Below are 55,758 nucleotides of genomic sequence, written 5' to 3'. Positions count from 1 at the left end.
TCGGTTCGCCAAGGTTTGCCAAGGGCTCGCCGCGCTTCGGCGAGGCCGCGTCATTGCGCCTGGTCGTGCTGTCCGAGCGCCTCTTCGCCGAGCTTGCTGAGATCGCCGGGCGCGTCGATGAGAAGGCGCTGCACCGGCCGCGCATCACCGCAAAGCGCATCCGATACTTGCTGCGCCCCTGGCGTGATGAAGACGACCTGCTGAAGGAGGCCGAAGTCCAGATGAAGCGCTTTCAGGACGTGTTCGGGCGGCTCCACGACGACTTGGTGCGAGCCACTGCGCTGGGCGAGGCGGCCAGGCGGCACGCCCAGGAGTCCATGGATGAGCGCCTCGCTTGCGCCGTGCAAGATGAGTCGGCTCGGGCCACGGCGCCTGTTCACCTCAAGGGGTTCATGGCGCTGTCGGTCACCCATGAGCAGCAGTTGGCGCACGACTTCGCGGCGGCGATGGCACTGGCGACGGGCCAGCGGGTGCGTCAACTGGAACAGCAATTGGCTCGTGCGGCCGAGCGCATGAAGGCGTTGGCGGCGAAGTCCACTTAGGCGGGGATACGAGCGGGGGCTCCGGGGTGCCGGGCGCGGCTCGCTGACCGCTCGGGCGCCGGGCTTTGTCGGGTTTAGCCTAGCCGCTGCTGGATCTCGTTCCATAGCCCCCGATAGGCCTTGGCGGCGGGGCTTGAGGGGGCAAAAGACGCCACCGGTGCACGCTCTACTCCCATTCTTTCGACCACGCTTGCCGCGGGGATATCCGTCGACAGGCGCAGGGGCCATTCACGACCGAGCCCCGCCATGACCTCGCGGTGAAGCTTGCGACGACGATCGGCCAGGGTGATGAAGGGCCATACCGGGCAGGCCAGGTTGTCGTCGTCGAGAAACTGCTGCAGTTGCCGGAGGGTGCGCAGCGACAGGGTGGTCGGCACCAACGGGACGAGGATCGCGTCGACGCTGGTGAACATGTTTTCCGACAAGTGGGACAGGGTCGGCGGGCAATCGAGGATCACCAGGTCGTAGTCGTCGCGAACGTCCTTGAGGATCTGGCGCAGGTGGCTGTTGCCGCGTTTTTCGAGTAGCTGGTCCATATCGCGGGAGGCAAGCGAAGCGGGCAGCACGTCGAGATGGGGAATCTGGGTGGCGCGAATGACCTTGTCGAAGGACGACTTACCCTTGACCAGCTTTTCCACGCCGCCGCGGATGCGCGGCTTGATCTGCAGATAGAAGGTGGTCGCGGCCTGGGGGTCCAGGTCCCAGAGCAGCGTCCGGTAGCCTTGGAAGGCGGCCTCCGCGGCGAGGTTGACCGCCGACGCCGTCTTGCCCACGCCACCCTTGATGCTGTAGAGCGACAGCATACGCATCGCAATGTGTCCTTGTTGGATCGTTGTTCGCTTGGGGTAGGGCAAATCTAACACAGTGCGATTCGCCTCGCCGCGCAGGCACGGGTCGCAGCGATTCAGGGGCCGTTCAGGTGGGCGGATGTCTTCTGAGCGCCCATGGTGGTGGCCAGGCTCAAGGCGGTGTTGCCCTTGGCATCTTCGGCCTCGGCGTCGGCACCGGCGATCAACAGGGCTTTCACGGCGTCCAGCCGGTCGAACATGGCGGCGAACATGAGGGGCGTCTTGCCATCGGGGGAGCGCGACTCGGCGTTGGCGCCGTGTTCGAGCAGCAACTCGAGCATGGCCAGGTGGCCCTTGAACGCCGCCCCGGCCAAGGGGCTGTGGCCATCGTCGTTGTGACGCTCGACGTCGGCGTCATGCGCGAGAAGCACGCGGGTAGCCTCGAGGTGTCCGTGGTAGCTCGCCAGCATCACCAGGGTATCGCCACGGTGGTTGGTCAGATCGACCGGAAGGCCCTGGTCGAGCCAACCTGCCAACTGGTCGGCATCGCCTTGGCGGGCGGCGTCGAACACACGGGCGGCGAAGTCCTGTGCATCGGCATCGAGGGAAGGATCACTCAAGGGACACCTCGTGAGAGCAAGACGAGCTGTTGCATGTCAGCGTGAGACCGTGGGCTGTGGGGCGGGGTGTGACGTGACGGGCCCGCCGTGCCCCCGGGGCGGACGTTCAGCGCGTCAGTAGTCGACGCACGCGTTGAGCGGCCAGTGCGGTGACCACCAGCTTGCGCCCCCAGCGGGTCAGTCTGCCGGGATGGCGCAATAGCGGCAGGGCGGCGAGCCCCGCGGCGATCAATGCTGGCTTGCGGTACGGAGCCAATGTCTGCCAACCGGCGTCGATCTTGAGCGAGGCGCTTTGCCAGCGGCGCGACGCCACCAGCAGATCGAGACGCTGCTGCTCGATGGTCGCCTCCAGCTCCGCCTTGCGCTCGGCGCGGCTGGGCTTGCGCTCGGCTTGGCTGGACTTGCGCTCGGAGCGTGGCGTGTCGTTACCTCGGACCATGTTCATCACCCGGAGATTGGGCCAGTTCTCGATCCAGCGCCAGATGCTTGAGTGTGTCGGCCAGTAGCGTCGGACGTCGTGCCATGCGCATGGCCCACAGCGCCAGGGCGATGCCGGCACCGAGAAGGACCGCTGCGCTGACCACAATGGCCGTCAGTCGGTAGGACTCCCAGAACACGACGATCACCAGCACGGTGAGGGTGGCGATGCCGAGCATCAGCAATACCAAGCTCAAGCCGAGTATCAGCAAGAGGGTGGCCAGGCGCGCACGCTCTTCCTCGAGCTCGACCACGGCCAGACGCAAGCGCGTCTCGGCCGTGGCAACGAGGGTGGCAATGACGCGCTTGCCGGAGGCAAACAGTCGCTGTGCCGGTCCTTGGCTTGACGACATCAGCGGCGCCCGATAAGCAGGCCGACAATGACGCCCACGGCGGATGCGATGCCGATGCTCTTCCAGGGGTTCTCATGGACGTACTGATCGCAGGCGTCGGCCTGCTGGGTGACGCTGTCGCGGGTCTGGCGGTAGGCTCGCTCGCCGCGTTCTTCCAGCCTGGCACGTGTTTCCTTCAGACGGGCCTCGGCCTTGTCGCGAAGTTCCTTGATGTTGTTGCGTGAGTCGTCCGCAGTCGCGCTGATCAGCTCTTCCACGGTGTGAGACAACTGCCGCAGGTCGTCCTTGAGCTGGTCGGTGGAGGCGCTGCTTGTCGTCTCGTTGGACGCTGCATTGGCGGCGGTGCTGCTCGACTTCTGTGAGGCGCGGGTAGTGGCCATGGTGTCTTCCTGTGACGAGTGAATGTCGAACGATGTACTCAATCAAGCGTAGTCAAGGGTAGCTTAACAAAGATGCGGGTGAGAGCAATCCTGCCTCTCCCCCGCATCATGGCACCCCGGCGCCGGCCTTGGCGATACTTTTGCCGGTGGTCGACGGCGTCAGGGATTGAAGGTCCCGGTAGAGAACAGCGGGTTCATGCTGAAGCCGATGCCGAGCCGGTTGGTGCGCTCGTCGTAGTCGATCAGGCTTTCGCCGTAGCCATAGTAGTACTGGATGTGGCCGCGGACCTTGCCGAACAGTGGCCAGGAGTAGTCGAGCTGCGAGCCGTAGTTCTCCTTGCCAGGGTTGCCGCGCAGCATGAGGCTGGCCTCATGGGTGTCGAACATCTGGTGGGCGACGGTGATGTCGCCGTAGCCGACGTAGTCGTCGATATCCGGATTGTCATCGTCGTTGTCGTCCTCCGGAATCCGCCAGTGAGGCGATACCGCCAACGCCCAGTCGTCGTTGACCCAGGCACTGGTGGCGATGACGCGATTCCAGCTGCGTGACAGTGGGCTCGAGCGTCCGTTGGACTGGTGGTTGAGCGAGATCCGGTTGTTGATGTTCGTCCAGCCCCACAGCGTGGTGTCGTTCTGGAAATCGAGAAAGACCTCGGGCTCATAGTTGGTTTCGCGAAACGGCGACGACTCGTCGCCGTTATAGGCCTGCCACCAGCTTTTTTGGGTATAGGCGAAGTAAAGATCGCCATTGTCGAAGATCAGGTCGTCGGCGATGTTGAACTTGGCGCTGAACTGGAACTTGACCTCGGTATTGTCCATTTCCTTGTCGTCGTCATCGCTGCGAAAGGCGCTGTCGTTCGGACTGCTGTTGTAGGTGATCGGCAAGAGGTAGTTGCGTCGATGGGTGGTGATGGCCAGCGGGTTGCTCTCGGACTCCTTCTCGAGAGCGCGGCGCTCTTCGACGGTATCCTCGATCGGCTCGCCGGTCGCCGCGGCGACGATTTCCTCGCTGACCGGCGCATCGGTGCCACCGGGCAGAGCGACGCGATCACTCGAGGCGCCGTCGGCGGCCAGCTGGCGCTGGAGGCTGTCGAGCTCGGCCTTGAGGGCATCGACGCGGCTTTCCATCGCGCGGCGCTCGGCCTCGCTCAGCTGGGGTTGAGCGATGGCCTGCCCGGTGACGCTCAGCGCCACAAGAGTAGGCGCCAGTAGGAAAAGGGCGGCTGGGCGTGTCATCTATCGCTTACCTAATTGAGGAAGTTGAAACGGTTCTACCATGGCCGAGCGGTAAGTCAACTTCGTGAAACAATCTTGCACCGGATTGCCATACTGACACACTGGGTCGAGAATCGCGCCTTAACCCCGTTGTGACAGGAAACCAGAGCCGATGCCGTGCCCCCGTTTAGTGACTGCGTGTCTGCGTCTGGTGTTGCCGCTGCTCGGCCTTGTGCTGCTGTTGATGATGGCGCTCGATGTCAGGGCTCAGGCGATGGAGGACATCGAGTCGCCGCTGCCGGAGAAGGCCGAGCTGCAGCAACGGCTGAACGATCGTCAGGCCAATGCCAGCGACCCCCCAAGCGAAGCCGCCCAGCACGACATCGACGCGCTGAGTGAGGCGATCGATGCCGTCGAGAAGCTTGCCGAGGCGCGCAAGCAGCTCAACGACTTGAACCAGCGTATCGAAGAGGCGCCGCAGCAGCTCGAGGCCCTGGAAGAGACGCTGAAGACGCGTCAAGAGTCGGAATCGGTGAGTCTCGATCAGATCGAGGGGCTGTCGGTCGAGGAGCTGGAAAGTCGCCTGGCAGACGCCAACCGAACGCTGCAAGGGACGCAGAACGAGTTGACCCAGTTGCAGAGCCAGTTGCTGGGCGCGCAGACGCTGCCGGAGCGTGCCCAGCAGGCCATCGCCGAGGCCATGCGGCGCATCGACGATAGTCGTGTGACGCTTGAAGATCTGGATCGTCGCGATGTGCCCGACGACGCCCCTCAGCGTCTCGAGGTCAGGGCCGAGCGCGCCCTGGCCGAGGTCCAGTTGCGCCTCAACCAGCGCCAGCTCAATACCAACACGCGGCTGCGCGAGCTGCTGCAGCAGCGCTCGGAGCTGCTGGAGTTGGAGGCGGCCAGCGAAGAAGCCTGGGTTTCGGCACTGCAGGGCCAGCTCGACCGCCTCAGACGCGAGAAGTCCGAGCAGGCGATCGCCGAGGCGGTGCGCGACGAGCCGGATGCGATCGTCGAGCACCCGATCATCCAGAGCGCTCAGGATACCAACCGTGAGCTGTCCAAGGACCTGCTGGCATCGACCTCGCGAGCCAACGACCTGGTGCGTGACGGTCTCGAAGTGCGTCGTCAACTCGACCGGGTGAGGCGCCTGCAGCAGGGGCTGGCGCAGAATATCGAAGCCGTGCGCGGCAGCGTGCTGCTGTCTCGCATTCTGCGCGAGCAGCGCGAGGCATTGCCCGAGGTGGAAGCCAGGAAGGACCTGCGTGATGAAATCGCCGACGTGCGCCTCGAGCAATTCGAGCTGGACTCCCAGCGCGAGGCGCTGCGCTCTCCTGAGCGCATGGCGCGCGAGACCTTGAAAGAGGCCGGCGTCGACAATGTGGAAGGCCTGGTAGCGCCCCTGGAGCAGCTTTATCGTTCACGGCGGGACTTGATCGACCAACTCGAGCCGACGTACGGCGAGATCCTGACATCGGCCATCGACCTGCAGCTCAACCAACAGCAGCTGCTGACCATTTCCAAGGAGCTGCGGGCGACCATCGACGAGCAGTTGTTCTGGGTCGCTAACGCTCGGCCCATCGACCTGGCCTGGTTGACCAAGCTGCCCTCCAACCTGGCCAAGGAGTGGCGCGAAGGGGAATGGCGCAGTGCGTTGCCGGCGCACTGGACGACGCCTGGCCCGGCAGCCTGGCTGGCGCTGCCGGTGCTGCTGCTGGCGGTGATACTGATCCTGCTGCGTCGGCGGATAAAACGGCGCCTGCTCAAGACCCATGAGCAGATCGGCCACCTGCGCTATGACACCCAGCTGCACACGCCCCGGGCGGTCGCGTTGAATGCTCTGGTGGCGGCGCCCGGCCCCTTGTGTCTGGTGGCGTTCGGCCTGGTGCTGGTGCTGGGAGGCAGTGGGCCTGCAGTGGATATCGGCAGCTCTGTGCTGCAGCTGTCGCTGGCCTGGGGTGTGGTGGCCTGGGCTCGGCGCCTGCTGGTCAGCGATGGCGTTGCCACGCGTCACTTCCATTGGCCGGTGGGCTATGTGCGCAAGTTGCGCTGGTGGATGATGTGGCTCGGCGTGAGCATGATACCGGTGCTGCTGATCGCCCCTCTGGCGCGTGACGCGGCCCTGACCTTCAACCAGCGCCCGCTGGGGCTGGGGTTGCTGCTGGCGGGGCTGATCAGCATGACCGTGGCGATGGCCAAGCTGATCCTGGCTCATACGCCCTTTTTCGGGGTCAAGCTGTTTCGCTTGAGCCTTGGGCTGGCGATGTCGATGGTGCCGCTGGTGCTGGGCGGCGCCGTGCTCTACGGCTACGTCTATTCGGCGCTTAGCCTGGTTAGCCGGTTCGTGCTGACGCTTTACCTGCTTGGGGTCTGGATCCTGGTCGAGGCGGCCGTGGTGCGCGGCCTGGCCGTGGCGGCACGACGCCTGGCCTATCGCCGCGCCCTGGCGCGCCGACGTGCCCTGGCCAAGGACGACAGCGATCGTGGTCTCGATATCGTCGAGGAGCCGCCGCTGGACATGGAGCAGGTCAATCAGCAGTCCCTGCGCCTGTCGAAGTTGATTCTGACGATCGGCTTCGCCGTGCTGCTGTACGTGGTGTGGGCAGATTTCCTGGCGGTCTTCGCCTACCTCGACCACGTCAACCTGGTGGATGGCGCCACCGGTGAGGGCGGCGAGGCCCTGGAAGACGCCTTGAGTGTGGCCGATGTCGTGGTGGCGTTGGCGATCGCCGGCCTCACGGTCATGCTGGCGCGCAACCTACCGGGGCTTCTCGAGGTGATGGTGCTGTCGCGGCTCGAACTCAAGCAGGGCAGTGCCTATGCCATCAGCTCGCTGTTGTCCTATGTGATTGTGGGCGTGGGCACCGTGATGACGCTGGGCACCCTAGGGGTGTCCTGGTCGAAGCTTCAGTGGCTGGTGGCCGCGCTCGGTGTCGGTCTCGGTTTTGGTCTACAGGAGATCTTTGCCAACTTCATTTCCGGCCTGATCATCCTGTTCGAGCGCCCGGTGCGCATCGGCGACACCATCACCATCGGCAACTTGACCGGCACCGTCAGCCGGATTCGTATTCGTGCGACCACGGTGACCGATTTCGATCGCAAGGAAATCATCATTCCCAACAAGACCTTCGTCACCGATCAGCTGATCAACTGGTCACTGTCGGACAGCATTACTCGGGTCACGCTGCGCTACGGTGTCAGCCACGACGCCGATCGGCGCCTGGTGCATCGCCTGCTGGAACAGGCCGCCGGCGAGAATGCCAGGGTGTTGCCCGATCCGCCCCCGGAGATATTCTTCATGGCCTATACCTCCAGCACCATGGAGTATGAGGTGCGTATCTACGTCAATGCCCTCGGAGATCGCTTGCTGGCGACCGACGAGATCAATGGCCGAGTGGGGGACCTGTTCGCCGAGAACGGCATTCGCATCGCGTTCGACAAGCTCGATGTCCACATCCAGCGCGCGGGCCGCGAGAGCTGGGGAAATCGCGCCAGTTCACCGACGCCAGCCGAGGCCGATCATCCGCCGCCGGGGGCCCGTGGCGATCCCGGTGACGTGGGTATCGGCGATGGCGGGGGAGGGGACGGCGGCGGCCGATAGCGGGCGCTGAGACCCAGACACGACCCCGAGCGCTTCGCGTGCTCGGGGTCGTTTGCGGTGTCGAGGCCACCGCTCAAGCGCCGTCCGTCCGGGGAGCCGTGTCGTCCTCGCCGGCAACCACTCGCGCCTCGAGGTGGGGCGCGTCACGCCCGCCGGGCCAGGAGCAGGAATTCACGATTGCCATCGCCGCCCAGGATGGGGCTGTCTTGCCAGTTTTCGATGATAAAGCCACAGGCCGAGCAGGCGTCGCGAATGCGGGCTTCGACCTCGGCGTAGCGCGCAGGGTCGATGACCAGGCCACGGGCGTCGACGCCACCGGGACCGAGCTCGAACTGCGGCTTGACCAAGGACACCAGGCGCGTCCCCGGGGCCAGCAGGGCGGCGATCTCCGGCAGGATCAGGGTCTGCGAGATGAACGACACGTCCATCACCGCGAGTGCGATCGGCCCGTGGTCGGCGATGGCACCAAGCAGGCGCGGCTCGCGGGCCATGGCTCGAGCGTTGAGGCCTTCGAGGCAGGTCACGCGCGGATCGCTGCGCAGGCTGGCGTCGAGCTGGTCGTGACCGACCTCGACGCCGATCACGTGAGCCGCGTTAGAGCGTAGCGCGCAGTCGGTAAAGCCGCCGGTCGATTGCCCCACATCCAGCGTCGTCAGACCGTCGAGGGACAGTCCCAGGGTCTCGATGACCGCTTCGAGCTTGAGGCCGGCACGGGACACATAGCGCTCCTCGGGATCGTCTTCCACCTGCAGGGCAAGGTCCGTCGGGCACTTCTCTCCGGGGCGCGTGAGCACCTTGCCATCCGCGAGTCGGCTGACCCGACCGTGGCGAATCAGGCGCTGAGCGCGGGTACGAGAACGGGCGAGTCCTTGGCTGACGAGCAGTTGGTCGAGGCGGGGCATGATGACTTCCTGAGGAGAGCGGACGTCCACATCGAAGGACGGGGCCGGTAGGTCATGTGTCCGGGGCACGAATGGTCTTCCTGCGCAGGGGTTGGACCTTTGGCGAGCGGTGGCGGACGTCGGTAGTATGCCATACTGGGTTGATTAGTCGGGTAATTAAAGAGGCACGCATGGATCGTGGACGATGGCTGGCGCTGGTCCGGTCACTCGTGTTTGGCGCCCTGGGCGGGGCCTTGTTCGCCCTGACCGGCCTGCCGCTGGCCTGGATGCTGGGCCCCCTGGTGGCCAATCTGCTGTTGTCGAGCCGTGGCGTCCGTGTCGAGGTGCCCGAGCGGGTGCGCGGCGCCTTTCTCGGTGTGATGGGGCTGGTGCTGGGCAGTCAGGTGACGCCTCAGCTCGCCAGCCGAGTTGAGGACTGGGCGTTGTCGGCGTTGCTGCTGATGGTCGGGGTGGCCGCGTCCACCGCGGCGGCGGCGGCCTGGTATCGTCGCCGCGGTTTCGATGCCACTAGTGCGCTGTTCGCCTCGGCGCCGGGGGCGATGACAGCGATGATCATCATGGGGGAGCAAAGCGGGGGGGATCCGGCGCGGATCGCGATTGCCCAGTCGCTGAGGGTGGTGTTGGTGGTGTTGCTGTTGCCGCCGCTGTTCTGGGCCCTCGAGGAGCCAGCCACGGGTACCGCGGGCGTGGCGTCCGCGTGGCAGGATGCCTGGCTCGTGCTCGCGGTAGGGCCGGTCATCTGGCTCGGCCAGCGCTTGAGGATACCGACCCCGTCGTTGCTGGCACCGCTGCTGTTGGCCGCGCTGCTGTCGGGCTTTGGTGTGGCGCATTTCTCCCTGCCGCCGGAGGCGATGAACCTGGTCCTGTGGGTGCTGGGTAGCGCCATCGGATCGCGTTTCCGCGGCCTGTCCGGGGCCATCTTCACGCGTTATGTGTTCGATGCCACGGTGGCGACGCTGATAGCCCTGGCCGTGCTGGCGCTATTTGCCGAGGCCATCCATCGACTGGTCGGCGTGCCTCGTGATGTCGCGCTGCTGGCCCTGGCGCCGGGGGGAATCGGCGAAATGGCAATTCTCGCCGTGGCCCTCGATCTTGATCCGGTGTTTGTGGCCTTCCATCACCTGCTGCGCATGATCGCCTTGATGTTCGCAGCACCGCTGATGGCTCGCTGGTGGCAGCGTCGTGCGCGGAGCGGCGCCGTGCCACGTCCCGAACGTGGTCGAGACCGCGACGGCTAGCCAGTCCGCGGTGACGCCACCCGGCAAGGGCTGACACGAAAACGCCGCCGTCCTTCGGGACGGCGGCGCAGGGTTGGCGACACCCGTGGGCGGGTTAGACGCCCTCGTCGGCCTGCAGGTCGGTGGGCGGAATGCGGTCGGCTCCCCAGCTGCCATGCACCATGGCCGTGACGCGATCGAGCTCGGCCTGTTTGACCTGGGCGATCTCGCCGTGCTCCAGCGGGTCATGGTGGTAGATATAGAGCCGTGAAGCGAACTCCTCGAACGGTAACGAGGCTTCCCCGAAGCGTTCGCCGTGGCCGGCGGTGCTGACCTTGATGCCATTGCCCCAATCCTGGCCACTGTCGTTGTTGGGGTTGAAGAAGTAGATCCGCATCACGTCCTGGGGATCCAGCGACCCGCGCAGGATGGTGATGGCGTGCCAGCCGATGAAGCGCGCGGCGCTGTCGGTCACGGCGATGCCGGCGGGTTGAGGATGGATCAGTGGCTGGTTGCCGTTGTAGTAGGGATGATAGCTTGCGTAGAAATGGCGCAGGAAGCTGTCCATGTTGGCCAGCTTGCCGGAGGCCACGTCGACATTGATGCGAAAGCCACGACCCGCCCACCAGCCATGAAACTCCGGGTTGACCCAGCGGTGTGGGTCGCCCTCACGGCCGATGCAGCGTCGTCCCATCTCGGCGTAGATGCGGTCCAGATGGGGGACGACCAGCAGCGACACCGGATCGAGGTCGAGCGGCAGGGTCGTCGCCACGCCGGACTCGCTCTCCTGGGACGAGATCGGTTGGCCTTCGAAGTGCATGATGATCTCGTCATCGCGGGCGGCCCAGGCCACCATCTGGAGCAGATAGTCCGGGTCGTTGTAGGCCCACATGGACAGCGCCCGTGCCGACTGGCAGGTGGGGTTGTTGCCCTGGCCGACGCCTAGGGGCAAGCCGAGCATGCACAGCACCCCCTCCATCAGCCGCGCGCGATAGGAGACGCTGTCGCCGTAGGCAGCATGCAGGCGGGCCTCGGACCAATCCGAGAGCTTCAGCCCCAACTGGCGCCACAGGGCCGGCGCCACCGGTGCCTGGTAGAGGATCCCGCGCTCGAGGGTCAGCGCCAGCCCATAGACGCCTTGGGGGGTCGTCGGGTAGATCGCGCCGCGGATCATGGCGTGGACCAGGTCGCGATAGCACAGCATGCAGTCGCGGCCGGTGGATGACAGACCGAGCGCCTCGGCGACCAGGTGATCGCCGAAGTCCAGCAGGTGCCGCAGCAGCACCGGATGGTAGGGCGAGACCAGGCCGGTATCGTGCATGGCCCTAGCAAAGCCTGAGGCTTCGTACTGCAGTGCTCCGGCATCCATGCTCGACAGGCGTTCGCGGTAGGTCTCGACACCGGGATCTTCACGGCAGGCCTGGGTGGGGCCGAACAGCGAGCTGACCAGGCGGTCCGCGCCTTGGCCGCTGGAGCCCAGGTCGATGGCCGGGTTGGCCTGGCAGATGGCGATCTGAGTGATCATCTGCTTGACCGCATCGACCTGGATGGGGCGCTGCTGAAGAATGCGCCAGATCTCCGTGATCAACTCGTCGATGACATGTTCGTAGCCGATGCGGTCGGCCAGATACTGGAACAGCGAGCGGGTGATCAGGGCGAGCCGGCCCTGGGTTTCCCGCTCCGCCTCGGAAGGGGGAGAAAACAACAGCCACAGGTTGATGGCCATTACCTGGGTCAGGTAGTGGTGAGCCGCCTCATCGGTGATCAGTTCATGACGATAGCGTTGCTTGGCCACGGCCAGCATGCGTAGTTCGCTCAGCGCCTCGATCACCACCATGTTGGCGTCGGGACTTTTCAGCGCATGGGACGTCAGCGAAGGAATCAGAATCTGAGGGCTGGCCCAGTCGGAGCCGGAGAAGACTCCGGCGGCTTCCAGGCGTTCGGCGCGCTCTTCGATGGCGCCACAGCCACCGTCCTGCAACAGCACTCGCCGAGCGGTATCGATCACGCGAGACAGCTTGGCGGGCTTGACGAAGTCCTTGGCCTCGGCGAGCAACGCGATGGCGTCGTCGAGCTTGACCAGCAAGCCTGCGAGCTTGTCGCTGACGGCAGGGGTCTGGGGGTCTTGGGTCGTCACACCGGCTCCTTGTTTCCCGGATGGTAGTGGGTTGACCCGACATGGCATCGCGCGGATGCCATTGATCAAACCTGACAGGGCAGTATACCCATGAGTCGGGAGTTGGGTAGCCTCGCGCGCGATATGACGAACGCAGGGGCTCGACGCTAGGGGGGTGGCTCGTCGCACAAACGTTGACTAGGCCGCGACCGGGGGGCCAAGGCATGGCGCTCCGGTCGGGGTAGCTGGCACGGCGTATACGCCGTGACTGCGCTTGCCTCCTGCGCCGGCTGGCGAGCGGCCGTCATGATCAGGGCTCATCGATCAGGGCTCATCGCGGGCCTTGTTCGGGAGCCCTGGCGTGTCAACGACAGGAACGCCTCAGGCGCGGACTTAGACGTAGTAGTCGAGGTCTTCCTGGGCCTTGAGCAGGTCGCGAAGGGTATGGGCATCCTCGCCCTTGAAGTAGACCAGGCCCCAATGGGTACCAAAGGCGGTGCGCTTGGTCACGGTTTCTTCCATCGGCGATGTCAACTCGTGGGACTCGAAATAGGCGTGGTCTTCCACCTCTTCGGGAATTTCCAGGCGGCTGACCACGCGACGACGCGGATAGACGCCGAAGCAGCCGGCGAAGCCATTGGCATCGACCACTTCGCGGGGGAAGAAGTCGGCGACTTCCTCTGCGCTGGTGTTGGGATCGAAGACTAGCATGCTGGCCTGATAGGCGTTGAAGCCGTAGACCCGCTCGAGCAGCTCGAAGACCTTGAAGCCAGGCGGACGATAGGCCACTTCGCCGAAGTACATCTCGCCATCGCTGGTGACGAAGTACTCCGGGTGGATCAGGCCGAACTCGATGTCGAAGGTCTTGATCAGCTTCTCGATCTGGTTCTTGATCTGGTCTCGGTATTTCTCGAGCTCCGGCGATGCCGGTACGAACACCGAGTAGCCGAGCGTCACGTACTCCGAGATGTTCAAAAAGGCGATCTTGCCGTCGTGAATCCAGGCTTCCACCGCGAACTCCCAGCCATCCAGGTGCGACTCCATCAGCACCGGGAACTCCTCGTCCGGGATGGTATCGACCTCATCGGGGGTGCGGATGACGCGGTGGCCGAGGCAGCCGGCCTTGTCGAAGGCCTTCAGGTGAATCGGGTCATTGGGGTCACCGTCGAGCTTCAACAGCGTCTGGTTGACCCGCTTCAGAAAGCGTACGACGTCCTCCTTGTCGTGGGCTTCCTCGAAGATGCCGACACGAATGCCGCCGAGTTGGGCACGACGCTTCATCAGTGCCTTGTCGCGCAGCAACAGCGACTGGCCGTAGAGGCGCGGGTTGTCGAGCAGCACGGAGTTGATCGCACCGGCCCACTCGACGGTTTCCTCGAACAGCGGAATCGCCACGCTGACGCCCATTTCCTTCAGGGTCACGGCGATTTCCATGGAGCGGTCGTTCAGGCGTTCGAAGTTCCAGGAGACATAGGGGATGTCATGCTGCTTGCAGTAGTCCTCCGCCCAGTCAGGCGCCACCACGACATAGCGTCGATCGAAGTTCTCGGCCGCCTCGATGGCGTTCAGGCTCCAGCCCAGCAGTGCGATGTAGCCCTTGTTCGGATCCTTCTTCATATGACGTCTCCTCGTGTTGGCTTCTGGCGGTGTGATCGTGCGTTGGCAGTTCCTCTGAAAACAGCGCCTGGCGAGCGTAAGCTGCCAGGCGATAGTGCATCCACCTTACACATTTGGGGGCCATTTCGCACATTGCGACCCTTTTCTGAGTGTTCCAGCAAAGCATAGTCGACACAGGCTTGTGGTCCGGCTGCGACGTTGGTATAGTGCCCGCCGACTTAGACAAATCGCTGATTTTACAAGTCGAATATCGGGCAATGTCCAAGCTGAGCGCTCGCAACACAAGCGCCTCTTCGCTGGTCAGTCGAACTGCCCCGCTGTGGTGGCCCCGTCGGTCCTCCCGCAACGCGAAACTGCGAACCCCGCCAGGCCCGGAAGGGAGCAACGGTAGCGGTGGATGCGTGTGCCGGGATGTGGCTGTCGGGGCCGCCTCCTTTCTGTAAAAAAATATTGTTTTTGAAGGGTTTTTCGCCATTCGATCCGTTCAGTGATCCAATATGGTGATCCAATGCCCTCAAACCCTCCCTACCTGATCCGATCTCGCCACGGCCTTTGGTATTTTCGCTTGGTAGTTCCTGAACCTCTCAGGACTTCTGTAGGCAAGCGGGAAATCAGACGTTCCCTAGGCACCAGAAACAAGCGCGAAGCCTTCCTAGGGGCTGCACAGGCTCTGATAGAAGCACGCCAGATGCTCGACAATGCTGGTAGTGGTTCAAGCCTCCAATCCTGTCCCAGTAAATCCCCAAGCAAATCTATCCACACCCCCATTAGCAAGACCTTGCCTAAGCTGTCTGACCTAATATCCTCATATAGGAAATATCAATTGCTAGAGGGTGTTTCAATAAAGACACTCGATGATAAGGATTCTGTTACAAAGCTCTTGATCCGCGTCGCTGGAGATAAGAATATTTCTTATTACACGGTGGGCGATGCCAAGACCTTCCGCGATACAGCTCTAAAGCTCCCTCCTTTAGCTACACGTACCTTGAAGAAGTACCCTAGCAAGACCCCTTACAAAGATCATTGCTGAAGCTACTAGCACGATCTCTGTCACCACCTACAACAACTATATCAAGAACCTTATTTCAGTCTTTGCATTCGCTGAGAGGGAAGGGTACACGGATAGAAATCCCTTCTTATCAATGAAAATAAAGCAGAGAGTGAAGGTTTCCTCATACCGGAGTGTGTTCACAACAGAGGATATTGAAAAGGTTTTTGAAGCAGTAAAACCCTTTAGAAATAGCTCTAGGCCACATAGATATTGGTTGCCGTACCTAGGGCTGTATGGCGCTCTCAGGTTGAATGAGGCGTGTCAGCTTTACAAAGAAGATATTAAGACGGTTAATGGTATCCCCTGTATCCATGTTCAAGCTATCCATCCTGATCAGAACGTTAAATCCCTATCTTCAGAAAGGCTGATACCAATACACCATACGTTGGTTGATCTTGGTTTTATGGAGTATGTAGAAGCACTAGGAGACGGTGGAAGGGTATTCTCTGAGCTTACATGGCATAAGCATCATGGTTATTCAGCACAGCCCTCTAAGTGGTTTGGAAGGTTGAGAGAGTCTATAGGTATCAAAAAGGAAGATGAGAGAAAGGATTACCACAGCTATCGCCACACTGTTGCAGACTATCTGAAGCAAAAGGGGTTTTCAGAGAATCTGATAGGCGGTCTTCTTGGGCATACAGCAGGTGGTATCACCAATAACAGGTATGGAAAGCAGTATAAGACTGAAAGCATATTTGGTGTGGTTGAAGCTATAGATATTCAATAGGCTTTTTAAGCCCCTCTAAGGCGCTTTAGGGTGTGCCTAAGTTAGGCATAGGGTATGCCCTTTAAGGCGTTTGTAGGCCTTAAAATGCCTAGGAAAAGCCCTTTTGAAGTGATGTTTAGTCACCATTGAGGCATGTTTACATGCTTAAAATAATGATAGAAGGGGAAATCTTCTCGTTACTGATTGACACTATTTAGATTAGGGTATAGCATCAAAAAAACCATCATGGAAGATTAAAATGGCTATAGTTGAATGTAATGAGTGTGAAGGTAAAGTTAGTACTACTGCTAAGTCTTGTCCTCATTGTGGTGCTAAGGAATATAGGAACAGCTTTTCAATTAGGATGCTTGAGAAGTTAACTATGTCTGTTGCTGAGCATGGAGGGAAGTATCTGCCGTTGCCAATAGTGGAGTCTATTGTATGGCTGATATTTGTTTTGTACATCCTGTTCTTCCTCAATATCCCATTAATAGTTGGCTATGGTCTCTTGCTACTTGAACCAAGTGTGGATTTTCCAGACATAGTAGCCACATGGTCAAATTGGGTTGTTGATATTTATTTTGAGTTTTATTCTAATACTTATGAGTTCTTGAAGAGCAAGTTTTAAGAAAGGTGCTTTTAAAGACACTGGCGACAGCCAAAAGTCTTGACACGATAGGTTAGAAGATTATGAAGTTACTTTAAGTTGGGGGATGACTGATGTCATACAATCCCCCTTCTTTCTAGTTGTAGGGTCTCGGATGTTCAATTGACGAAGAGGGGCTATCCTTTGATTGCTGCCAGAAGCCTTCTTCGTCAGTTCGTCCAGGAGCATCGAGATGGACATGCAAGCTGCATAAGCAAGCGACGACAACACCCAAGATTCGTGCTGAGATCCAGGCCGCCCCTGCTCACATCCCGGACACGGCACTGGCGGAGCGCTTTGGCGTTAGCGATATGACCATCCGCCGGTGGCGACATCGAGACGACGTCCATGATCGTCCTCACACGCGTCATAACCTTCTGGCGACCCTCAACAGGGAACAGGAAGAAGTTCTCATCGCCGCCAGAACGTTCCTTCGCCTGGGGCTGGATGATCTCCTCGTGGTAGCCCGTGAGTTTCTTCATCCGGCCCTTTCCCGTGCCGCCTTGCATCGGATGCTCAAAAGGCGTCAGGTGCCAACGCTTGCTGAATTGGCACGCCAGGACAGAGAAGACAACAAGCAGGCTCCCAAGGCCTTTCGGGACTACGAGCCAGGCTACCTGCACATCGACACCAAGTATCTTCCACAGATGCCCGATGAGGCCCAACGACGCTACCTGTTTGTCGCCATCGACCGAGCGACCCGTTGGGTCTATCTTGAAGTGCGCTCCAATCAGTCAGCGAAGGATGCCGAAGCGTTCTTCCATCGCGTTCTCGACAAGGCCCCGTTCAAGGTCCAGAAGGTACTGACAGACAACGGCAAGTGCTTTACTGATCGCTTCACCTCGGGCGGTGAACGCAAGCCAACAGGGCAGCATATCTTCGACAAGGCCTGTGAACAGCATCATGTGGAACACCGACTTATCCGCCCGGGACACCCCCAGACCAATGGGATGGTCGAGCGTTTCAATGGCCGCATCAGCGATGTGCTGGCCACTCGGCGGTACGAATCAAGGGAGGACCTGGAGCAAACGCTCAAGCGTTACTGTTGGCTCTACAATCACTGCATCCAGCAGAAAGCGCTACACCACCAGCCCCCGATAGCGGCGATGAAAAGCTGGCAAAAAAAGCGCCCTGAGCTTTTTCACAAACGAGTCATTAATCACGCGGGACCCGATATATATGCTGTAAAAATCACTCCTCTCAGCACCTGTATCTGTTCGCAGGTGTAGGATTGATTGTTTGAGCTGGTTATGTGTTGATCAAGGGCGATATGCCAATCGTTAATATTCCCTTGGTTATCTTCCGCGAACAGGTCAGGTTTTATTTCTTTCAGAATGTTTGTAGCCCACTCTCTGTTTTCTTTGAGGTAGCTTGCTGTGATTACGCATTTATTCTCGCTGTCTGAGGAATAGAACTTGCTTTCCTCTCCGTTTTTTATAAATGCTAAGTAGGTGTCTACATCCTCCGGTGAAGTGGAAAAAATAACGATTTCATCGTCTGTTTTTAAACTGCTTAAAATTTGTGAGGTTTTAGCTTCTTTGGTGTAATTTTCAAATCTTGTGTTTTCTTCGTTTTCATAGCAACTGTATTTGTATTCGTCTGGTGATCTGGACATTGTGCTTAAATAAGAAAAGCAGGATTCCCCGTTGCTCGTTTCAAGTTCAAAGGCATCTATCTCAGTTGATACTCCCATCATGTCGCCGTAATCCGTAAGTCTTACATATATATCTTCTCTTTCGCCTGGAGTTAATTCGAAAGCATATTCTTCCATTTCCTGTGGAATTTCAACAGTGAAATCTACCATGAAGGATTCTGAGTTGGGGCATTTGAAAAAGGCTAGATAGTCGTGTGTTAATGGTATTCTTTTGACCTCTTCAACGATTCCTGTTAAAGGGATAAGCTTTCCTTCGTAATCCTCCCATGCTCTTTCCTTCTGGATACTGCTTGTGGCTTCACCTGCAAATTTCCTGTTTAAATCGATGCAGCTGGTGACAGGTGCGAAGTCAGTTTCTCTCCTGATTACTTCTCTGGCGCCATCTAAAAGCCATTCGTATTTTGAAAAATCTTCTGGTAGCTGGTCATCTGAGTATGCTGTACTGCTAAGTAGTAGGCTTAGGCTAGTGATCGCAATTGAACTATATTTCCTAATCATTTCTTCCCTTTTTTTATAAATACAACGCTAATTTTTAGCAGATAGACGCCATTCCTGCTACCCCTGTCTGGTGTTATTCTTGCCGGTACACCATTTAGTGATACAAATTCGCCACGATCCTTGCTAGAACCCTTAGCAGGCACCTATAAAAGATGCCTTGGTGAAACCCCTTTAAAATCAATTTCTAGTGCCTCGGAAGTCCCCCTCGGTAAGACTCTGTGCATTAGATCGGGAAGACCCTGTCGGGGCCGCCTCCATTTCAGGCCAAGACTTTCATGTCGCTGAATGCTCTTCCTCGTTGACCCTCAGTGGTACAAAGAGGCGGTACAAACATGCCTGCATCGATGCGTCCCACGCCTCGCAAGACCCTCCCCTCGAGCAAGACCGGCAAGCCCTCCAAGCGTTCCAGCCTCAGGCGTTCCAGCGCTCCTTATCTGTTCAGGTCCCGTCACGGTCTCTGGTACTTCCGTATTGGTGTGCCGGAAAGGGCGAGGGGGCGATTGGAAAATATGAGATACGCCGTTCGCAGAGAACTGTATCGCCCCTAGTGTCATGGATACCGCCAAGCCGAATACTAACGGCATCAGGGCTGTCTGATCTTGCCCAGCAGCAATGAACACGTCGTTAAGCAATACACTGAAACGAGGTGACCCATGGCAAGGCAAGCAGCTTCGATGAAGAAGATCCGTACCCGCTACTCCCAGGACTACAAGGCTGAGGCCTTGGCGCTCGCCGACCGTGTCGGCATCAGTGCTGCCGCGCGAGAGCTTGGCCTCCAGCCCAGCCAGCTCTACCAGTGGCGGAGCAAGGCCCAGCAGCTACAAAGCGCCTCAGCGCGCGAACACGACCTGGCCGACGAGAATGCCCGGCTCAAGCGACAGTTGGCCGAGAAGTCGGAAGAGCTTGAAATCGCGAAAAAAGCCGCGGTGTACTTTGCCAAGAGCCTGAAGTGAAGTACGCCTTCATCCACCAGCATCGTCAGACTTTCAGCATCCAGCGCATGTGCGCGGTTCTCGGCGTCGCGCGCAGCGGCTACTACGCTTGGCGGCAGCGCGATGGTGTACCGCCGCCCAGATGCCGCCAGCAGGCTGCTCTCGACCGGCATGTGGCTGAGGCCTACCATCATCGCAAGGGGCGCTCAGGCGCCCCCAGGCTGGCCTTGGACTTGCGTGACAAGGGCCTGCCGGTGAACCGCAAGACCGTCGCTGCCAGCCTGCAGCGACAAGGGCTACGAGCCAAGGCGGCCCGCAAGTTCAAAGCCACGACGAATTCTCGGCACTCGCTGCCGGTGGCGCCAAACTTGCTGGAACAGGACTTCACCGCCGACGTGCCGAACCAGAAGTGGGCGGGCGACATCACCTACTTGGCGACCGGTGAAGGCTGGCTCTATCTGGCGGTGCTGATCGACCTGTATTCGCGCAAGGTGATCGGCTGGGCGATGAGCGAACGGATGACCGCCGACTTGGTCGGCGACGCTCTCCAGATGGCGCTGTGGAGCCGAAAGATGCCCAGGGGAGTCATCGTGCATAGCGACCGAGGCAGCCAGTATTGCTCGGCCTTGTACCAATCGCTGCTGATTCGACACGACCTCCTGTGCAGCATGAGCGCCAAAGGCAATTGCTATGACAACGCCTGTGCCGAGAGCTTCTTCCACAGTCTCAAAGTCGAGGCGATCCACGGCGAGCGGTTCGAGACCAGAGCGGCCATGCGGCGGAAGGTGTTCGAGTACATTGAGTTGGACTACAACCGGCAGCGCCGGCACAGTGCAATCGGGATGATCAGCCCAGAGGCCTTCGAGGCCCGAATGATCGCTTAGACCGGTGTCCACGATTGCTGGGTAAGATCAATGCCTTGCCGACCATGGAACACGGACGGCGTTCCACCGGAGCCCGACGGGTATCGAGACGATCCTCGGAGATTCAGTGGTTCATCGAGCGATTTCCCCGGCTCGATGCCTTCTCAATGAGTAATCCGAATCAGGCTCGTCACGTCGTCCGCACATGAGAACGTGTAGACCCCGTTGCTGTAGGTGAACCGTGCCAGCCCTCCCTTGTCGTCACAGTATTCGAGAGCGAAGCCGTAGGGGGAGTCTGACGCCTCGAAGGTCGCTTCACCGGCATTCGCGGCCATGGACACGACTACCAGCCCACACAGCCATACTGCCTTCATGGCGGTCACTCCATCGATGGATGCCGAGATGATAGCAGGGAAGGGAGGCCTGATCTTGCTCAGCAACCGTGGATACCGTGTCAAGAGGGTGTACTGAGACGACGGGCCCCATGCCAAGGCAAGTCGCCTCAATGGCCGCGTGCTCGTGACTCCCAGGTCCACAAGGATGCGGTTTGGGCACTCGCCGATCGTATCGATATCAGCGGCGGCGCTCGTGAACCGAGCCTCCGGCCCCGCCCGTCCTAGCTGTGACGCGCCAAGTGCCGGCAGTAGAAACGTGCCCCGGCACGCGAGCAGTCCGCCTGGCCGTCCTCGGCTGCCATAGCGTTTTCGGTTGGGTCACGGGGTGGCGATGATCGGTGGGGCGTAGGCGTAGGCGTAGGCGTAGGCGTAGGCGTAGGCGTAGGCGTAGACGTCGGGGCTCGGGCAGGTGCGGCCGGCTGCTCTGTCAGGTTCCTGCCAAGCACCATACTGTCACGCTCTTCGTCACGTGCACGCGCCGACCATCTCGTGAAGGGCGTCGTGTCCGAGTCGGCCCCACCGTCTGAGGGAAAATTCCATCGGCCGCTGCGTGCGTCCGGCGGCAGGCACGAGAGGCCTGGCCTGGTGTGGGGTTGGCTAGCGCACGGCGCCTGAGCTTGCCTCGGGGGCGATGACCAGCGGGGCTACTTTAGCGAGAAGCAGCCCCGCGTGGACATTGCCGGTGCATCAGGGCAGGCAAAGGGTCACTGGCGAGTGTCGTTGTCCACAGCAGCGGGACTGGCCTTGGTGGCAGCGGCCTGGACGGGGGAGGCTACCTCCCTGTCGGCGGCGATTTTTTGATACAGCCCGTAAAGAGGCGGCCGATCCTTCAGCGCTTCGTACATGGGCTGTACGGCGGCCTGGAACGAGGCCTTGTCGACGTCGGTGATGGTGACGCCGAACTCGCCCTGGATGCGGACTCTGGCCTCGGCGATGGCGGCGGCCCAGGCGCCGATCTGAAAGTCGGTGGACTCCCTGGCGGCCTCGCGCAGCAGGGTGCGCTGATCGTCGCTCAGGCGCTCATAGGTGCGCCGGTTGATCAGCAGGATATCGGGCACTCGGGTGTGGCCGTCGAGGGCGAAGTAGTCCACCACCTCGCCGTGGCGGGCGAAGGTCAGGGCAAATTCGTTGTTTTCCGCGCCATCCAGGATACCTTGCTGCAGGGCGGTGTAGACCTCTTCCTGGGCCATGACCACCGGGGATGCGCCGAGCAGTTTCATGGCATCGACGGCGGTCTGGCTTTGCATCACCCGAATCTTCATGCCAGCCAGGTCGTCGACGGTCTGGATGGGGGTGTCCTTGGTATAGAAGTTGCGTTGGCCCGAGTCGTACCAGCCGAAGCCGACGAAGCCCTGGTTCGCGGTCGACTGGTAGACCTCGTCCATGATGTCGGGGTCGTTCATGACGGTGAAGAAGTGCTCTTGGTTGTCGAATAGGTAAGGCATCGAAAACACACTGTACAGCGGCGAGAAACTCTCCATCAGGCCACCGGAGACCTTGGTGATGTCGATGGCGCCGGTCTGCATGAGCTCTACCAGTTCGCCTTCGCCGCCAAGCTGACTGTCGGGAAAGTAGGTGATACGAAGTGAGCCGTCTGACTTTTCCTCCACTAGCTTGCCAAACAGCGCCAGGGCATCCTTGACCGGCTGAGAGTTCTGGGCGTAGCCCAGTCTCAGTTCAAGGGGTTCCTGAGCCAGGGCGATCGTCGGCAGGGTCGCCGCACTGGCAAGCACGGCGGCGAGCAGGGCGGGAGGTGCGATGTATCGTGCCATGAAGAAGTCCTCAAGGGAGCGCCGGGAGCGGCCATGTTCGGCACCGCCCGACGCTCCTGGTTGACAAGCTAAGGTGGCAGGCGGCGTAGAGCCTAGCCCGGTGCGGGCCTACCGCCGGGTGACGACTACAGGTAGGTGCGTAGGTACTCGGTCAGGCACAGGATTGCCATGGCCTGACCGTAGGGCATGGACGTCAGGGGGATCTCGCGGTAGAAGTCCAGGGTGTCACCCATGGCGGTGCCGAACGACACCTGCTGGAGTTCACCATCGGTGCCGATGTGGCGGACGACACCCTGAACGGCTTTTTCTCCCATGGCGTAGTGGCTCGGGTCGAGATAGCGCAGGCGTACCGCCTTGAGGATGCCGTAGGCGAATCCCGCCGTGGCGGAGGCCTCCGGGTAGGAACCGTCATCGTCGAGCAGCGTGTGCCATAGCCCCGATTCGTCCTGCCACTCGGCAAGCGCTTCGACCTGGGCGGTGAGGACCTCAACCATGTAGCGGCGGAAAGGGTCTCGCTCGGGTAGATCCAGCAGCTCCAGCAGGTCCGGTATGGCGATGGTCAGCCAGCTGTTGCCGCGCGCCCAGCGTGCCTTGGCGTAGTTGTGATGGCCGTCGAAGGTCCAGCCGTGGAACCAAGCTCCGGTCTCCCTATCCATCAGGTATTGAACGTGGGTGAGGCATTGGAACTTGGCCTCGTCCACGTAGTCTTCACGCCCGAGCAGCTTGCCGATCTTGAGTAGCGGCAGCACGCACATCATCAGGGTGTCATCCCACAGTTGCTGATGGTTCTCGCTGTGGTAGGTGACGTGCTGCATGCCGCCGCGATCGGTGCGTGGCATGTCGTTCATCACCCAGTCGGCCCAGGCCTCCAGATAGGGCCGCCAGGCGAGATTGCCGGTCTCCTCGACGCGGTAGGCCAGGGTCAGAAAAGGCGCAACCGTATTGACGTTCTTGGTGGCGAGTGGCTGGGCAAAATGGGCGGTGAACCAGTCATCGATGATGTTGGCGTGCTGGGTTTCTCCCGTCAGTTCGTAGAAGCGATAGATCCCGTACAGACCGACGCCATGGGTCCACTCCCAGCCCGTCCAACCCTTGGTGTCGATAGAGCGCCCATCGTCGAGGTGGATCAGGAATTCACCGCTCGTGTCCTCGATATGGATAAGGTTGTCGATGATCTTGTCGATCAGTCCGACGATTTCGTTGCGCGAGGAAAAACGTTCTTTCTGGCGCAGAAGTGGACTGTGCTTGACAGGGTATACGGTCATGCAGTGTCTCTCGTGGCAGGTGAGAATCTTGGCGTAAGCACGTTGAACGAGTGCCTTACAGGCCCATGAGTCTTGGCAGGAACAGGGTGACCTGGGGAACGTAGGTGATCAGCACTAGGGTGATCAGGATGACCAGATAGAAGGGCATCATCGGTAACAGCAGATTCTCGACCTTTTCTTTGGCGATACCGGCTCCGATGAAAAGCCCCGTTCCGACGGGCGGAGTGATAGTGCCTATGCACAGGTTGAACACCATGATGATGCCGAAGTGCACGGGGTCGATGCCGATGCTGCTGGTAATGGGGAGCAGAATCGGTGTGAAGATCAGGATGGCGGGACCGATATCCATGAAACAGCCGACCACCAGCAGCATGCCGGTAATGATCAGCAGGACGAAGACGGGGTTTTCAGATACACCAAGAATGGCCTGGCTCAGTGCTGCCGGAAGACCGGTGATCGACATGGCGAATGACATCGCCGAGGACGCGGCGAGCAGGAACATGATGATGCCGGTGGTCTGGGTCGCCTTGATCAATGATTGGTAGAAGCCATGCATGTCGATGCTGCGATAGACCACCATGGTCAGAAAAACGGTGTAGATGACGGCGATGGCGGAGGCCTCGACCGCGGTGAAAATGCCGAGCACGATGCCACCGATGATGATGACGATCAGCATCAGGCTGGGCATGGCATCACCGATCACTCTGCCGATCGACGAGTTGTTCAGGTCCGGCAGCGTCGTGTAACCGTGGGACTTGGCGATGACGAAGGCCACGCCGATGCAGCCGATACCCCAGAGCAGGCCGGCCACCAGGCCTCCGGCGAACAGCGCCGAGATCGAGGTGCCGCCACTGGCCAGTGCATAGAGAATGAACGAGGTGGTGGGTGGAATCAGCATGCCGGTGGGCGCCGAGGCGATGTTGGCCGCGGCGGAAAATGGCCGGCTGTAGCCTTCCTGGACGCTCATCGGCACCATGACGCCACCAATCGAGGTCGATGCGGCGATGGCTGAGCCCGAGATGGCACCGAACATCATGTTGCCAACGATGTTGGTATGGGCCAGCGAGCCGGGGATGCGTCCGCTGAACAGCTTGGCGAAGTTCACCAGGCGCAGGGCGATGCCGCCGCTATTCATCAGCACACCGGACAGAATGAAGAAGGGTACCGCTAGCAGCGTGAAGCTATCGAGACTCGATACCATCTTCTGGGCCGTGGTGATGATGGCGATATCCAGCGGCAGCGTGAGCACGATGGTGGCGAGTGATGAGATCGCGATACAGATACCGATCGGGACACCGGTAAACAAGAGCGCCATGAAACTGGCGAGCAGGACGATGCCGGCATTCATGACAGGGCCTCACTGGTGCTGGTGCTGGACCGATAGAGATCGATGCAATTGAGTATGCAATAGACAAGAATGATGGTGCCGGTCGCCGGTAGGGACATGTAGATGAGGCCCTTGGGGATCTGCAGCATCGGATAGATCTGGTCCATGGTGTTGAAGGTGGCGGTGCCGCCGCCGTAGATCATGGCGAAGATGGCAAAGACGATGAAGATGCCTTCGATGCAGAAGTTGACGATACGTTTCATGCCATCGGGCAGTTTGTCGGTCACGGCGGAGAGGCAGACATGCTCGCGGCGACCCGCGACTAGGGCAATCGACAGCAGCGCCAGCCAGATCAAGGCGACCCGAAGAAAGGCCTCCGACATGGTGCTGGGGCTGCCGAGAAGATAGCGAGTAATGACCTGCCAGGTCGCGACGAGAACCATGAGGGCAAAGAGCGAGCAACAGAGTGCCTGCATGATCCGGTCAAGGTGGTAGCGAAGTTTTTCCATGGAATGCCCCTTGCTCAATGTCTTGTTGGTGTTGGACGAGCTTTTCGTGACCTTGCCTTATCTAGGTGATTTAACTTTATGTAAATGAATGATTTTTTTGAGTATTTGGTTTAGAACTTGTGTTGGTATCCGAACAGGATGGAGCTGTATCTCTGGCCAGGGTCTACCGCCATGTCCTCGGCATTTTTGGCTCTCATGATATAACCGCCAAAGAGCATGTTGTCGGAGTCAATGTTATAGAAAGCAATAAATTCCTGTTCCAGGTAGGCCCTGTCGCCTGTTGAGTAGTCTGGCGAGTCGTCTTCTTGTTTGAAGTGATAGTGCGGGTTGTAAAGCAGCGTCCATGTGTCGTTAAGCGCGTAGCTTGCGTAGATATCGATACGGCCAGCCGTGCTCTTTTCCGTCACATCGTTCTGTGTGTCTTGTTCATAGCGGTAGCGGGCCCCGAGGTTCCAACCGTCGCCGGCATAGTTAACCTTCATCGCCAACAGGGCGCGTGTCACATTGGAGCGAAATTTGGCGCCGATCTGGGGAGCCAATGACCAATTTTCCGCATCACCGAATTTGAAGCTTGGTAAGGCATAGTTAATGTAGGCTTCGTCATGGCTGGGCCATCCGCTGTCATTGAAGCCTTCCTGCCAGTACCAGGATTTCTCAAACAGAAATGATGAGCCGTCATCGAAGACTCGAGTCAGAGAGACCTTGGGTAGCGTCAGGCTGTGTGTATTGGTCGTACGCTCGAGTTTCGTGACAAGGATAGTGTCCGCCGCCAATGCCGTTGACGTCTGTGTTGCCGCAACGGTTAAGCCAATAAAAGAGAGATAGCGAATATAAGAAAACATGGCTGAAACAAAGCTCCTCTATGGATTGCTTCGCTGGTATCCCGCCGGGGAAGTGGCCGTGCATCTCATGCCCTCGTTCCAAGCCAGTGTCCGAGCAGGTCTAGCGCTGAATTCGGTTCTACGAATCGCGACCCTAATTAAAACTAACACCGGTCTTAAAAAAATGAAACAATGGTTCACATATACTTTCGTCGACGAATTTTGCGCATCTTTGGGAGGCGTTGAGACAATTGCGTGGTGCCACGTAAGAGATCGCTGTAAAATTCGGGTCAGCTTTCCGGAATTTCTGAAATAGGGGAAATATTCCATGACGTCGTCGCAGAAGCCGGACAATGTCGCCTCGGTAATGAAGGTCTTCTCGATTCTCGAAGGATTGGCCGAAGATGGTGGCCTGGGGCTCACGGAGTTGGCCCAGCGCACGCTTATGTCCAAGAGCACGGCCTATCGATTCCTTCAGACCATGAAGCAGCTGGGCTATGTGAGTCAGGACCAGGACTCGGAGCGTTATGCGTTGACGTTGAAGACCTTCGAGGTGGGCGCAGCGGCACTCTCCGATGTCGACCTGCCGCGCCTGGCCGATGCCCAGATGCGCAAACTTTCTGAGCAGACCCACGAGGCCATCCACCTCGGCGTTCTCGACGAGGACCATCGTCATGTGCTTTACGTGCACAAGTACGACTCCCAGTTCAATCTGTGCATGCAAACGCGCGTAGGCAGACGCAATCCCATCTATTCCACGGCGATGGGCAAGGCCATGATGGCGTGGATGGATCCCGAGCGTGCCGAGGAACTGGCGCGTTCTTTCGACTACGTGGCGCGTACCCCGCATACACTCGCGAGTGCCGAAGCGCTGCTGGCGGAGCTGCCGGTCATTCGGCGAGAGGGCGTCGCGGAGGACAGAGAGGAGGCCGAGCTTGGTGTGCGTTGCGTGGCGGTACCGGTGTTCGACCGTTTTGGCGTAGCGGTGGCGGCCATCAGTCTGTCGTTCCCGGTGGTACGCTTCGACCAGAGCAATCGCGAGCGCTATATCGCGCTGTTGCACGAGGCCGGGCGACGCATCTCTCGAGGGCTCGGGCACCACGATTACGATGTCGGGGCAACACGGTAGCAGCGCTTGGGTCCGAGACGCAGCACCCATTGGAGCGCGCAGCCGTCGGTCAGAAAGACACCAGGACCGCGAGACAGGCACCATCCACGACAACGGTTTCTGGATGGCGCCTCGTCATAGCGCCTCGTCGTAGCTCTTCGTTATAGCGCCTCGTTACAGCACTTCGTTATAGCGCTTCGTCATAGCACTTCGTTACAGCGCCTAGTCATAGCGCCTCGTCATAGCACTTCGTCATAGCACCTCGTTACAGCGCCTCGTTTCAGCGCCTCGTCATGGCACTTCGTTACAGCGCCTCGTCATGGCACTTCGTCATAGCACTTCGTTACAGAGCCGCGTCATAGCGCTTCGTTACAGCGCCTCGTCATAGCACTTCGTTACAGCACTTCGTCATAGCACCTGATTTTTCATGCCGCTGTTCTGGCGGGGTCGAGTTGGCTCAGCGCGCCAGCCAGCCGCCGTCCACCGCTAGCGTATGCCCGTGGACGTAATCGGAGGCCCTTGATGCCAGAAACACGGTGGCGCCGGCGATGTCCTCGGGGTCACCCCAGTGACCGGCGGGAATTCGATTGAGGATTTCCTGGCTGCGGGCTGGGTCGTTACGCAGTGCCTCGGTATTGTCGGTGGCCATGTAGCCGGGCGCGATGGCGTTGACGTTGATCTTTCGGCACGCCCATTCATTGGCCATCAATCTGGTGAGTCCCAGAACACCGCTCTTGGAGGCGGTGTAGGAGGGCACGCGGATGCCGCCTTGAAACGATAGCATCGAGGCGACATTGATGATCTTGCCGCGGCGTTCATGCTCGATGACGTGCCTGGCGAAGGCTTGGGAAAGGAAGAACAACGCTTTCAGGTTGAGGTTCATCACGTCATCCCAGTCCTTCTCACTGAAGTCCAGCGCATCGGCCCGGCGAATGGTGCCGGCGTTGTTGACCAGGATGTCCGCGTAGCCAAAGGCTTCCTGGGTTCGCGCCAGTATCGACTCGATGGGCGCCGCCGATGACAGGTCGGCCTTGAGCGTCAGACATCGGCGTCCCAGAGCCTCGATCCGTTGGCGGGTGTCCTCGGCCGGGCGCCGGCTGACCGTGACGATCTGGCAACCGGCCCTGGCCAGCCCCAGGGCCATGCCTTGGCCGAGCCCTGTGTTGCCACCGGTAACGATGGCGGTCTTGCCGGAGAGATCGAAGGGTGACTCAGGCATTGCAGCATCTCCTGGCTCAGCGCAGCGTCGTCATGTCGACGTGGTCCATGTCCGCGAAGGCCTGATTTTCCCCGACCATGGCCCAGATGAAGGTATAGCTGCCCGTGCCGACGCCGGAGTGCAAGGACCAGCTCGGCGATAGCACCGCTTGGCGGTCACGCACCACCAGGTGCCGGGTTTCTGTCGGCTCGCCCATCATGTGGAAAACCACGTTGGAGGCCGCCATGTCGAAGTAGAAGTAGGCTTCCATGCGCCGCTCGTGGGTGTGGCACGGCATGGTGTTCCATAGGCTGCCTTCTTCGAGCTGGGTCATGCCCATCAGCAGCTGGCAGGTAGGCAGTACGTCCGGCACCAGAAACTTGTAGATGGTGCGGCGATTGCTGTTGGCCGCGTCACCTAGGGTCTGAGGGGATGCCTCGGCGAGGGTGATCTTGCGTGTCGGGTGCGCGTGGTGGGCGGGAGCGCAGCTGAGATAGAACGCCGCCGGGTTCGAGGCATCGCGGCTTTCGAACTGAACGTCGCGGCTGCCTTTGGCGACGTAGAGCGCTTCGCGCGTATCCACCTCGAACCGGGTGCCATCGACGATGACCTCGCCGGGTCCTCCGATGTTGATCATGCCGAGCTCACGACGCTCGAGAAAGTACTCGGTGCCGGTCTGCTGGCCGAGCGACGCCGGCACGCTGACGGGCTCCTGCACCGGCATGGCGCCGCCAATGATGATGCGGTCGATATGGCTGTAGACCAGACGTAGTTGATCGGCGACGAATACGTCTTCGACCAGGAACTGATCACGCAGGCCCTGCGTGTCCAGTGTCTTGGCGTGCTCGCTGTGTATGGCTTGACGAATCTCCATGCATCCTCCAGAACCTATAATTCTAAAAAAATAAAACACCGGTCCATAAATAGCATTGAGTCGATGATCGCACAAGTCCGGAAGCCGGAGGCCACACCTTCTTCTGCGTTTCTCGTTGCTGAGGGTCGCCGATCAGATCCTGCTGAGGGCCACCCTGGCGTCTGGTCTCAGGGTAGCCGCGCGGCTGGGGCCCGGGGCAGCGAAAGCAGGGCAGGGGGCGCGGGTCACGGCATGCTCGAAGGCGGATGGCTTCCCGTATCGCAGGGCCCTGCCCAGCGCGGTCGTCGCCTCCAAACGTCTATGCGACCAATGTCTGGTTCGCTGAGTGCGTAACTTTATGACTAATAAAAACAGAGTCTTAAAAGAATGTATGGCCTCGCTAAGACAGCGGGATTACACGGGTGTAGGAAATATGCCCTTGTAGGCATGATGGTGGTTTCTCGTAGGATGTAACCGGTTACACTCGATTTCGATTCGCCCCGCGATGTGGCTCAGCACCTGTGCGAGCGAGGTCACCACTGGGGCCTGTCACGGGATCTGAACGGGCCCTGGGGCGCCGCGGGCAGGGGTAACCAGAGAGACCAACACCGAGTGCTCGGCGGTCGATGTGTCTGTCATCCACATAGCGGCGAGCTGGACCATGTCTCAGAGAGGGAGAAACACCATGTTTGATGCCAAAGGATCTATCGTCACTGGCGGTTTGTCCGCGCTGATGGTGGCTTGTGCGGTTGTGGCAACACCGGTCGCCGCCGCTGAGCCGTCACACAACGTCCTGCCCGTCGCGGTGCAGATGTATACCTTGCGCGATTTCGGCACGATAGAAGAGCAGTTTGCCGCGGTTGAGCGCGCCGGTATCCCCGCCGTGGAGCTCGTCAATGACCAGGGGCTCAGTGCCGACGCTCTGGAAGAGCTGCTGGAGCGTTTCAACCTGGACGTAGCCTCTTCCCACGTGCCATTGGACCTGTTGCGCCACCACTTCGATGACGTAGTGGCGTTTCAAACTGCGATCGGCAACGACACCGTCGTGATTCCGTACCTCGATGAAGAGCTGCGACCCGACGATGCCGAGGGCTGGCGGGCATTCGGTGAGGAGGTCGGTGCCATCGGACGTCGCCTGGCTGCCGCCGATATCCGGCTTGCCTATCACAACCACGACTTCGAAATGCAGACCTTCGATGGCCGCACGGCACTTGAAATCCTGTTCGAGGCGGCAGGGCCTGAGCTGATGGCCGAGATCGATCTGGCCTGGGTGCAGCGTGGTGGACAAGACCCGGCCGAGTACCTGGCCCACTTCGATGATCGTCTGTTTGCGGTACATGCCAAGGATAACGCCCCCGAAGGCACCGCCGAAGACCAGCGGGGCTTCGCCATTCTTGGCCAGGGCGTGCTCGACTGGGACGCTATCCTGCCAGCCGCCCAGGCCGATGGGGTCCAGTGGTACATCCTCGAGCATGATCTGCCGCACGACGCCGAAGCCGTGATGGTGGAGGGCAAACGCTTCCTGAGCCAGCGGCTCCCCACCCAACTCGCCAACTGATCCAGAACGCGCCCGCCTGACGGCAGGCTCGACGGTTCTGTTCGGCGAGCATGAGGCGGGCGCCGCGCCCGAACGGCAAGGAGATTGATTGTGGCAGATACCCATTACGATGCCATCGTGGTTGGCTCCGGCATCAGCGGTGGCTGGGCCGCCAAGGAGCTCACCGAGAAAGGACTCAAGGTATTGATGCTCGAGAGAGGTCGCAACATCGAGCACATCAAGGACTATCACAACGCCCACAAGGAAGCCTGGGACTACCCTCATCGCAATGAGCCCACCCAGCAGATGAAGGAGGACTTTCCGGTCTTGAAGCGTGACTATGCGTTGAATGAGGCGACCCTGGGCATGTGGGCCGACGAGCGTGAGAACCCCTATGTGGAAGAGAAGCGCTTCGACTGGTTTCGTGGCTACCACGTCGGAGGACGGTCGTTGCTTTGGGGCCGCCACAGCTATCGCTGGTCACCGATGGACTTCGAGGCCAACCAGCGTGAAGGCGTCGCGATCGATTGGCCGGTTCGCTACGACGACATCGCCCCCTGGTATGACTACGTGGAGCGCTTCGCGGGTATCTCCGGTAACCGTGACGGACTCGCCGTGCTGCCGGATGGACAGTTCCTGCCGCCGATCCCGCTCAATTGCGTGGAGAAGGACGTTGCCGAGCGGATCCAGGGCGCCTTCGGAGGCAGGCGTCATCTGATCAATAGCCGCGTGGCCAACATCACCGAGCCCAAGCCAGAGCAGAACCGGGTCAATTGTCAGTACCGCAACAAGTGCTGGCTGGGCTGCCCCTTTGGTGGCTACTTCAGTACCCAGGCGGCGACGCTGCCCGCGGCGGTGCAGACCGGCAACCTGACCTTGCGGCCGTTTTCGATCGTGACGCAGGTGCTTTATGACCGTGATCGCAAGCGGGCCCGCGGGGTAGAGGTGCTCGATGCCGAGACCAATCAGACCTACGCGTACACCGCGGATCTGGTGTTTCTCAATGCTTCCACCTTCAACTCCACCTGGATATTGATGAATTCGGCGACCGATGTGTGGCCCGGGGGCCTTGGCAGCAGCAGCGGCGAGCTCGGTCACAACGTCATGGACCACCATTTCCGCGCCGGTGCCAGCGGCGAAATAGAGGGGTATCAGGACGCCTACTACTTTGGGCGGCGCCCGGCGGGTTTCTACATTCCACGCTTTCGCAACATCGACGGCGAGTCGCGGGACTACCTGAGAGGTTTTGGCTATCAGGGCTCGGCAAGCCGCGGGCGTTGGGACCGGCAGGTCGCCGAGGCCAGCATCGGCGCGGACCTGAAGCACTCCCTCGCTCGGCCGGGGGGCTGGAGCATCGGCATGACGGCATTTGGCGAAATGCTGCCCCATCACGCTAACCGTATCTCCCTGGACAGTTCTCTCACGGACAAGTGGGGGCTGCCGGCGCTATCGATGAGCGTCGAGCTGGGGGATAACGAGCGCGCCATGCGTCGCGACATGGTGCAGGACGCCATCGATCTGCTCGAGGCCGGCGGCGCCGTCAACGTCAAGGGCGAGGAAGGTGACTACGCACCGGGCATGGGTATCCACGAGATGGGTGCGGCGCGAATGGGGCGTGATGCGGCCACGTCGGTCCTCAACGGCTTCAATCAGGTGTGGGATGCCCCGAACGTCTTCGTCACCGACGGCGCCTGCATGACATCGTCCTCCTGCGTTAATCCATCGCTTACCTACATGGCCCTGACCGCGCGTGCGGTCGACCATGCCGTGGCCGAGCTCAAGCGGGGGAACCTGTGATGAATCGCCGTGAGCTTCTCAAGATGATCGCCGTCACGACGGGAACTGCCATGATCGGCGGCAACGCCTTGTCGGCGATGGCCGTCGAGGCCCCGGCAGGCCCGGGGCCAATCTCCGATGACGATGTGCGCCTGCTCGATGAGATCGCCGAGACCCTCCTGCCTCGCACCGATACGCCGGGCGCCAAGGACGCAGAGGTCGGCGTCTTCATGCAGACCTTTGTCCGTGACTGCTACACCGCCGAGCAGCAAGCCGCATTCAGCGCTGGCCTGGTGCAGTTTCGCGAGCGTAGCGAGGCCGTGTACGGCAAGGCCTTCGAGGCGCTGGAAACCGGCCAGCGAGAGGCGCTGGTCGCCGCGCTGAACAAGGAGGCACTAGCGGTGGCGACGGCAAGCGAGAGCGAACTCGCCGCTCATTACTTCACCATGATCAAGCAACTGACCCTGTTTGGTTTCTTTACCTCCCGCGTCGGTGCCAATGAGGTGCTGCGCTACGTGGCGGTGCCCGGCCGTTACGACGGCTGCGCGCCCTATGAGCAGGGTCAGCCCGCCTGGGCAACCACCTGATACCTGATGCGGGCCGGACCGACCGGCCCCGGGGTGGGCGCCTGCTACCGCGGCGCGCCCCCTGGGCGGCATTTTAGTTCACAGGTTCGGGGCACAGGTTCGGTGGGTTGACCGGCCAGGCGAACGCGTTCGGCCACGCATCGGCGCCGACGACCGGTTCAGCTGTCCCATTTCAGCGCAAACAAGGAGCAATCGCCATGACGATCCACGTTTTACCGTTGCCCGGTTACGCCGTTCGCGTCAGCGCACTAGCCCTGGCGGGGTTGGGGGTGGTCGGGCTTGGCCTGTCCGCCTCCGCCTTGGCAAACGATGTCGAGGAGGCGGCCAAGACCGAGGCCTGGACGCCGGTGCCGCCCACGGTCGCGGTCGGCGTGGACGGTGTGCCGTCCGACGCCACGCGGCTGTTCGATGGCCGTAGCCTGGCGGCCTGGGAGGGCGAGAACGGCGGCGCCGCCGGCTGGCGGATCGCCGACGGCGCCATGACGGTGGTGCCGGGCGGTGGCGGCGTTCGGACCAAGGCGTCGTTCTGCGATGTCCAGCTACACGTCGAGTGGCGTGCCCCGGCAGAGCCGGGTGGTATGGACGGCCAGGATCGCGGCAACAGCGGCATTTTCCTGCAGCAGCGCTACGAGGTTCAGGTGCTGGACTCCTACGATAATCCGACCTACGCCAACGGCCAGGCCGCTTCTGTCTACAAGCAGTATGCGCCCTTGGTCAACGCCTCCCGGGCGCCGGGCGAGTGGCAGAGCTACGACATCCTCTATACTGCGCCGGTGTTCGAAGACGGTGAATTATCGAGGCCGGCGGCGGTGACCGTGCTGCACAACGGCGTCCTGGTCCAGCACGACGTCGAGATCCAGGGCACCACCGAGTGGATCGGTGCGCCGAGCTACGCCGAAGCCCACGGTTGTGCGCCGCTGTTGCTGCAGGATCACGATGCCAAGGTCAGCTACCGCAATATCTGGGTGCGCGAACTCTAGGGCGATGCCAGCCGGTGATCGGCGTGGCTTTCGGCACCAGGCGACATCGGTGGCGAGCAGCGTCGACGACCCGCGGCGCCGAGCCTCTTCGCGGCTGGGGGCCGGTCGTGCGTCACACCCCTGGCCTGCTGGCCGAGTTTGCGCAGCCGCGCTGGGCTGACAGCGCTGGGCTGACAAGGCCATCAACCAAGGCCAAGGCGCCTTGCGGGGGAGCGGCTCGGCTCGGCATGATGGCGGCGATGTGTTTCGACGCTGAAGCACCGTCTCCGCCATGTTAGAGGACTCCCGATGTCGACCGCTTTTCACCGCCTTTTGCCTGCTGGCGCCCCCGCCATTGGCCTGGGGTGCATGAACCTGAGTCACGCCTACGGTAAACCGCTGGCCGAATCCGAGGCACTTCGGGCGCTGTCGGAGGCGTTCGAGATGGGCTATCGCCATTTCGATACCGCCACGCTCTATGGCAAGACGGCCAACGAGCGCCTGGTCGGCAAGGCGCTGGGGACCCACCGCGCCGAGTTGTTTCTCGCCAGCAAGTGCGGCATGGCGTTCGATCCTGAGATCGGCGCCAAGCGCATCGATGGTCGCCCCGAGACCCTGCGCCGCCAGTGCGAGGCGAGCCTTAAGCGCCTCGATACCGACTACCTCGACATCTACTACCTGCACCGTCTCGACCGCGAGGTGCCGGTTGAGGAGAGCGTCGGTGCCCTGGCTCGCCTGGTGGAAGACGGCAAGATCCGCGCCATCGGCCTTTCCGAGATATCGGCCGCCACTCTCACGCGGGCGCTGGCCGAGGCCCCCATTGCCGCCGTGCAGTCCGAGTACTCGCTGTGGACCCGCAACCCCGAGATTGCACTACTCGAGACCTGCCGCGCCGCGGGTACCGCGCTGGTGGCCTTCAGCCCTTTGGCGCGGGGTTTCCTTACCGCCACCCTCGACGATGTGACGAGCCTCGAGGAGGGCGATATTCGCCTCGGCATGCCGCGCTTCAGCGCCGACAACTACCGCCACAACCTGACGCTTCTCGACGAGTACGTGGCCATGGCCCGAGCGTGGGATTGCACGCCCGGACAGCTCGCGCTGGCCTGGCTGAGGTCACAAGGCGCGGACATTTTCCCGATTCCCGGGACCCGCTCCGTCGCCCACATGCGTGAGAACCTTGGTGCCGATGGCATCACCCTGGAGGACGCGACGGTGAAACGGCTGAATGCCATGATGACGCCGGATCAGGTGCGCGGCCCGCGCTACAGCGCGGCCCAGCAGGCCGATATCGATACCGAGGAGTTCGTCTAGGTGGCTGGTCCCAAGTTCCTGGCAACGGGCGATGAACCAGAAAACAGCCCCATCCGGCGACCGACGTCGCCATGGATGGGCAAAGAGGAACGCCTGGTTCGCTAGAGCTCGATGACGTTTAGGGGCGCCCGATGCGGGGCCTGAATCACGGGGTGAGCCAGGTCGGCCACAGCGTCAAGGCGGGGAATAGCATCACGACCAGGATTACCAGCAGGTTGGCCAGCAAGAACGGCAAGGCACCGCGAAAGATACGCCCGATGGAAAGCCCGGTAATCGAGGAACAGACGTTCAGACACATGCCGACCGGCGGCGTGACCAGTCCGATCGCCAGGGTGCTGACCAGCAGGACCCCGAAGTGGATCGGCGAGATGCCTGCCTGGGTCAGAATGGGAAGCACGACCGGCGTGACCAGCAGGATGGCGGGCGTCACATCGATGAAAGTGCCGATGAACAGCACCGCCAGCACTACCACCAGCAATAGGGCGAAGGGGCTAAGTTCCAGGCTGGTGAGGAAGTTGCCGAGCAGCAGGGGCACCTGTTCGATGGTCAGGATCCAGACGTAGAGCTGGCTCATGGCGATGATGATCATCACCGTGGCACTGGTAATGATCGCCGAGCGAAACAACGCCGGCAGCGCCGAGAGCGGCAGGGTCCTGAACACCACGACACCTAGCGTGATGGCATAGAAGGCCCCGATGGCGGCGGATTCCGTGGCCGTGGCGATGCCGCCGACGACCGAGCCCACCACAAACACCGGAATCAGAAAGGCCAGCAGCGCCCGCTGAATGACGGAGACCTTCTCCTTTCTCGACAGGTTGCCGCTGGCTCTCGGGTAGCCGTTGCGCCCCGACATGATCACGATGACCCCCATCATGAAGAGCCCTATCATTACGCCGGGGACCAAGCTTGCCAGGAACATGGTGCCGATGGACTGCTGCGCGGTCACCGCGTAGATCACCATTGGAATGCTCGGCGGAATGATCATGCCCATGGTCGAGGACGCCACGGTGATGCCGCTGGCGGTCTCGACCGTATAGCCCTTGCGAGCCATCTCAGGAATCATCGATGCGCCGACCGAGGCGGTATCCGCCACCGACGAGCCGGAGATACCGCCGAAGATCATCGAGGTGGAGATGTTGACGTGACCGAGCCCGCCGCGAAAACGGCCGACCAGCATCAGACAGAAGTCGATCAGCCGGCTGGTGATGCCGGAGGCGTTCATCACCAGGCCCATCAGGATAAACAGGGGCAGCGCGATCATGGTGTAGAGATCCATGCCCGCCAGCATGCGCTGGGGAAGCACGCCGATCAGGTCAGGCTCGAGAAAGACGAAGTAGAGAATTCCGGAGATGCCCAGTGAGTAGGCGATAGGCACGCCGATCAACAGCATCGCGAACAGGCTGACCAGAAGCAGGGTCATAGCTGGCCCTCCTGCAGGTCATCACGCACGCTCATGCGGCGCTCTCCTCCGACCAGGGTAGCGATCGAGATCAGGATCACCAGCACGGTGCCGAGGGTGACGCTGATCTGCACCACCCACTGGGGGATGCCGAGGGCGGAGGTGGGGTAGTGGCCGACCTGGTTGATCCAGTCAATGCTTAGCCAGCCGACCATGGCGTTGCAGGCGATCACCAGCAGGTGACGCAAGCGATCCATCCACCCGGCCAGCGTTGGCGGTAGGGCATCGACGAGCACGCTGATACGAATATGGTCGCCTCTGAGTACGGCGATGGAGGCGCCGATCGCGGTGGCGTAGACGAACAAGAAGCGCATGGTTTCCTCGGCGCCGGCGAAGCCGATAGCGAACACGTAGCGCAGCACCACCAAGGTAAAGGACAGCGCCAGCATAGCGAAAAGGATCAGCGCGCAGAGGTTCTCTAGTCCCCCCGTCAGACGGCGCACCAGGCGCATGGTGGGGCTGTCATCGGTGAGCGAGACAGCAGGATCGTTACGCATGGTCATGGCTGGATCTCCGTTTTTCCGGTCAACGCCAGCACCGTATCGAGCTGTTGCTGGGTAAAGACGCCATCGTCGACAAAGGTCTGCCAGATCGGGGCGACGGCCTCGACGAATTCACTGCGCTCGGCGGTACTGAGAGTGTCGATTTCCATCGTCTCGCCGAGCCGGTCCAGGAAGCCCTGCTCGGCGGCGAGCCAGGCGGTGGTCGAGCGTTCCATGGTCTCCTCGGCCACCTCGGTGACGATCTGCTGAAGATCCTCCGGTAGCTGGCGATACCACTTGGCACTGATAAAGAAGGGGTCTGGATTGATCTGCCAGTTGAGCACGGTCAGGTAATCCTGGGCCTCCTGAAAGCGCATGTCGTAGATGTTCGACGGTGGATTTTCCTGGCCATCGACGACGCCGGTCTGTAGCGCCATGTAGGTCTCGGTGAAGGGAATCTGCTGTGGCGAGGCGCCGAGTGCCTCGAAGGCGCGGATGGTCACCGGAAAGGGGGGCGTGCGAATCTTCAGCCCGTGCATATCGTCCAGGGACCTGACCGGGTGAACGTTGTTGGTCAACTGGCGCATGCCCCCGGCCAGGCCCGTGGCCGGGATATAGATCTGGTTGTCGAGGGCGCCCGCGGCGAGCTGGTCGCCGATCTCGCTGTGCACGACTTCGAGCACCTGGTCGGTGTCGTCGAACAAGAAGGGCATCAGAAATAGCTGATAGGCCGGATTGGCCTGGGCAAACAGGCCGCTGCGGGTACCCTGGATGATGCCCATCTGCACTTGCTGGATGACGTCTTCTTCGCGGCCGAGCGTGCCGTCGAAGAATAGCGTGACATCGATGCGTTCATCGCTGCGGGTTTCCAGCTCTTTCTCGAAGTAGCGCATCGACTCCGAACGCGGGTGGTTGGCGGAATGCGAGTGGCCGTAGCGAAATACGTAGTCAGCCGCTTCGACGCTGGTGGCGGCGAGAACGAGCGGGACGCAACTGGCGGTGATCCAGCGGCGGATACCTCGTGATCTGGAGCTCGACAAATGCCTGAGTGTGGCTCCTGGAGGCGGGGGGGACAGTGGCATGAACAGTCTCCTCGTTATGGTGGTCGTGATCGACGCCGGTACGGCGTCAGGACTGGCGTGGGTCGTTGCCGTCTACGTACCGCCAGTACGCCCGCCGAAGGTCGATGGCAGATGGCAGATGGCAGGCGGCAGTCCGGAGTGATGGTGTGCTGTTCAGGACCGGCGGGCAATTCCTCGACCAGGACCTGGCGGCCGCTCTGGGCTGCACGGGTGATGGTACCGATGACGCGAAGATTCTGGAGGCCGTCGTGTACGCTCGCCAGCGGAAAGGTGAGCCCTTTGATCGCATCGCAGAAAGGCGCTAGTTGATGCTCTAGAGGGGCGCCGCCATCGAACGCTACTGTCAGGGAATCACAGGGCTGCCACCAGGAGCGTTCGGGGCCTTCGGCGTAGCGCTTGACCCGCATGGTCGGGACGGCCAGGGAGCCCAGGGTACCGCCGAGCGCGTAGCAGTCTTCGTCGCCATCGCTCGCGTAGCTCTTGCTCTAGCTCTTGCTCTCGCCCGAGGTCTGCTCCCAACGTGCATGGGGTTCGTGCAAGAACGCCTGGCCAAGGGCCCCGATGCCTTGACCACGTCGCTGCCGGTCGCGGTAGCAGGGTCCGGTTCGTGATGGCGTTGATCACTGCTCGCGAGTCTCGGCGTAGTCCAATGCCAGGTTGATGAAGAGTTCGGTGCCGACCTTCAGCGCATCCTCGTCGACCCGAAAACGCGGGGAGTGGTTGGGGGCGCCCTCGGCCAGGTCCTGATCCGGGGGCGTGATGCCGAGAGACACAAACATGCCCGGGACCTCCTGGGCGTAGTAGGCGAAGTCCTCCGCGGCCGTGCGTCGTCCTTGTTCCACGACATTGTCTGCTCCTGCCACGCGGCGCGCCGTCGGTAGCATGGTCTCGACGAGTTGCGGGTCGTTGACGGTCACCGGATAGCCTGGGGTGAGCTCGGACTCCGCGCTGCCGCCATTGGCTTCGGCGGTGGCGGTGGCCATGCGGCTGAGGCTGGCGAATACCTGATCGCGTACGTCCATATCGAAGTTGCGCAGGGTGCCCTTGAGGGTCACGCCCTCGGGAATGATGTTCTCGCGTACGCCGCCATCGAAGATGCCAAAGGTCAGCACCGATGGCGCCTCGGTAATATTGACCTGGCGGCTGATGATGGACTGGGCATTGGTTACGATCTGCGAGCCGATGACGATGGGATCGACGCCGTTCCACGGCACGGCTCCGTGGGTCTGGCTGCCGTGCACCCTGATGGTGAAGGTGTCGCTGGAGGCGAGGATTGGCCCCGCGAGATAGCCCAGCTGGCCGGTATGCAGGCCAGACGTCACGTGAATGCCGAACACCGCTTGCGGCGGGTGTTCGTCGAAGGCGCCCTCGGCCAGCATTTGCTTGGCGCCCCAGGACTCGGCATCGAACACGCCTTCCTCGGCGGGTTGGAAGATGAACAGGATGCTGCCCTTGAGCTCGTCCTTTCTGGCGGTGAGCGCCTCGGCGGCACCCATCAGCATGGCCACGTGATTGTCGTGGCCGCAGGCATGCATCACGCCCACTTCCTTGCCGTTGTAGGTGGCGGTAGTCCGGGAGGCAAAGGGCAGATCGACCTGTTCGACCACCGGCAGGGCGTCCATGTCGGCGCGCAAGGCGATGGTCGGGCCGGGCTGGCCGCCCTGGAGAAAGGCGACGATGCCGGTTTCGGCGACACCGGTGCGTACTTGCATGCCGAGTGAACGCAGGTGGTCGGCGACCACGGCGGCGGTACGGGTTTCCTGGTTGGCGAGTTCCGGGTGCTGGTGAATGTCGCGTCGCCAGTCGATGACGCGCTGCTCCAGGGCCGTGTCGATGGTGGCAGGCGCGTCGGTGCTGGCGGAGACATCGAGGGCCTGGGTGGCGCCGGCGACCAGAGTCGCCGCGGTGAGGGCCAGTGCGTTGAACATAGGGGGCACGGTGGTTCGCTCTTGTTCGTGGGTGTGGCGAGGTTTTTTTGGGCTGGCGAGCCTTGGATACGTCGGCGCACGCCCCAACAACGATAGAAGAGGCGACGGGTACGCCAATAGCCGGGCTATCGTTTGTGCAAAGAAAATAAGTGGAATCGACTGCATAAGCGGCGAACTCTGCTGCCATTTGCCTGTCCACCGGCCAGTCGCGCCGACTATGCTCATGTGCACGTCGTGATGGCCGGTGTTCAGCCTGTGGACCCGAGCCATGAAGCTGCAGTCGGTGCCACCGCTCGGCCACCACCCAACGATCACTCACAATCGAGGTAACGTCCTAATGGCAAGCTATCAAGTGACCAATCCCGCCACCGGAGAGGTGGAGGCGAGGTACGAGACGGCCAGTGATGCCGACATTCAGCATGCCGTTGAGACCGCTCACCAGGCCTACCTGAGCTGGCGTGGCGTGGCGCCGAGCGAGCGTGCGGCACTGCTGCACCGTGTCGCCGACCTGCATGAGCAGCGCAGCGATGCCCTGGCTGACATCATTGTCCGCGAGATGGGCAAGCCCAAGTCCCAGGCCCTTGGCGAGCTGGCGCTGGTGGTCAACATCTATCGCTACTATGCGGACAACGGTCCCGCCTGGCTCGAGCCAGAACCGCTCGTGACCGGCGGCGCCAAGGCCGAGGTGCGCAAGCAAGGGCTCGGTGTCTTGCTCGGCATCATGCCGTGGAACTTTCCCTACTATCAGGTCGCTCGCTTCGCCGGCCCTAACGTGCTCAACGGCAACACCATCTTGCTCAAGCATGCGCCCCAGTGTCCCGAGTCGGCGCTGGCCATCGAAGAGATTTTCACCGCCGCCGGGGCGCCGGCCGGGGTCTACACCAACCTGTTCGCCAGCAACGAGCAAGCCGGCGACATCATCGCCGACCCGCGGGTGCAGGGCATTTCGCTGACGGGGTCCGAGCGTGCCGGCGCGGCGGTGGCCGAGCAAGCAGGGCGTCAACTGAAGAAGGTCGTGCTGGAGCTCGGCGGCTCCGATCCGTTCCTGGTGTTGCCCGATGCCGATCTGAAACAGGCGGTGAAGCAAGCCGTGCAGGGGCGTTTCGGCAACTGCGGTCAGGCCTGTAACGCGGCCAAGCGCATCATCGTCGATGATGCGGTCTTCGAGGAATTTCTCGAGGCCTTCCGGCAGGCGGTGGAGGGGATTCAGGTGGGCGACCCCCAGGCCGCCGATACCGTCATGGGGCCGATGTCCTCAGAGCAGGCACTGGTCAACGTCGATACCCAGGTGAAAGATGCCGTCAGCCAGGGCGCCAAGCTGGTAACGGGCGGGCAGCGCCTCGACCGTGCCGGTGCCTGGTACGCGCCGACGCTGTTGACCGGCGTCACTCGCGACATGCGAATCTTCCAGGAGGAGCTGTTCGGCCCGGTGGCGGTGGTCTATCGCGCGGCGGATCTGGACGAGGCCATCGACCTGGCCAACGATACGCCCTACGGACTGGGTGCGGTCATCCAGACCAGCAATCCAGAAGGCGCACTCGAACTCGCCAATCGGCTGGAAGTCGGCATGGTGCATATCAACGAGCCGCCCGGCAGCGAAGCCGAACTGCCCTTCGGCGGGGTCAAGCGTTCCGGCTTCGGCCGCGAGCTTGGCAAGGATGGCATGGAAGAGTTCGTCAACCGCCAGATGGTGAAAATGGCGCGCTGATCGCCGTCGCCTTGCCAGCGACGTCACCAGGGGCGTTGGCCCCTGGCCAGCAAGATGCCCGCCGAGGTTGCCTCGGCGGGCATCTTGGGTAAGGGCCACTGCCGGGGGCCGGAGCGCCGTCATCACCGTTGGTGGGCGTCGATGCCACGGCGCTCCAGCAGGCGTAGCAGCGCTTGCCATTCCAGGGCGCCGGGTTCACCCCAGGTCGCCGCCAGCTGGCGAGAGCGGCGGCTAATGTCGTCGGGAATGACCCGCAGCCTGGCTCCCGTTGCCATGGCATCGAGCTGGGTCTGGCAGGCCTTTTCCAGGTAATAGGCGTTCTTGAAGGCCTCGGCAACGGTATCGCCGAGGGTCAGCATGCCGTGGTTGCGCAGCAGCATCAGGCGCCGGTCACCGAGGTCATCGATCAGGCGCTCGCGTTCGGCGGGGTCTAGCGCGAACCCTTCGTAGTCATGGTAGGCCACCTCGCCGACCTCGAGGCTGAACTGATGTATCGCCAGCAGGCCATCCTCCAGCGTCGACACGGCATTGACGGCGCGGCTGTGCAGGTGCATGGCACATTCGAAGGCGTTGTCCGCACGGTAGATGGCGCTGTGGATGGTGAAGGCCGCGGGGTTGGCACGCCCGCCATCCACGGCCTGACCGTCGATGTCGATCTTGACCAGGTTGGAGGCGGTCACCTCGTCGAACATCAGGCCTTCGCGGTTGAGCAGGAAGTGTCCGGGCTCGTCGGGTACGCGGGCCGACAGGTGGGTCCAGACCAGGTCGCTGAAGCCGAATAGTTCGAATAACTGGTAGGCGGCGGCGAGGTCGCTGCGTCGTTGCCATTCGGCGTCGCTGATGTGGCGGGGCTTGATCATGGGGCCTCCGGGTGGCTGAGTCGGCAATCCCGTGGAGTCGGTGCGCCGGGAGCGATGGCCGGGAGCGCAATGGGCGACGAGGCGTCCCACGGCATCGCGTCGCCATGGCCGACCCGGCGTGTACGCCTGCGGTCGTACCCGACGGCAAGCCAGGCTATCCTCGACGGTACGCTTGGCTCAAGTTCGGGGCCGGCCGCTGGGTGAGGACGCTCCGCACCGCGCCTCCCCGGGCGAGGCCAGGGAGGTGGCAGCCAGGCCCGACCTCGCGGGAACTCTGTCTGTTCGCGTTGTTCCAAGACATCATATCCATCAAGGAGATGCGCCATGAATGCCAAGTTTCTGCTCGACCAGATCATGAAGCAGGCGTCCGGTTCAGGAGGCTCTCGCCAAGGCGGCAGCCACGGCAGTGGTCAAGGTAGCAGTCAAGGCAGTGGAAGCCAGGGTGGCTTCGATGTGCAAGGGCTGCTCAATAGCGTGACGTCGCAGCTTTCCGGTAGCCGCGGCTCGAGCTCCGGCGGCGGCATGGACATGAAGAGCCTGCTGGGCGGCGGCGCACTGGGGATGCTGATGGGCTCCAAGCGCGGTCGCAGCATGGGCGGCAAGGCGGCCAAGTATGGGGCCATCGCCGGGATCGGCATGTTGGCGTGGAAGGCCTGGCAGAAGTCGCAGGCGTCGAGCGGTGGTGGCGGCCAGGCGCCGGTGGACGAGACTGCCCGCGCCCAGGAGGGCCAGCCGCTGGAGGAGCTCGGTGGCCAGGCCCAGGAGCAGCGTAGCCTGGGTGTGCTGCAGGCGGTGATCATGGCAGCTCGCGCCGATGGCCATATCGATGCTCAGGAACGTGCGCTGATCGGCGATCAGATTCAACAGCTGGGCGCCGACGACGAGTTGCACGCCTGGGTCGAGCGTCAGCTCCAGGCGCCACTGGATGCCCAGGCGCTGGCGAGTCAGGCCGATTCGCCCCAGGCCGCCCGGGAGATGTACCTGGCCAGTGCCGCCGTGGTCGATGACCAGAACGGCATGGAGCGGGCCTGGCTCGATGAGCTGGGTACGGCGCTGTCGCTGGACGAGAACGTGCGTCGGGAGCTGGAGCGCCAGTTGCCGCAAGACTGAACGGACTGCGCTTGTTGTTCGCGACGAGATCCAGGCAAGGACCGCCAGCGACAGCACACCAACGGGCGGTCGAGCCGGCGGCTGCCCCGGCAGCTGTCCCGGCAGGCTAGGCAGGCGAGACGCGCCAGGTGACGTGCCGCATTTCGACGACAAGTACCGCTAGCCGGGCAACAGGCGCGCTGTGGCGTGCCTGTTGCCGTTGGTGGCGCCGTAGGTGGCGCCGGTCCGAGCCCAAGGCTCGGCGGTGCTCGATCCTTCCCCCTTAAGCTAAGGAAATCTCGCCAGGATGCGCGTGTATTCAAGTGAAGCGACCAAGCTGCGTCGCGCCCAGACCGAACTCCACGATGGCCAGTTGATGGCTCCCTTCGAGTGTCCCGAGCGGGTGGATCTCGTGCTAAAACGAGTCCGCGAGACGGCCATCGGCGAGGTCGTGGCGCCGCAGGACCATGGACTCGAGCCGGTGCTGGCGGTGCATGATGCCGATTACGTCGCCTTTCTGGGGCGCTGCTGGGCGGACTGGCAGGCGGCGGGCAACAGCGGTGAGGCGATTCCGACCAATTGGCCGGCGCGCACCCTGCGCGGCGACCGGATTCCCGGTCATATCGGCGGCCAGCTTGGTTTCTACGCCCTCGGCGGTGACACCTCCATTTGTCCTGGTACCTTCGAGGCGGCGCTGGCCAGCAAGGACGTGGCGCTCTCGGCGCTCGACCATACCCTGGAAACCGGCGAGCCGAGCTTCGGGCTGTGCCGACCGCCGGGGCATCATGCCGCCAAGGATCAGTTCGGCGGCTACTGTTTTTTCAACAATGCCGCCGTTGTCGCACAGAAGGCCCTGGATACGGGTCTTGGGTGCGTCACGGTACTGGACGTGGACTTTCACCATGGAAACGGCACCCAGCAGATCTTCTACGATCGCGCCGAGGTGCTGACCCAGTCGATCCACGGCGATCCCGACCAGTGCTTCCCGTACTATCTCGGCTACGCCGACGAGCGCGGCGAGGGGGAGGGACTCGGGTACAACGTCAACTATCCGCTGCCGCCGGGGACCGATTACGCCACTTGGGCCGAGCGCCTGGAGCTTGCTCTGGCCGAGATTCGCGACAAGAAGGCCGAGCTTCTCGTCGTGTCGCTCGGCGTCGATACCTTCGAGGGCGATCCGATCAGCGCCTTTCGCCTCAAGAGTGATGATTTTCGCGATATGGGGCGGCGGCTCGCGGGCCTTGGCTTGCCGACGGTGTTTCTGCTCGAGGGCGGCTACGCCGTCGCGGAAATCGGCGTCAATGCGGTCAATGTGCTGCAAGGGTTCGAGGCGGCAAGCGGCGCCTGAAAAGCGGGCGAGCACCGGGCGCCGGTGGCAACGAGCGAAAACGCGACGGCAAAAAAATGCGGGCCGCTACCCTTGGTAGCGGCCCGCCGGCGTCAGGGGGGCGAACTCTCTCTCGTCGGCAGAGTCGGGTTCACCCCTTGTGGCGTCGCCAGGCGCCGAGGCACCGGGCTGCGATAGAGTCCCTTGAATAGCTTCAGTCCGAGCCACAAAAACAACAGCGGTAGTACTAGAGTGCGCAGCACAAACAGCGCCATCAGGTTCAGAATCGCGGAGGTGCCGGTTTCGATGCGGCTGTGGATGGCCGCGAGGCTCAGGCTGTCGGTGAGGCTCGCCAGGCGGTTGCCGAGGCTCTCGAGCAGGCTCTCGTCTTCGCCCGCCAGGCGCCGGCGCAGGGTCTCGCGCTGACGGTCGATCGCGCCGAGTTGTCCCAACAGGGCCTCTCGCTCGCTCACGCGGGTCTCGAGGACTCGGCGTTTGCCCACCAAGGCCGCTTCGAGGCGTTCGATCTCGGGGTCTTCATGGAAGGGGTTGAGGCGCTGGGCGAGGCTTAGCCGAGCCTTCATGATGCCGAGTCGCCCACGGGTTTGGTCGACGCCGTCTTCGGCCATGGCGACGCCGCGGTTGGCCTCGACCAGTGACTCGCGAACGACCTGGCGCTGTTCGTCGAGCCGCGTGGCCTCGGCGTCCAGTCGCTGGCGCTCCTGGGGGCTCAAGTGGCTTCCCGCCTCGGTGCTGCTGGTGGCCTGCACCTCTTCGGCCAGGCCCTTGACCTCGGCCATGTTGGTCGCCGTGCGCTGGTCGAGAAAGGCCTGGTCGACCAGGCTGCTGGCCAATAGGGTCAGCAGCAGCAGGAAGCGGCCTAGGCCGATCAGGGCGAAGGCCTTCCAGGCCCAGGGCGTGGCGCGCGAGCGCGCCCACAGGCTCGCCACAAGGGCAAGGCCCGCCAGCGACAGGGCGATCTTGAAAAGCGCCGTGGCGGTGATCTCGAGCAGGACGGTCTGGCCGATCAGCGAGCCGATGGCCAGCTTCATGACGCTGGCATAGTCCTCGACCAGGTCATTGAACGGGTCGAGCGCCTCGAAGGGGTGGGTGGAGACGCCGACGCCGACCTCGGTGGACTGTAGCACCGAGATGCCGGCGTTGAGGCCCCGCGCCGCGGCGAAGGCGAGCAGCGCCTGGGTAGTGGCGCTCTGCACCTGGTTCTGGGTGGCGCGATCGATGACGTCGAGCCAGGACATCGCGACGATCGCGGCCACCAGGAGCGTCAGCAGCCCCCGGCGGCGGTCCAGGCGGGCCAGACGGACCCGCCAGGAACGTCGGGGGCGTGGCGACGAAGACGCGGCGTCGGGCATGGGGCAGTCCTGTCAGGTGGGGAGAAGGGGGCGGGGGCGGCTGACGAGCACGGCCTGGTGTGCCGGTCGCCATTGAGTCGCGGGGTAGCCGCCGCCAGCGGCGACCCGTTCGGTCGGCCTTTGCGCCGTTGCCCCCACCCGGTAGAATGCCACGATCGTACCAGCGTACACAGGGGGCGTCGTGATCCGTCACATCACCCCAGATCAGGATTGACCCGGGTTCGTGACTCGGGCGGCATGCCTCTTCGATTCGTCACCAAGCCCAGCAGCAAGGAAATTAACGCCCCATGAGCTATCAGGTCCTGGCCCGCAAGTGGCGGCCGCGTACCTTCCACGAACTGGTGGGACAGGAGCATGTCCAGCGAGCGCTGGTCAACGCCCTGGATCAGGGCCGCCTGCACCACGCGTACCTGTTCACCGGGACCCGGGGCGTGGGCAAGACCACCCTGGCGCGAATTCTCGCCAAGTGCCTGAACTGCACCGCCAACGGCGAGGGTGACGAGGGGGTGACCTCGACCCCATGTGGCACCTGCGACAGCTGTCAGTCCATTGATCAGGGCCGCTTCGTCGACCTGATCGAGGTCGATGCCGCGTCGCGAACCAAGGTCGAGGACACCCGGGAGCTTCTGGATAACGTCCAGTATGCGCCGACCCAGGGGCGCTACAAGGTGTACCTCATCGATGAGGTGCACATGCTCTCCACCAGCAGTTTCAACGCCCTGTTGAAGACCCTGGAGGAGCCGCCGCCCCACGTGAAGTTTCTGCTCGCCACCACGGATCCGCAGAAGCTGCCGGCCACGGTGCTGTCGCGCTGTCTGCAGTTCACCCTCAAGCACATGCCGCCGGAGCGCATCGTCGGTCATCTGTCGAAGGTGCTCGAGGCCGAGCAGGTGCCGTGTGAGGAATCGGCGCTGTGGCTACTCGGCAAGGCGGCCGCAGGGTCCATGCGCGACGCCATGAGCCTGACCGACCAGGCCATCGCCTTCGGCCAGGGCGAGGTCAAGCATGCTGACGTGGCCGCCATGCTCGGCACCCTGGATCATCGTCATGTACTGGCGCTGATCGAGGCCCTGGCGGACGTCGATGCCGCCAAGCTGCTCGGCGAAGTGGCGCAGCTCGCCGAGCAGGGGCCGGACTTCGGGGCGGTGCTCGACGACATGGCGTCGGTCCTGCACCGCCTGGCCATCGGCCAGATGGTGCCCCAGGCCCTGGATAACGGCCATGGCGATCGTGAGGCGCTGCTCGAGCTCGCCGGACGCTTCACCGCCGAAGACGTGCAGCTTTACTACCAGATCGGCATTCAAGGCCGCGCCGATATGGCCCACGCGCCGGACCTGCGTACCGCGCTCGAGATGACCTTGCTGCGGATGCTGGCGTTCCGTCCCCAGGGGGTGCCGAAGCCTGCTCGCACGCCGTTGCCGATGCGCGCAGACACCAGCGCCACAGGCGCTGGTGCGCCACAGGGCGGGCACGCTGCACAGCCGCCGCAGGCCCAGCCGATCGGCGAGGCCGCGGCCGACGCGCCGGTTCAGGCGGCTCAGGCCCCGTCCGCATCAAGCGCTCAGCCAGCGTCTTCCAGTGAGCCTGTCGCAACCCATAGCGAGCCGCCGCCCTGGGAGGGCGGCGCTCCCGAGGACCCTACGCCGGGCGCTGATGCGCCCGACCCCCAGTCTGCATCAGCCGCCGCGCCAGTCGGCTCAGACCAGGCGTCTCTGGTTCGGGAGCCAGCGGCGCAGCCCGAAGTGCAGGCTGAAGTGCAGCCAGAAGTGCAGGCTGAAGCGCAGCCCGAAGTGCAGGCTGAAAGATGCCCCGACGTACCGCCCGAGACGCGCCCTGAGCGACAGCCTGAAGCTTGCCCTGAGAGACAGCCTGAGGCTCGCCCTGAGAGACAGCAGGCGCCGCCCGAGCAGCACGCTGCGCCCGTCGAGTCACCCGGTGACGCGGGCGCTGGCCAGGTAGAAGCGGGCCAGATGGAGGCGGGCCAAGTAGAAGCGGGCCAGATGGAGGCGGGCCAAGTAGAAGCGGGCCAGATGGAGGCGGCCATGGCGGCGGGCGGCGAGGACGGCGTCATTGCCAACGCATCGCCCGCGCAGGAGGCGGTGGCGTCCGTGATGGCATCGCCGGAGATTGGCGATGACGCCGCATCGATGGCGCAAGGGGCGCCGCTGGAGACCACCGGGGCCGAACCCGCCATGGCGGCGGGCGTCGAGGCGGCCAGTGCCAGTACGCCGCCGGGAGCGCCCGGGCACTTGACCCACACGCTGTGGCTCGCCGGCTTCGATGAGCTTGGCGTTTCCGGCCTGACGCGCAACCTGGCCGCCCACTGTGTGGTGGTCGAAGACGACGGATCACGCCTGCTGCTGCATCTGGACCCGTCTCAGGCGGCAATGAACGCCGAGGTGCACGTCACGCGTATTCGAGAGGCCCTGGACGCCGTCGGCTACCCACGGCGGCTCGATATCGTGGCCACCGAACTGCCCGGCGACGTGGAGACCCCGCGGCAGATGGCCGAACGCCTGGGCGCAGAACGTCATGCCGAAGCGGTTGAGGCGCTCAAGCGTGATCCCCATATACTGAAACTGCAGCAGGCCTTCGGCGCTCGGCTGGTGGAATCCACGGTGACGCCGGCCGATGGCGAAGGCGCAACGCGCGCCAAGGGCCGGCGTTAGGCCCGAAAGGCTGCCAAGAACACCCACGGCGGCTCGGGTGTCGAGCCGCTACCTGGCGCGGTTGGAGTCAAGCCGATGGGCGCGAACCGGTGCTATCGAGCCACGACCGCGCAACGACCGCCACAGCAGTACCGCCATGAAGAGGAACCAGCGATGATGAAAGGTGGAATGGGTAACCTGATGAAGCAGGCCCAAGAGATGCAGGAAAAGATGCAGCGGGCCCAGGAAGAAGTCGCCAAGGCCGAAGTGCTGGGTGAGGCCGGTGCCGGCATGGTCAGGGTGACCATGAATGGGCGTCATGACGTCAGCAAGGTCGAGATCGATCCGAGCGTCATGGACGAGGACAAGGAACTGCTCGAGGATCTGCTCGCCGCCGCGGTCAATGACGCCGTACGCAAGGTCGAGACCAGCTCCAAGTCGGTAATGGAAGAGGCCACCGCCGGGATGAACCTGCCGCCCGGCTTCAAGATGCCATTCTGATGAAGGCGTGAGTGGCCGCCGTGCCGGGGCTCCGGCACGGCGGCCGTGGCCCCGTCGCCCGCCGCCGCGATCAGTCGTCGCGGCGGGCGCTGTTTTCCGCGACTTCCCGCCATTGCCAGCGAGTAGAATCGATGAGTTTTTCCCCCCTGGTCGAGCAGTTGATGGACGCGCTGCGGGTATTGCCCGGCGTTGGTCCGAAGACGGCCCAGCGCATGGCCATGCATTTGCTCGAACGCAATCGCGAGGGCGGTGAACGACTGGCCGGTGTGATGCGCGAGGCCGTCGAACGCGTCGGCTATTGTCGGCGTTGCCGCACCCTGACCGAGGAGGAGTTGTGTGGGCTGTGTCAGAGCCCACGCCGCGACGATACCTTGCTGTGTGTGGTCGAGTCCCCCGCGGACATGCTGGCCATCGAGGAAGCCGGTGGCTTCATGGGGCGCTACTTCGTGCTCCACGGCCATCTGTCGCCCCTGGATGGCATCGGCCCCGAGGATATCGGCCTCGATCAGCTCGAGACATTGATGGAAAACGAGTCGATCGAGGAGGTCGTGCTGGCCACCAATCCAACCGTCGAAGGCGAGGCGACAGCCCATTACATCGCAGCGCAGATTCAGCGCCACGGTGCACGGCTGTCGCGGCTGGCCTATGGTGTTCCCATGGGTGGGGAACTCGAGTACGTCGACGGCGGCACCTTGAGTCGCGCCTTTTCCGGTCGCCTGCCGTTTCAGGGCGAATGAAGCCCCTTTTGCTGGACGTTTGAATGCCTGTCACTCCCGATATTCGATGGATCGATACCGCCGCCGCCCTGGACGCCGCCTGCGCGAGTCTCACGGATGCCCCTGTTCTTGCACTCGACACCGAGTTCTTCCGCGAGAAGACCTTTCATCCGGTGCCTGCGCTGGTGCAGGTCTGTGGTGGTGGCCCGGCTTACCTGATTGATCCTCAGGCGCTGGCCTGCACCGATGCCTTTCGCGCATTGCTGACCAATGCCGCCCCCAAGTTGTTGCACGCCAGTAGCGAGGATCTCGAGGTCTTCGCCCACTGGGCCGGGCTGATGCCGGAGCCGCTGGTCGATACCCAACTCGCCCAGGGGTTGCTCGGTGACGATGCCGCCATGGGGTACCAACGCCTGGTCGAGCATTGGGTCGGTGAGACCCTGCCCAAGGAAGAGACTCGCTCCAACTGGCTCGAGAGGCCCTTGTCCGAGGCTCAGCTCAGCTACGCAGCGCTGGATGTCGTCTACCTGCTGGAGGTCTGGCAGCATCAACATGAGGCGCTGACGCGCCTGGGCCGGCTCGACTGGGTCGCGGCAGACTGTGCCGAGGTGTTGGCGCAGTCCGAACGCTCGGAGGCCTCCGACGGCCAGTGGTATCTGCGTCAGCGCCAGCTATGGCGGCTAACGCCGGTCCAGATCGAGGCCTACCGACTGATGACCACCTGGCGCGAAGGCGAAGCCCGAGTTCGCGATCTGCCGCGGGGCTGGCTGATTCACGACAAGGTGCTCTACGCCATCGCCGAACGCATGCCGGAGAATCGCTACGAGCTGGCCGAGGTCGAAGGCGTCAAGCCGCCGCTGGTAAAACGCGAAGGCGATGCACTGCTGGGCATGGTCAGAAAGGCGCGTCACAGCGATGCCGAGTCCTTGCCGGCGGCTCCCCTGTCGCCGATGCTGCCGCCGTTCAAGAAACGCCTGAAGGCGCTGAAGAAGGTGGTGAATGCCGATGCGGAGATGCTTGGAGTGGCCCCCGAGGTATTGATGCGGCGCCGCGAACTCGAGGGTCTGGTGACCGCGAGCCTGCGGGGCGAGCGTCTGCCGCTGCCAAGCGGGTGGCGGGGAGAGCGGCTCAACGAAGGCCTCGAGGCGGCGATCAAGGAATTCGCAGAAGTCAGCTGAAGGGCGTTAACGTCGGTGGCTCCGGTCACCGGCCACCGCGGTCCGGTCAAGCCGGGCCTTGATGAGTCGAGAGAGTGATGAGCCAAGAGACGATGAAAGGCAAGCTCCTGTGCGAGGTGTTCAAGAGCTCGCGCATGGAGGAGATGTATTTGTACGTGGACAAGCAGCGTGGCCTGGCGGATGTGCCCGAGGCCCTGCTCGAGCGTTTCGGCAAGCCGGCGCCGGCCATGACCATGATCCTGACCGCCGAGAAGGCCCTGGCCCGCACCTGTGGGGCCGACGTCATGGCCGCCATCGCCGACAAGGGCTTCTACCTGCAGATGCCGCCGGCCAAGGACGACTATCTGCTGGACCTGTACCGCACTCCCACCGAGTCGCGCTACTGACAGGACGAGATGCGGCAAGATGCGCAGAGATGCGACGCGAGGACGTCGGCCGGCGCCTCGTCTTGCCTGACTTGTCTCGGCTTGACATAGGGGGGAACGAGCCTGCGCAGAGAGGCCGATGCCTCCGATTGATTGATTCCCTAACCGACCCGTGACCCGCCATGAGAGAACGCTTCTGGGAGCGCTACGCGCTCGACGAACTTACCCCGCAGGAGTGGGAAGCCCTGTGCGACGGCTGTGGCCAGTGCTGCCTGCTGAAGTTTCAGGACGACGATACGGGCGATCTTGCGGTGCTCAACCTGTCTTGTCGGCTGCTCGATACCCAGGCCTGTCGCTGCAGTGACTACGACAACCGTTTCGCGCAGGTACCGGACTGCACGCGCTTGACCCCGGAGCTCGCCGGTGAGTTCAAGTGGCTGCCGCATTCCTGCGCCTATCGCCGCCTGTCCGAGGGGCGGCGTCTAGCGGGGTGGCATCATCTGATCAGCGGCGACCCTGAGCGCGTGCACCGCAAGGGCATTAGCGTGCGCTCTTTCGCCGTGTCCGAGGAGGGCGTCCCCGAGGAGTGCTATGAAGACCACATTATCGCGGTGATCCCCATCGATGATTGAGGCCCACCGTTGGCGCTCCGGGATGACGCCGGGAGTCGTGGCCAGGCTGTGCTGCCGCTGGGCGATGGGAATCGAGTGCTTTCGCTCGGGGGGCTCGCGGGCGAGCTCTGAGTGCTCTGGCGGTGAATAACAGTAGGGCGTGCGCGGTAAGTTCGCCCCGAAAGCTCTCTTCGCTCTGCAGCAGGTCGCCGTCCCAGGTGAAGACGGTCAGCCTGTCGGCGGCGCCTGGCGCTTTGACCCGCTTGTAGATGCACTGGCCGAGGCCATCGTAGGGTTTTACATGACATGTATGTCATCAAGTTCTATTCTTATTTTCTTATCCGCTGATTTTATCAGGGTCGCTTCCAAACTGAGATCTGATCTTCCTTCTTGCTCTGTCCATAGGTCAAATCTAATGGACCATGTGTCAGCGTCAGCTATGTCAACTTTTATAGCATCAATGTCAGAAAATGCGCTATTTGGTGGTTGGATAAGATTTCTTCCGTAACCATCTACGGCATTGCTAATTTCTTTAGAGGTTAGGCGGATGCCGTCCGTTTCTTTTTCCAATGATGAGTATTGCTTCTGAACCAGTTGGTCCACAATTTTCCTCACAATTCTCTCGATTTCATTTTTTGTCATGAGTTTATCTATCTCCTGTTTCCAGGGGTGCGTGTTGGAGTTGTTTTTTCAACACCAATGTCATTGAAATATTCATCAGCCCTCAGGATGGCGTTTCTCGATTCTTCTTGACTTACCCCTGACTGGCGAAGCGCTTTATAACCGATTCTTCGCTCTGCACCATAAGTTCCACCTCCAGCAGCTTGTCGCTGTACCTGAGTAGCGGTGTGGTGTGGAGTCCCGGTAGAGGATGCGGGGCCTTCGAGTTGTATTCCGGGGGCATCATTAGTTTTGTAGCCGGGCAGGTCTCGCACAGCAGCGTCCTGGATGACGTGATGCGCGTCCTTTCGCCCGCTCCTACGTAGATCTCCGACTGTTGGTCCACATTTATTCTCACACCCACTCAACCCCAGCGGATCCACCCATCCGGTGGGATTCGGCGCGTATTGATACAGGTTGGTGCCACCCGCGAGTCCAATCGGATCCTGGGTGGTGAAGCGCCCTATCTCCGGATCATAGTAGCGGAAGCGGTTGTAGTGAAGGCCTGTCTCTTCGTCGTGGTACTGCCCCTGGAAGCGGAAGGGGTTGTCGGTGGTGTTTGGGTTGCCGTTGCCGTCGGTGGCCTTGGTGAGCTTGCCCCAGGCGCGGTACTGGCCGATCCAGGCGAGGTTACCGTCGCTGCCGGCGAGCTCCAAGGGCGTGCCGAGGTGGTCGGTCTGGAAGTAGTAAAGCGCCTGGTTTCAGGTAAACGACTGATCATCGGAGACTTTGTGTGCAATCAGGATCAGGAAAATCAATCGAAGGCATGGTTTTCAGCGTCATCGAATGTACGGTATATTTCCCCCCATGCCAATATGTGGAGATCATCCTTGTTAATGCCAGAGACTAGCTTTTCTGGCGAGCAATTAAGTTTGGCTACAAAAACAAAGAAAGGGAAGTTTTTTATATTAAAAATATTTTCACCTTCATGTCTTCCAGATAGTATTATGTTAGAGATGTCTTCGCTGAATCCAAAGGTTTGGCCAATGACTGGAGGGTCAATGTTTGCCAAGACGCACTCCTTTCCTGTGTCAAAAAAGAATTTTTTTATGAAGTTGCATCTCCTTGTTTTTGAAAAAACAATGCTGTCAAGGGAGGATAGGTAATACACGCTCTGTTTCATAATGTCAGAACTCCGGATTTACGCCGCTAACTCGATTTACTTTGACGGAGCCGTTATCAAGGGCGTTTGGAATGATGTATTCAGGGATGCCGCCAGTTGTCCCATCTAAAGGAAGTGCCGAACGTGTTTTAACTACTCCGGTCGGATCTTGGAGTGTGCCTTCTATAACAAAGCGTCCAGAATTTTTTGCCCCACTCGCTCCTCCGGAAGGTAGCCCCGCTGCGTCGCGGTAGTTTTCTACACTGGAGGGACTTTGTGGTGACCATGAAGCACCACCTGCAGCGGCGTCACCACCATAAACTCTGTAAACGGTTTGGCCTTTCTCAGGAGTGGGAAGGAGCGCATTGGGGCATCTACATCCGCTACTCCCACTCAACCCCAGCGGATCCACCCATCCGGTGGGATTCGGCGCGTACTGATACAGGTTTTCGCCACCCGCGAGGCCAATCGGGTCCTGGGTGGTGAAGCGCCCTATCTCCGGATCATAGTAGCGGAAGCGGTTGTAGTGAAGGCCTGTCTCTTCATCGTGGTATTGGCCCTGGAAGCGGAAGGGGTTGTCGGTGGTGTTTGGGTCGCCGTTGCCATCGGTGGCCTTGGTGAGCTTGCCCCAGGCGCGGTACTGGCCGATCCAGGCGAGGTTGCCGTCGCTGCCGGCGATCTCCAAGGGCGTGCCGAGGTGGTCGGTCTGGAAGTAATAGAGCGTTTGTTTGGCCAGTTGGTGGTCGGTGTACAGCACCGTGCCGCTGCCGGTTTTCTGCTCGATGGCCTTGTAGTGCGCCTCCAGCTTGGCCGCGGGGATAAAGCTGCCGGGCTCGAACAGGTAGCTGACGCGGCGCTCCGGGGTGATGCCGGGAGTCGTGGCCAGGCTGTGCTGTCGCTGGGCGATGGGGACCGAGTGTTTTCGCTCGGGGTTCTCGCGGGCGAGCTCTGAGTGCTCTGACGGCGAATAAAAGTAGGGCGTGGGTGGCAGCGTTCCGAGAAAGCTCTCTTCGCTCTGCAGCAGGTCGCCGTCCCAGGTGAAGACGGTCAGCCTGTCGGCGGCGCCTGGC

General features: G+C 61.8%; 51 protein-coding genes and 1 other RNA gene (1 of these 52 only partly in view). 24 read left to right on the top strand and 28 right to left on the bottom strand.

What is annotated here, in order from left to right:
- A protein-coding gene (locus ACUN9Y_RS18560; protein WP_445462212.1) for a CHAD domain-containing protein crosses the window boundary here: on the top strand, positions 1 to 542 show its 3' portion. Its footprint begins 457 nt before the window's first position; only the last 542 of its 999 coding nucleotides appear in the window; its start codon lies off the left edge, out of view; its stop codon occupies positions 540 to 542.
- 74 nt (positions 543 to 616) lie between these two features.
- On the opposite strand, the gene ACUN9Y_RS18555 is transcribed toward ACUN9Y_RS18560, so the two are convergent.
- From ACUN9Y_RS18555 to ACUN9Y_RS18530, 6 genes are all read right to left on the bottom strand, one after another.
- The gene (locus ACUN9Y_RS18555; RefSeq protein WP_445462211.1) at positions 617 to 1,351 is read right to left on the bottom strand and encodes a ParA family protein; all 735 of its coding nucleotides are present in this window, start codon (positions 1,349 to 1,351) and stop codon (positions 617 to 619) included.
- Positions 1,352 to 1,446: 95 nt separating this feature from the next.
- A complete protein-coding gene (locus ACUN9Y_RS18550) occupies positions 1,447 to 1,950 on the bottom strand; it encodes an ankyrin repeat domain-containing protein (protein ID WP_445462210.1) in 504 nt (167 codons plus the stop codon).
- A 106-nt stretch (positions 1,951 to 2,056) separates the two neighbouring features.
- Positions 2,057 to 2,389 (bottom strand): YqjK family protein, encoded by a 333-nt coding sequence (locus tag ACUN9Y_RS18545; protein ID WP_445462209.1) that lies wholly within the window; start codon positions 2,387 to 2,389, stop codon positions 2,057 to 2,059.
- Positions 2,376 to 2,780: a phage holin family protein gene (locus tag ACUN9Y_RS18540; RefSeq protein WP_445462208.1), complete on the bottom strand. Its 405-nt coding sequence runs from the start codon at positions 2,778 to 2,780 to the stop codon at positions 2,376 to 2,378. The genes ACUN9Y_RS18545 and ACUN9Y_RS18540 overlap by 14 nt, the downstream gene beginning before the upstream one ends.
- Positions 2,780 to 3,160 carry a DUF883 family protein gene (locus ACUN9Y_RS18535; protein ID WP_445462207.1) on the bottom strand — a complete coding sequence of 127 codons (381 nt, stop codon included), beginning with the start codon at positions 3,158 to 3,160 and terminating at the stop codon, positions 2,780 to 2,782. Before ACUN9Y_RS18535 ends, ACUN9Y_RS18540 begins: the two co-directional genes overlap by 1 nt.
- 159 nt (positions 3,161 to 3,319) lie before the next feature.
- On the bottom strand, positions 3,320 to 4,396 hold the full coding sequence (locus tag ACUN9Y_RS18530) for a phospholipase A (protein ID WP_445462206.1): 1,077 nt from the start codon (positions 4,394 to 4,396) through the stop codon (positions 3,320 to 3,322).
- 151 nt (positions 4,397 to 4,547) lie between these two features.
- Between ACUN9Y_RS18530 and mscK the strand changes: the two genes are divergently transcribed.
- The gene (gene mscK, locus ACUN9Y_RS18525; RefSeq protein ID WP_445462205.1) at positions 4,548 to 7,979 is read left to right on the top strand and encodes a mechanosensitive channel MscK; all 3,432 of its coding nucleotides are present in this window, start codon (positions 4,548 to 4,550) and stop codon (positions 7,977 to 7,979) included.
- A gap of 143 nt (positions 7,980 to 8,122) precedes the next feature.
- Here the strand turns inward: mscK and ACUN9Y_RS18520 are convergent, their stop codons facing one another.
- On the bottom strand, positions 8,123 to 8,881 hold the full coding sequence (locus ACUN9Y_RS18520; protein ID WP_445462204.1) for a TlyA family RNA methyltransferase: 759 nt from the start codon (positions 8,879 to 8,881) through the stop codon (positions 8,123 to 8,125).
- 170 nt (positions 8,882 to 9,051) lie between these two features.
- On the opposite strand from ACUN9Y_RS18520, the gene ACUN9Y_RS18515 reads away from it, so the two are divergent.
- Positions 9,052 to 10,119 carry an AbrB family transcriptional regulator gene (locus ACUN9Y_RS18515; RefSeq protein WP_445462203.1) on the top strand — a complete coding sequence of 356 codons (1,068 nt, stop codon included), beginning with the start codon at positions 9,052 to 9,054 and terminating at the stop codon, positions 10,117 to 10,119.
- A gap of 94 nt (positions 10,120 to 10,213) precedes the next feature.
- Here the strand turns inward: ACUN9Y_RS18515 and ACUN9Y_RS18510 are convergent, their stop codons facing one another.
- Together ACUN9Y_RS18510 and ACUN9Y_RS18505 are read right to left on the bottom strand one after the other, a co-directional pair.
- Complete coding sequence (locus ACUN9Y_RS18510; RefSeq protein ID WP_445462202.1) at positions 10,214 to 12,235, bottom strand: hypothetical protein; 2,022 nt, start codon at positions 12,233 to 12,235, stop codon at positions 10,214 to 10,216.
- Positions 12,236 to 12,607: 372 nt separating this feature from the next.
- The gene (locus ACUN9Y_RS18505) at positions 12,608 to 13,831 is read right to left on the bottom strand and encodes an ATP-grasp domain-containing protein (RefSeq protein WP_445462201.1); all 1,224 of its coding nucleotides are present in this window, start codon (positions 13,829 to 13,831) and stop codon (positions 12,608 to 12,610) included.
- A 329-nt stretch (positions 13,832 to 14,160) separates the two neighbouring features.
- Here ACUN9Y_RS18505 and ffs point away from each other — a divergent pair.
- From ffs to ACUN9Y_RS18480, 5 genes are all read left to right on the top strand, one after another.
- An RNA gene (gene ffs / locus ACUN9Y_RS18500) (signal recognition particle sRNA small type) lies at positions 14,161 to 14,257 on the top strand.
- Between the two features lie 82 nt (positions 14,258 to 14,339).
- Positions 14,340 to 14,861, top strand: a complete 522-nt coding sequence (locus tag ACUN9Y_RS18495) for a DUF6538 domain-containing protein (RefSeq protein WP_445462200.1) — start codon at positions 14,340 to 14,342, stop codon at positions 14,859 to 14,861.
- 112 nt (positions 14,862 to 14,973) lie between these two features.
- Entirely contained in the window at positions 14,974 to 15,609 is a 636-nt protein-coding gene (locus ACUN9Y_RS18490; protein WP_445462199.1) for a site-specific integrase, read from the top strand.
- 238 nt (positions 15,610 to 15,847) lie between these two features.
- Positions 15,848 to 16,216, top strand: coding sequence for a hypothetical protein (locus ACUN9Y_RS18485; RefSeq protein ID WP_445462198.1), 369 nt, complete (start codon positions 15,848 to 15,850; stop codon positions 16,214 to 16,216).
- Between the two features lie 224 nt (positions 16,217 to 16,440).
- Positions 16,441 to 17,463 carry an IS481 family transposase gene (locus ACUN9Y_RS18480; protein WP_445462277.1) on the top strand — a complete coding sequence of 341 codons (1,023 nt, stop codon included), beginning with the start codon at positions 16,441 to 16,443 and terminating at the stop codon, positions 17,461 to 17,463.
- Here the strand turns inward: ACUN9Y_RS18480 and ACUN9Y_RS18475 are convergent.
- Complete coding sequence (locus ACUN9Y_RS18475) at positions 17,394 to 18,386, bottom strand: hypothetical protein (RefSeq protein WP_445462197.1); 993 nt, start codon at positions 18,384 to 18,386, stop codon at positions 17,394 to 17,396. The genes ACUN9Y_RS18480 and ACUN9Y_RS18475 overlap by 70 nt on opposite strands.
- 653 nt (positions 18,387 to 19,039) lie before the next feature.
- On the opposite strand from ACUN9Y_RS18475, the gene ACUN9Y_RS18470 reads away from it, so the two are divergent.
- Positions 19,040 to 20,202 (top strand): IS3 family transposase gene (locus ACUN9Y_RS18470; RefSeq protein WP_445462196.1). Its coding sequence is split into 2 segments (ribosomal slippage): positions 19,040 to 19,298 and positions 19,298 to 20,202, totalling 1,164 coding nucleotides; the frame shifts between segments, so codons are not numbered across the junction.
- 143 nt (positions 20,203 to 20,345) lie between these two features.
- Here ACUN9Y_RS18470 and ACUN9Y_RS18465 read toward each other — a convergent pair.
- The 6 genes from ACUN9Y_RS18465 to ACUN9Y_RS18440 all read right to left on the bottom strand — a co-directional run bounded on the left by ACUN9Y_RS18465 (position 20,346) and on the right by ACUN9Y_RS18440 (position 26,291).
- Positions 20,346 to 20,555: a hypothetical protein gene (locus ACUN9Y_RS18465; RefSeq protein ID WP_445462195.1), complete on the bottom strand. Its 210-nt coding sequence runs from the start codon at positions 20,553 to 20,555 to the stop codon at positions 20,346 to 20,348.
- Between the two features lie 725 nt (positions 20,556 to 21,280).
- Positions 21,281 to 22,348, bottom strand: coding sequence for a TRAP transporter substrate-binding protein (locus ACUN9Y_RS18460; protein WP_445462194.1), 1,068 nt, complete (start codon positions 22,346 to 22,348; stop codon positions 21,281 to 21,283).
- A gap of 125 nt (positions 22,349 to 22,473) precedes the next feature.
- Complete coding sequence (gene bglB, locus ACUN9Y_RS18455) at positions 22,474 to 23,613, bottom strand: beta-galactosidase BglB (protein WP_445462193.1); 1,140 nt, start codon at positions 23,611 to 23,613, stop codon at positions 22,474 to 22,476.
- 55 nt (positions 23,614 to 23,668) lie between these two features.
- Complete coding sequence (locus tag ACUN9Y_RS18450; protein WP_445462192.1) at positions 23,669 to 24,961, bottom strand: TRAP transporter large permease; 1,293 nt, start codon at positions 24,959 to 24,961, stop codon at positions 23,669 to 23,671.
- On the bottom strand, positions 24,958 to 25,449 hold the full coding sequence (locus ACUN9Y_RS18445; RefSeq protein ID WP_445462191.1) for a TRAP transporter small permease: 492 nt from the start codon (positions 25,447 to 25,449) through the stop codon (positions 24,958 to 24,960). Before ACUN9Y_RS18445 ends, ACUN9Y_RS18450 begins: the two co-directional genes overlap by 4 nt.
- A 110-nt stretch (positions 25,450 to 25,559) precedes the next feature.
- The gene (locus ACUN9Y_RS18440; protein WP_445462190.1) at positions 25,560 to 26,291 is read right to left on the bottom strand and encodes an oligogalacturonate-specific porin KdgM family protein; all 732 of its coding nucleotides are present in this window, start codon (positions 26,289 to 26,291) and stop codon (positions 25,560 to 25,562) included.
- Positions 26,292 to 26,598: 307 nt separating this feature from the next.
- Here ACUN9Y_RS18440 and kdgR point away from each other — a divergent pair, with 307 nt between their 5' ends.
- Positions 26,599 to 27,399 (top strand): DNA-binding transcriptional regulator KdgR, encoded by an 801-nt coding sequence (gene kdgR / locus ACUN9Y_RS18435; RefSeq protein ID WP_445462189.1) that lies wholly within the window; start codon positions 26,599 to 26,601, stop codon positions 27,397 to 27,399.
- Positions 27,400 to 27,835: 436 nt separating this feature from the next.
- Here the strand turns inward: kdgR and kduD are convergent, their stop codons facing one another.
- Positions 27,836 to 28,597 (bottom strand): 2-dehydro-3-deoxy-D-gluconate 5-dehydrogenase KduD, encoded by a 762-nt coding sequence (gene kduD / locus ACUN9Y_RS18430; RefSeq protein WP_445462188.1) that lies wholly within the window; start codon positions 28,595 to 28,597, stop codon positions 27,836 to 27,838.
- 16 nt (positions 28,598 to 28,613) lie between these two features.
- Positions 28,614 to 29,450: a 5-dehydro-4-deoxy-D-glucuronate isomerase gene (kduI, locus tag ACUN9Y_RS18425; RefSeq protein ID WP_445462187.1), complete on the bottom strand. Its 837-nt coding sequence runs from the start codon at positions 29,448 to 29,450 to the stop codon at positions 28,614 to 28,616.
- A gap of 664 nt (positions 29,451 to 30,114) precedes the next feature.
- On the opposite strand from kduI, the gene ACUN9Y_RS18420 reads away from it, so the two are divergent.
- The 5 genes from ACUN9Y_RS18420 (at position 30,115) to ACUN9Y_RS18400 (ending at position 35,599) form a co-directional block, all read left to right on the top strand.
- Positions 30,115 to 30,987 carry a sugar phosphate isomerase/epimerase family protein gene (locus ACUN9Y_RS18420; protein ID WP_445462186.1) on the top strand — a complete coding sequence of 291 codons (873 nt, stop codon included), beginning with the start codon at positions 30,115 to 30,117 and terminating at the stop codon, positions 30,985 to 30,987.
- 90 nt (positions 30,988 to 31,077) lie between these two features.
- Entirely contained in the window at positions 31,078 to 32,763 is a 1,686-nt protein-coding gene (locus ACUN9Y_RS18415) for a GMC oxidoreductase (RefSeq protein WP_445462185.1), read from the top strand.
- Entirely contained in the window at positions 32,763 to 33,329 is a 567-nt protein-coding gene (locus tag ACUN9Y_RS18410; RefSeq protein WP_445462184.1) for a gluconate 2-dehydrogenase subunit 3 family protein, read from the top strand. The genes ACUN9Y_RS18415 and ACUN9Y_RS18410 overlap by 1 nt, the downstream gene beginning before the upstream one ends.
- Positions 33,330 to 33,526: 197 nt before the next feature.
- Entirely contained in the window at positions 33,527 to 34,309 is a 783-nt protein-coding gene (locus ACUN9Y_RS18405) for a 3-keto-disaccharide hydrolase (RefSeq protein ID WP_445462183.1), read from the top strand.
- 288 nt (positions 34,310 to 34,597) lie between these two features.
- Positions 34,598 to 35,599 (top strand): aldo/keto reductase, encoded by a 1,002-nt coding sequence (locus ACUN9Y_RS18400; protein ID WP_445462182.1) that lies wholly within the window; start codon positions 34,598 to 34,600, stop codon positions 35,597 to 35,599.
- 145 nt (positions 35,600 to 35,744) lie between these two features.
- Here ACUN9Y_RS18400 and ACUN9Y_RS18395 read toward each other — a convergent pair whose 3' ends face one another.
- The 4 genes from ACUN9Y_RS18395 to ACUN9Y_RS18380 all read right to left on the bottom strand — a co-directional run bounded on the left by ACUN9Y_RS18395 (position 35,745) and on the right by ACUN9Y_RS18380 (position 40,550).
- A complete protein-coding gene (locus ACUN9Y_RS18395) occupies positions 35,745 to 37,019 on the bottom strand; it encodes a TRAP transporter large permease (RefSeq protein ID WP_445462181.1) in 1,275 nt (424 codons plus the stop codon).
- Positions 37,016 to 37,561, bottom strand: coding sequence for a TRAP transporter small permease (locus tag ACUN9Y_RS18390; protein ID WP_445462180.1), 546 nt, complete (start codon positions 37,559 to 37,561; stop codon positions 37,016 to 37,018). The genes ACUN9Y_RS18395 and ACUN9Y_RS18390 overlap by 4 nt, the downstream gene beginning before the upstream one ends.
- A complete protein-coding gene (locus ACUN9Y_RS18385; RefSeq protein ID WP_445462179.1) occupies positions 37,558 to 38,622 on the bottom strand; it encodes a TRAP transporter substrate-binding protein in 1,065 nt (354 codons plus the stop codon). The genes ACUN9Y_RS18390 and ACUN9Y_RS18385 overlap by 4 nt, the downstream gene beginning before the upstream one ends.
- A gap of 620 nt (positions 38,623 to 39,242) precedes the next feature.
- Positions 39,243 to 40,550, bottom strand: a complete 1,308-nt coding sequence (locus tag ACUN9Y_RS18380; RefSeq protein ID WP_445462276.1) for an amidohydrolase — start codon at positions 40,548 to 40,550, stop codon at positions 39,243 to 39,245.
- 337 nt (positions 40,551 to 40,887) lie between these two features.
- Between ACUN9Y_RS18380 and ACUN9Y_RS18375 the strand changes: the two genes are divergently transcribed.
- Positions 40,888 to 42,258, top strand: a complete 1,371-nt coding sequence (locus ACUN9Y_RS18375; protein ID WP_445462178.1) for an NAD-dependent succinate-semialdehyde dehydrogenase — start codon at positions 40,888 to 40,890, stop codon at positions 42,256 to 42,258.
- Between the two features lie 122 nt (positions 42,259 to 42,380).
- On the opposite strand, the gene ACUN9Y_RS18370 is transcribed toward ACUN9Y_RS18375, so the two are convergent.
- Positions 42,381 to 43,118 carry a class II aldolase/adducin family protein gene (locus ACUN9Y_RS18370; RefSeq protein ID WP_445462177.1) on the bottom strand — a complete coding sequence of 246 codons (738 nt, stop codon included), beginning with the start codon at positions 43,116 to 43,118 and terminating at the stop codon, positions 42,381 to 42,383.
- 324 nt (positions 43,119 to 43,442) lie between these two features.
- Between ACUN9Y_RS18370 and ACUN9Y_RS18365 the strand changes: the two genes are divergently transcribed.
- Both ACUN9Y_RS18365 and ACUN9Y_RS18360 read left to right on the top strand, forming a co-directional pair.
- Positions 43,443 to 44,228 carry a tellurite resistance TerB family protein gene (locus ACUN9Y_RS18365; RefSeq protein WP_445462176.1) on the top strand — a complete coding sequence of 262 codons (786 nt, stop codon included), beginning with the start codon at positions 43,443 to 43,445 and terminating at the stop codon, positions 44,226 to 44,228.
- Positions 44,229 to 44,514: 286 nt separating this feature from the next.
- A complete protein-coding gene (locus tag ACUN9Y_RS18360) occupies positions 44,515 to 45,555 on the top strand; it encodes a histone deacetylase family protein (protein WP_445462175.1) in 1,041 nt (346 codons plus the stop codon).
- 92 nt (positions 45,556 to 45,647) lie between these two features.
- Here ACUN9Y_RS18360 and ACUN9Y_RS18355 read toward each other — a convergent pair whose 3' ends face one another.
- Positions 45,648 to 46,907 (bottom strand): hypothetical protein, encoded by a 1,260-nt coding sequence (locus ACUN9Y_RS18355; protein ID WP_445462174.1) that lies wholly within the window; start codon positions 46,905 to 46,907, stop codon positions 45,648 to 45,650.
- Positions 46,908 to 47,194: 287 nt separating this feature from the next.
- Here ACUN9Y_RS18355 and dnaX point away from each other — a divergent pair, with 287 nt between their 5' ends.
- The 6 genes from dnaX to ACUN9Y_RS18325 all read left to right on the top strand — a co-directional run bounded on the left by dnaX (position 47,195) and on the right by ACUN9Y_RS18325 (position 52,947).
- Complete coding sequence (dnaX, locus tag ACUN9Y_RS18350) at positions 47,195 to 49,576, top strand: DNA polymerase III subunit gamma/tau (RefSeq protein WP_445462173.1); 2,382 nt, start codon at positions 47,195 to 47,197, stop codon at positions 49,574 to 49,576.
- A gap of 153 nt (positions 49,577 to 49,729) precedes the next feature.
- A complete protein-coding gene (locus ACUN9Y_RS18345) occupies positions 49,730 to 50,056 on the top strand; it encodes a YbaB/EbfC family nucleoid-associated protein (RefSeq protein ID WP_445462172.1) in 327 nt (108 codons plus the stop codon).
- 131 nt (positions 50,057 to 50,187) lie between these two features.
- Positions 50,188 to 50,793, top strand: a complete 606-nt coding sequence (gene recR / locus ACUN9Y_RS18340) for a recombination mediator RecR (RefSeq protein WP_445462171.1) — start codon at positions 50,188 to 50,190, stop codon at positions 50,791 to 50,793.
- A 23-nt stretch (positions 50,794 to 50,816) separates the two neighbouring features.
- A complete protein-coding gene (rnd, locus tag ACUN9Y_RS18335; RefSeq protein ID WP_445462170.1) occupies positions 50,817 to 51,950 on the top strand; it encodes a ribonuclease D in 1,134 nt (377 codons plus the stop codon).
- A gap of 77 nt (positions 51,951 to 52,027) precedes the next feature.
- Positions 52,028 to 52,336: a YcgL domain-containing protein gene (locus ACUN9Y_RS18330; RefSeq protein ID WP_445462169.1), complete on the top strand. Its 309-nt coding sequence runs from the start codon at positions 52,028 to 52,030 to the stop codon at positions 52,334 to 52,336.
- A gap of 161 nt (positions 52,337 to 52,497) precedes the next feature.
- Complete coding sequence (locus ACUN9Y_RS18325) at positions 52,498 to 52,947, top strand: YcgN family cysteine cluster protein (RefSeq protein WP_445462168.1); 450 nt, start codon at positions 52,498 to 52,500, stop codon at positions 52,945 to 52,947.
- 276 nt (positions 52,948 to 53,223) lie between these two features.
- On the opposite strand, the gene ACUN9Y_RS18320 is transcribed toward ACUN9Y_RS18325, so the two are convergent.
- The 4 genes from ACUN9Y_RS18320 to ACUN9Y_RS18305 all read right to left on the bottom strand — a co-directional run.
- The gene (locus tag ACUN9Y_RS18320; protein WP_445462167.1) at positions 53,224 to 53,568 is read right to left on the bottom strand and encodes a DUF7668 domain-containing protein; all 345 of its coding nucleotides are present in this window, start codon (positions 53,566 to 53,568) and stop codon (positions 53,224 to 53,226) included.
- Positions 53,569 to 53,576: 8 nt separating this feature from the next.
- A complete protein-coding gene (locus tag ACUN9Y_RS18315) occupies positions 53,577 to 54,242 on the bottom strand; it encodes an RHS repeat-associated core domain-containing protein (protein ID WP_445462166.1) in 666 nt (221 codons plus the stop codon).
- A gap of 98 nt (positions 54,243 to 54,340) precedes the next feature.
- Positions 54,341 to 54,709, bottom strand: coding sequence for a hypothetical protein (locus tag ACUN9Y_RS18310; protein WP_445462165.1), 369 nt, complete (start codon positions 54,707 to 54,709; stop codon positions 54,341 to 54,343).
- A gap of 4 nt (positions 54,710 to 54,713) precedes the next feature.
- Positions 54,714 to 55,758: RHS repeat-associated core domain-containing protein (locus ACUN9Y_RS18305; RefSeq protein WP_445462164.1), on the bottom strand; the 1,045-nt coding region annotated here is incomplete at its 5' end.

The organism is Halomonas sp. V046 (assembly GCF_052645355.1).
The sequence above is the reverse complement of the archived record's forward strand: the minus strand, read 5'-3'. Positions and strand labels throughout refer to the sequence as shown.

What these genes read in the sequence shown, in the direction of transcription:
- ACUN9Y_RS18375 (WP_445462178.1), top strand. Translation starts at nt 40,888, where the DNA reads ATGGCAAGCTATCAAGTGACCAATCCCGCCACCGGAGAGGTGGAGGCG.
- ACUN9Y_RS18520 (WP_445462204.1), bottom strand. Translation starts at nt 8,881, where the DNA reads ATGCCCCGCCTCGACCAACTGCTCGTCAGCCAAGGACTCGCCCGTTCT.
- ACUN9Y_RS18440 (WP_445462190.1), bottom strand. Translation starts at nt 26,291, where the DNA reads ATGTTTTCTTATATTCGCTATCTCTCTTTTATTGGCTTAACCGTTGCG.
- ACUN9Y_RS18380 (WP_445462276.1), bottom strand. Translation starts at nt 40,550, where the DNA reads ATGTTCAACGCACTGGCCCTCACCGCGGCGACTCTGGTCGCCGGCGCC.
- ACUN9Y_RS18545 (WP_445462209.1), bottom strand. Translation starts at nt 2,389, where the DNA reads ATGGTCCGAGGTAACGACACGCCACGCTCCGAGCGCAAGTCCAGCCAA.
- ACUN9Y_RS18505 (WP_445462201.1), bottom strand. Translation starts at nt 13,831, where the DNA reads ATGAAGAAGGATCCGAACAAGGGCTACATCGCACTGCTGGGCTGGAGC.
- ACUN9Y_RS18475 (WP_445462197.1), bottom strand. Translation starts at nt 18,386, where the DNA reads ATGATTAGGAAATATAGTTCAATTGCGATCACTAGCCTAAGCCTACTA.
- ACUN9Y_RS18345 (WP_445462172.1), top strand. Translation starts at nt 49,730, where the DNA reads ATGATGAAAGGTGGAATGGGTAACCTGATGAAGCAGGCCCAAGAGATG.
- ACUN9Y_RS18325 (WP_445462168.1), top strand. Translation starts at nt 52,498, where the DNA reads ATGAGAGAACGCTTCTGGGAGCGCTACGCGCTCGACGAACTTACCCCG.
- ACUN9Y_RS18385 (WP_445462179.1), bottom strand. Translation starts at nt 38,622, where the DNA reads ATGCCACTGTCCCCCCCGCCTCCAGGAGCCACACTCAGGCATTTGTCG.
- ACUN9Y_RS18490 (WP_445462199.1), top strand. Translation starts at nt 14,974, where the DNA reads ATGAAAATAAAGCAGAGAGTGAAGGTTTCCTCATACCGGAGTGTGTTC.
- ACUN9Y_RS18445 (WP_445462191.1), bottom strand. Translation starts at nt 25,449, where the DNA reads ATGGAAAAACTTCGCTACCACCTTGACCGGATCATGCAGGCACTCTGT.
- rnd (WP_445462170.1), top strand. Translation starts at nt 50,817, where the DNA reads ATGCCTGTCACTCCCGATATTCGATGGATCGATACCGCCGCCGCCCTG.
- bglB (WP_445462193.1), bottom strand. Translation starts at nt 23,613, where the DNA reads ATGACCGTATACCCTGTCAAGCACAGTCCACTTCTGCGCCAGAAAGAA.
- kdgR (WP_445462189.1), top strand. Translation starts at nt 26,599, where the DNA reads ATGACGTCGTCGCAGAAGCCGGACAATGTCGCCTCGGTAATGAAGGTC.
- ACUN9Y_RS18370 (WP_445462177.1), bottom strand. Translation starts at nt 43,118, where the DNA reads ATGATCAAGCCCCGCCACATCAGCGACGCCGAATGGCAACGACGCAGC.
- ACUN9Y_RS18530 (WP_445462206.1), bottom strand. Translation starts at nt 4,396, where the DNA reads ATGACACGCCCAGCCGCCCTTTTCCTACTGGCGCCTACTCTTGTGGCG.
- ACUN9Y_RS18410 (WP_445462184.1), top strand. Translation starts at nt 32,763, where the DNA reads ATGAATCGCCGTGAGCTTCTCAAGATGATCGCCGTCACGACGGGAACT.
- ACUN9Y_RS18405 (WP_445462183.1), top strand. Translation starts at nt 33,527, where the DNA reads ATGACGATCCACGTTTTACCGTTGCCCGGTTACGCCGTTCGCGTCAGC.
- ACUN9Y_RS18395 (WP_445462181.1), bottom strand. Translation starts at nt 37,019, where the DNA reads ATGACCCTGCTTCTGGTCAGCCTGTTCGCGATGCTGTTGATCGGCGTG.
- ACUN9Y_RS18390 (WP_445462180.1), bottom strand. Translation starts at nt 37,561, where the DNA reads ATGACCATGCGTAACGATCCTGCTGTCTCGCTCACCGATGACAGCCCC.
- kduD (WP_445462188.1), bottom strand. Translation starts at nt 28,597, where the DNA reads ATGCCTGAGTCACCCTTCGATCTCTCCGGCAAGACCGCCATCGTTACC.
- ACUN9Y_RS18420 (WP_445462186.1), top strand. Translation starts at nt 30,115, where the DNA reads ATGTTTGATGCCAAAGGATCTATCGTCACTGGCGGTTTGTCCGCGCTG.
- ACUN9Y_RS18460 (WP_445462194.1), bottom strand. Translation starts at nt 22,348, where the DNA reads ATGGCACGATACATCGCACCTCCCGCCCTGCTCGCCGCCGTGCTTGCC.
- ACUN9Y_RS18400 (WP_445462182.1), top strand. Translation starts at nt 34,598, where the DNA reads ATGTCGACCGCTTTTCACCGCCTTTTGCCTGCTGGCGCCCCCGCCATT.
- ACUN9Y_RS18540 (WP_445462208.1), bottom strand. Translation starts at nt 2,780, where the DNA reads ATGTCGTCAAGCCAAGGACCGGCACAGCGACTGTTTGCCTCCGGCAAG.
- ACUN9Y_RS18310 (WP_445462165.1), bottom strand. Translation starts at nt 54,709, where the DNA reads ATGAAACAGAGCGTGTATTACCTATCCTCCCTTGACAGCATTGTTTTT.
- dnaX (WP_445462173.1), top strand. Translation starts at nt 47,195, where the DNA reads ATGAGCTATCAGGTCCTGGCCCGCAAGTGGCGGCCGCGTACCTTCCAC.
- ACUN9Y_RS18450 (WP_445462192.1), bottom strand. Translation starts at nt 24,961, where the DNA reads ATGAATGCCGGCATCGTCCTGCTCGCCAGTTTCATGGCGCTCTTGTTT.
- ACUN9Y_RS18485 (WP_445462198.1), top strand. Translation starts at nt 15,848, where the DNA reads ATGGCTATAGTTGAATGTAATGAGTGTGAAGGTAAAGTTAGTACTACT.
- ACUN9Y_RS18365 (WP_445462176.1), top strand. Translation starts at nt 43,443, where the DNA reads ATGAATGCCAAGTTTCTGCTCGACCAGATCATGAAGCAGGCGTCCGGT.
- mscK (WP_445462205.1), top strand. Translation starts at nt 4,548, where the DNA reads ATGCCGTGCCCCCGTTTAGTGACTGCGTGTCTGCGTCTGGTGTTGCCG.
- kduI (WP_445462187.1), bottom strand. Translation starts at nt 29,450, where the DNA reads ATGGAGATTCGTCAAGCCATACACAGCGAGCACGCCAAGACACTGGAC.
- ACUN9Y_RS18355 (WP_445462174.1), bottom strand. Translation starts at nt 46,907, where the DNA reads ATGCCCGACGCCGCGTCTTCGTCGCCACGCCCCCGACGTTCCTGGCGG.
- recR (WP_445462171.1), top strand. Translation starts at nt 50,188, where the DNA reads ATGAGTTTTTCCCCCCTGGTCGAGCAGTTGATGGACGCGCTGCGGGTA.
- ACUN9Y_RS18330 (WP_445462169.1), top strand. Translation starts at nt 52,028, where the DNA reads ATGAGCCAAGAGACGATGAAAGGCAAGCTCCTGTGCGAGGTGTTCAAG.
- ACUN9Y_RS18465 (WP_445462195.1), bottom strand. Translation starts at nt 20,555, where the DNA reads ATGAAGGCAGTATGGCTGTGTGGGCTGGTAGTCGTGTCCATGGCCGCG.
- ACUN9Y_RS18495 (WP_445462200.1), top strand. Translation starts at nt 14,340, where the DNA reads ATGCCCTCAAACCCTCCCTACCTGATCCGATCTCGCCACGGCCTTTGG.
- ACUN9Y_RS18360 (WP_445462175.1), top strand. Translation starts at nt 44,515, where the DNA reads ATGCGCGTGTATTCAAGTGAAGCGACCAAGCTGCGTCGCGCCCAGACC.
- ACUN9Y_RS18555 (WP_445462211.1), bottom strand. Translation starts at nt 1,351, where the DNA reads ATGCGTATGCTGTCGCTCTACAGCATCAAGGGTGGCGTGGGCAAGACG.
- ACUN9Y_RS18320 (WP_445462167.1), bottom strand. Translation starts at nt 53,568, where the DNA reads ATGACAAAAAATGAAATCGAGAGAATTGTGAGGAAAATTGTGGACCAA.
- ACUN9Y_RS18535 (WP_445462207.1), bottom strand. Translation starts at nt 3,160, where the DNA reads ATGGCCACTACCCGCGCCTCACAGAAGTCGAGCAGCACCGCCGCCAAT.
- ACUN9Y_RS18515 (WP_445462203.1), top strand. Translation starts at nt 9,052, where the DNA reads ATGGATCGTGGACGATGGCTGGCGCTGGTCCGGTCACTCGTGTTTGGC.